Source organism: Paenibacillus sp. J31R98 (assembly GCF_056269245.1).
Genome location: NZ_JBWDNO010000013.1, coordinates 1 through 55,774 on the forward strand (window position 1 = coordinate 1; position 55,774 = coordinate 55,774).

The 55,774-nt window shown below is 48.7% G+C and carries 72 protein-coding genes, 1 rRNA gene and 1 other annotated feature (1 of these 74 cut by a window edge); of the genes, 3 read left to right on the top strand and 70 right to left on the bottom strand.

What is annotated here, in order from left to right; genetic code table 11:
- From AC0YNX_RS29535 to AC0YNX_RS29545, 3 genes are all read right to left on the bottom strand, one after another.
- Positions 1-93 (bottom strand): 16S ribosomal RNA (locus tag AC0YNX_RS29535); the annotation flags it as partial.
- 230 nt (positions 94-323) lie between these two features.
- Complete coding sequence (locus AC0YNX_RS29540) at positions 324-545, bottom strand: hypothetical protein (RefSeq protein WP_090583299.1); 222 nt, start codon at positions 543-545, stop codon at positions 324-326.
- A gap of 102 nt (positions 546-647) precedes the next feature.
- Positions 648-1,262 carry a stage II sporulation protein M gene (locus AC0YNX_RS29545; RefSeq protein WP_475819290.1) on the bottom strand — a complete coding sequence of 205 codons (615 nt, stop codon included), beginning with the start codon at positions 1,260-1,262 and terminating at the stop codon, positions 648-650.
- 107 nt (positions 1,263-1,369) lie between these two features.
- Between AC0YNX_RS29545 and pdaB the strand changes: the two genes are divergently transcribed.
- Positions 1,370-2,173, top strand: a complete 804-nt coding sequence (pdaB, locus tag AC0YNX_RS29550) for a polysaccharide deacetylase family sporulation protein PdaB (protein ID WP_475819291.1) — start codon at positions 1,370-1,372, stop codon at positions 2,171-2,173.
- 9 nt (positions 2,174-2,182) lie between these two features.
- Here the strand turns inward: pdaB and AC0YNX_RS29555 are convergent, their stop codons facing one another.
- Positions 2,183-2,818 carry a KinB-signaling pathway activation protein gene (locus AC0YNX_RS29555; protein WP_475819292.1) on the bottom strand — a complete coding sequence of 212 codons (636 nt, stop codon included), beginning with the start codon at positions 2,816-2,818 and terminating at the stop codon, positions 2,183-2,185.
- Between the two features lie 198 nt (positions 2,819-3,016).
- Between AC0YNX_RS29555 and gerD the strand changes: the two genes are divergently transcribed.
- Positions 3,017-3,724, top strand: a complete 708-nt coding sequence (gene gerD / locus AC0YNX_RS29560; RefSeq protein WP_475819293.1) for a spore germination lipoprotein GerD — start codon at positions 3,017-3,019, stop codon at positions 3,722-3,724.
- A gap of 184 nt (positions 3,725-3,908) precedes the next feature.
- Here the strand turns inward: gerD and AC0YNX_RS29565 are convergent, their stop codons facing one another.
- From AC0YNX_RS29565 to AC0YNX_RS29875, 63 genes are all read right to left on the bottom strand, one after another.
- Positions 3,909-5,006 (bottom strand): Mrp/NBP35 family ATP-binding protein, encoded by a 1,098-nt coding sequence (locus AC0YNX_RS29565; protein ID WP_475819294.1) that lies wholly within the window; start codon positions 5,004-5,006, stop codon positions 3,909-3,911.
- Positions 5,007-5,126: 120 nt separating this feature from the next.
- Positions 5,127-5,903: an N-acetylmuramoyl-L-alanine amidase CwlD gene (cwlD, locus tag AC0YNX_RS29570; protein ID WP_475819295.1), complete on the bottom strand. Its 777-nt coding sequence runs from the start codon at positions 5,901-5,903 to the stop codon at positions 5,127-5,129.
- A gap of 157 nt (positions 5,904-6,060) precedes the next feature.
- Positions 6,061-7,230 (bottom strand): sulfate adenylyltransferase, encoded by a 1,170-nt coding sequence (gene sat / locus AC0YNX_RS29575; protein ID WP_475819296.1) that lies wholly within the window; start codon positions 7,228-7,230, stop codon positions 6,061-6,063.
- 67 nt (positions 7,231-7,297) lie between these two features.
- Positions 7,298-7,990 carry a phosphoadenylyl-sulfate reductase gene (locus AC0YNX_RS29580; RefSeq protein ID WP_475819297.1) on the bottom strand — a complete coding sequence of 231 codons (693 nt, stop codon included), beginning with the start codon at positions 7,988-7,990 and terminating at the stop codon, positions 7,298-7,300.
- A gap of 146 nt (positions 7,991-8,136) precedes the next feature.
- On the bottom strand, positions 8,137-8,529 hold the full coding sequence (gene rpsI, locus AC0YNX_RS29585) for a 30S ribosomal protein S9 (protein WP_090986288.1): 393 nt from the start codon (positions 8,527-8,529) through the stop codon (positions 8,137-8,139).
- 19 nt (positions 8,530-8,548) lie between these two features.
- Complete coding sequence (gene rplM / locus AC0YNX_RS29590) at positions 8,549-8,986, bottom strand: 50S ribosomal protein L13 (RefSeq protein WP_475819298.1); 438 nt, start codon at positions 8,984-8,986, stop codon at positions 8,549-8,551.
- 268 nt (positions 8,987-9,254) lie between these two features.
- On the bottom strand, positions 9,255-9,995 hold the full coding sequence (truA, locus tag AC0YNX_RS29595) for a tRNA pseudouridine(38-40) synthase TruA (protein WP_475819299.1): 741 nt from the start codon (positions 9,993-9,995) through the stop codon (positions 9,255-9,257).
- An 83-nt stretch (positions 9,996-10,078) separates the two neighbouring features.
- Positions 10,079-10,447: a 50S ribosomal protein L17 gene (gene rplQ, locus AC0YNX_RS29600; RefSeq protein ID WP_116191445.1), complete on the bottom strand. Its 369-nt coding sequence runs from the start codon at positions 10,445-10,447 to the stop codon at positions 10,079-10,081.
- Positions 10,448-10,499: 52 nt separating this feature from the next.
- Positions 10,500-11,444 (bottom strand): DNA-directed RNA polymerase subunit alpha, encoded by a 945-nt coding sequence (locus AC0YNX_RS29605; protein WP_112885743.1) that lies wholly within the window; start codon positions 11,442-11,444, stop codon positions 10,500-10,502.
- Positions 11,445-11,572: 128 nt separating this feature from the next.
- Positions 11,573-11,968, bottom strand: a complete 396-nt coding sequence (gene rpsK, locus AC0YNX_RS29610) for a 30S ribosomal protein S11 (protein WP_116191447.1) — start codon at positions 11,966-11,968, stop codon at positions 11,573-11,575.
- 19 nt (positions 11,969-11,987) lie between these two features.
- Positions 11,988-12,356, bottom strand: coding sequence for a 30S ribosomal protein S13 (rpsM, locus tag AC0YNX_RS29615; RefSeq protein WP_090583270.1), 369 nt, complete (start codon positions 12,354-12,356; stop codon positions 11,988-11,990).
- 17 nt (positions 12,357-12,373) lie between these two features.
- On the bottom strand, positions 12,374-12,487 hold the full coding sequence (rpmJ, locus tag AC0YNX_RS29620) for a 50S ribosomal protein L36 (RefSeq protein ID WP_003333770.1): 114 nt from the start codon (positions 12,485-12,487) through the stop codon (positions 12,374-12,376).
- A gap of 45 nt (positions 12,488-12,532) precedes the next feature.
- Entirely contained in the window at positions 12,533-12,748 is a 216-nt protein-coding gene (gene infA, locus AC0YNX_RS29625; RefSeq protein WP_015847200.1) for a translation initiation factor IF-1, read from the bottom strand.
- A 2-nt stretch (positions 12,749-12,750) separates the two neighbouring features.
- Positions 12,751-13,023: a KOW motif-containing protein gene (locus tag AC0YNX_RS29630; RefSeq protein ID WP_475819337.1), complete on the bottom strand. Its 273-nt coding sequence runs from the start codon at positions 13,021-13,023 to the stop codon at positions 12,751-12,753.
- 14 nt (positions 13,024-13,037) lie between these two features.
- A complete protein-coding gene (gene map, locus AC0YNX_RS29635) occupies positions 13,038-13,799 on the bottom strand; it encodes a type I methionyl aminopeptidase (RefSeq protein WP_475819300.1) in 762 nt (253 codons plus the stop codon).
- Positions 13,796-14,449 carry an adenylate kinase gene (locus tag AC0YNX_RS29640; RefSeq protein WP_475819301.1) on the bottom strand — a complete coding sequence of 218 codons (654 nt, stop codon included), beginning with the start codon at positions 14,447-14,449 and terminating at the stop codon, positions 13,796-13,798. The genes map and AC0YNX_RS29640 overlap by 4 nt, the downstream gene beginning before the upstream one ends.
- Positions 14,450-14,535: 86 nt before the next feature.
- The gene (secY, locus tag AC0YNX_RS29645; protein WP_475819302.1) at positions 14,536-15,837 is read right to left on the bottom strand and encodes a preprotein translocase subunit SecY; all 1,302 of its coding nucleotides are present in this window, start codon (positions 15,835-15,837) and stop codon (positions 14,536-14,538) included.
- Entirely contained in the window at positions 15,838-16,278 is a 441-nt protein-coding gene (gene rplO / locus AC0YNX_RS29650) for a 50S ribosomal protein L15 (protein WP_090583260.1), read from the bottom strand.
- Between the two features lie 81 nt (positions 16,279-16,359).
- Entirely contained in the window at positions 16,360-16,545 is a 186-nt protein-coding gene (rpmD, locus tag AC0YNX_RS29655; protein ID WP_090986308.1) for a 50S ribosomal protein L30, read from the bottom strand.
- A 13-nt stretch (positions 16,546-16,558) separates the two neighbouring features.
- Positions 16,559-17,056, bottom strand: a complete 498-nt coding sequence (gene rpsE, locus AC0YNX_RS29660) for a 30S ribosomal protein S5 (protein WP_090583257.1) — start codon at positions 17,054-17,056, stop codon at positions 16,559-16,561.
- 31 nt (positions 17,057-17,087) lie between these two features.
- Positions 17,088-17,456, bottom strand: coding sequence for a 50S ribosomal protein L18 (gene rplR / locus AC0YNX_RS29665; RefSeq protein ID WP_475819303.1), 369 nt, complete (start codon positions 17,454-17,456; stop codon positions 17,088-17,090).
- 66 nt (positions 17,457-17,522) lie between these two features.
- Positions 17,523-18,065 carry a 50S ribosomal protein L6 gene (rplF, locus tag AC0YNX_RS29670; protein ID WP_475819304.1) on the bottom strand — a complete coding sequence of 181 codons (543 nt, stop codon included), beginning with the start codon at positions 18,063-18,065 and terminating at the stop codon, positions 17,523-17,525.
- A gap of 30 nt (positions 18,066-18,095) precedes the next feature.
- Positions 18,096-18,494 carry a 30S ribosomal protein S8 gene (rpsH, locus tag AC0YNX_RS29675; RefSeq protein WP_090583251.1) on the bottom strand — a complete coding sequence of 133 codons (399 nt, stop codon included), beginning with the start codon at positions 18,492-18,494 and terminating at the stop codon, positions 18,096-18,098.
- A 30-nt stretch (positions 18,495-18,524) separates the two neighbouring features.
- Entirely contained in the window at positions 18,525-18,710 is a 186-nt protein-coding gene (locus tag AC0YNX_RS29680) for a type Z 30S ribosomal protein S14 (RefSeq protein ID WP_090583249.1), read from the bottom strand.
- A gap of 22 nt (positions 18,711-18,732) precedes the next feature.
- Entirely contained in the window at positions 18,733-19,275 is a 543-nt protein-coding gene (gene rplE / locus AC0YNX_RS29685; protein ID WP_132491099.1) for a 50S ribosomal protein L5, read from the bottom strand.
- 31 nt (positions 19,276-19,306) lie between these two features.
- Positions 19,307-19,660: a 50S ribosomal protein L24 gene (gene rplX, locus AC0YNX_RS29690; RefSeq protein ID WP_112885755.1), complete on the bottom strand. Its 354-nt coding sequence runs from the start codon at positions 19,658-19,660 to the stop codon at positions 19,307-19,309.
- 46 nt (positions 19,661-19,706) lie between these two features.
- Positions 19,707-20,075, bottom strand: coding sequence for a 50S ribosomal protein L14 (gene rplN / locus AC0YNX_RS29695; protein WP_090583243.1), 369 nt, complete (start codon positions 20,073-20,075; stop codon positions 19,707-19,709).
- A 41-nt stretch (positions 20,076-20,116) separates the two neighbouring features.
- Positions 20,117-20,380 (bottom strand): 30S ribosomal protein S17, encoded by a 264-nt coding sequence (gene rpsQ / locus AC0YNX_RS29700; RefSeq protein ID WP_126011527.1) that lies wholly within the window; start codon positions 20,378-20,380, stop codon positions 20,117-20,119.
- Between the two features lie 49 nt (positions 20,381-20,429).
- Complete coding sequence (gene rpmC / locus AC0YNX_RS29705) at positions 20,430-20,630, bottom strand: 50S ribosomal protein L29 (RefSeq protein WP_090583239.1); 201 nt, start codon at positions 20,628-20,630, stop codon at positions 20,430-20,432.
- Complete coding sequence (gene rplP, locus AC0YNX_RS29710; RefSeq protein ID WP_090583237.1) at positions 20,620-21,054, bottom strand: 50S ribosomal protein L16; 435 nt, start codon at positions 21,052-21,054, stop codon at positions 20,620-20,622. Before rplP ends, rpmC begins: the two co-directional genes overlap by 11 nt.
- A 2-nt stretch (positions 21,055-21,056) precedes the next feature.
- Complete coding sequence (gene rpsC, locus AC0YNX_RS29715) at positions 21,057-21,719, bottom strand: 30S ribosomal protein S3 (RefSeq protein WP_126011529.1); 663 nt, start codon at positions 21,717-21,719, stop codon at positions 21,057-21,059.
- A gap of 13 nt (positions 21,720-21,732) precedes the next feature.
- Positions 21,733-22,068, bottom strand: a complete 336-nt coding sequence (rplV, locus tag AC0YNX_RS29720) for a 50S ribosomal protein L22 (protein WP_116191459.1) — start codon at positions 22,066-22,068, stop codon at positions 21,733-21,735.
- A gap of 45 nt (positions 22,069-22,113) precedes the next feature.
- On the bottom strand, positions 22,114-22,395 hold the full coding sequence (gene rpsS / locus AC0YNX_RS29725) for a 30S ribosomal protein S19 (RefSeq protein WP_116191460.1): 282 nt from the start codon (positions 22,393-22,395) through the stop codon (positions 22,114-22,116).
- A gap of 69 nt (positions 22,396-22,464) precedes the next feature.
- Positions 22,465-23,295 (bottom strand): 50S ribosomal protein L2, encoded by an 831-nt coding sequence (gene rplB / locus AC0YNX_RS29730; protein ID WP_475819305.1) that lies wholly within the window; start codon positions 23,293-23,295, stop codon positions 22,465-22,467.
- Positions 23,296-23,356: 61 nt separating this feature from the next.
- A complete protein-coding gene (gene rplW / locus AC0YNX_RS29735) occupies positions 23,357-23,647 on the bottom strand; it encodes a 50S ribosomal protein L23 (protein ID WP_475819306.1) in 291 nt (96 codons plus the stop codon).
- Entirely contained in the window at positions 23,647-24,270 is a 624-nt protein-coding gene (gene rplD / locus AC0YNX_RS29740; RefSeq protein ID WP_475819307.1) for a 50S ribosomal protein L4, read from the bottom strand. The genes rplW and rplD overlap by 1 nt, the downstream gene beginning before the upstream one ends.
- Before the next feature lie 25 nt (positions 24,271-24,295).
- Positions 24,296-24,913 carry a 50S ribosomal protein L3 gene (gene rplC / locus AC0YNX_RS29745; RefSeq protein ID WP_475819308.1) on the bottom strand — a complete coding sequence of 206 codons (618 nt, stop codon included), beginning with the start codon at positions 24,911-24,913 and terminating at the stop codon, positions 24,296-24,298.
- Between the two features lie 40 nt (positions 24,914-24,953).
- The gene (gene rpsJ / locus AC0YNX_RS29750) at positions 24,954-25,262 is read right to left on the bottom strand and encodes a 30S ribosomal protein S10 (RefSeq protein WP_005544556.1); all 309 of its coding nucleotides are present in this window, start codon (positions 25,260-25,262) and stop codon (positions 24,954-24,956) included.
- A gap of 492 nt (positions 25,263-25,754) precedes the next feature.
- Entirely contained in the window at positions 25,755-26,945 is a 1,191-nt protein-coding gene (tuf, locus tag AC0YNX_RS29755) for an elongation factor Tu (RefSeq protein WP_475819309.1), read from the bottom strand.
- A 115-nt stretch (positions 26,946-27,060) separates the two neighbouring features.
- Positions 27,061-29,139: an elongation factor G gene (gene fusA / locus AC0YNX_RS29760; RefSeq protein WP_475819310.1), complete on the bottom strand. Its 2,079-nt coding sequence runs from the start codon at positions 29,137-29,139 to the stop codon at positions 27,061-27,063.
- Positions 29,140-29,168: 29 nt separating this feature from the next.
- Entirely contained in the window at positions 29,169-29,639 is a 471-nt protein-coding gene (gene rpsG, locus AC0YNX_RS29765; protein ID WP_126011543.1) for a 30S ribosomal protein S7, read from the bottom strand.
- Between the two features lie 68 nt (positions 29,640-29,707).
- Positions 29,708-30,127: a 30S ribosomal protein S12 gene (rpsL, locus tag AC0YNX_RS29770; protein ID WP_090583216.1), complete on the bottom strand. Its 420-nt coding sequence runs from the start codon at positions 30,125-30,127 to the stop codon at positions 29,708-29,710.
- A 135-nt stretch (positions 30,128-30,262) separates the two neighbouring features.
- Positions 30,263-30,493, bottom strand: coding sequence for a ribosomal L7Ae/L30e/S12e/Gadd45 family protein (locus AC0YNX_RS29775; protein WP_475819311.1), 231 nt, complete (start codon positions 30,491-30,493; stop codon positions 30,263-30,265).
- Positions 30,494-30,749: 256 nt separating this feature from the next.
- Positions 30,750-34,376, bottom strand: a complete 3,627-nt coding sequence (gene rpoC / locus AC0YNX_RS29780) for a DNA-directed RNA polymerase subunit beta' (RefSeq protein WP_475819312.1) — start codon at positions 34,374-34,376, stop codon at positions 30,750-30,752.
- Between the two features lie 153 nt (positions 34,377-34,529).
- On the bottom strand, positions 34,530-38,093 hold the full coding sequence (gene rpoB, locus AC0YNX_RS29785; protein ID WP_475819313.1) for a DNA-directed RNA polymerase subunit beta: 3,564 nt from the start codon (positions 38,091-38,093) through the stop codon (positions 34,530-34,532).
- Between the two features lie 435 nt (positions 38,094-38,528).
- Positions 38,529-39,131, bottom strand: a complete 603-nt coding sequence (locus AC0YNX_RS29790) for a class I SAM-dependent methyltransferase (protein ID WP_475819314.1) — start codon at positions 39,129-39,131, stop codon at positions 38,529-38,531.
- A gap of 93 nt (positions 39,132-39,224) precedes the next feature.
- Entirely contained in the window at positions 39,225-39,584 is a 360-nt protein-coding gene (gene rplL, locus AC0YNX_RS29795) for a 50S ribosomal protein L7/L12 (protein ID WP_126011555.1), read from the bottom strand.
- A 63-nt stretch (positions 39,585-39,647) separates the two neighbouring features.
- Positions 39,648-40,145 carry a 50S ribosomal protein L10 gene (gene rplJ / locus AC0YNX_RS29800; RefSeq protein ID WP_475819315.1) on the bottom strand — a complete coding sequence of 166 codons (498 nt, stop codon included), beginning with the start codon at positions 40,143-40,145 and terminating at the stop codon, positions 39,648-39,650.
- Positions 40,146-40,206: 61 nt separating this feature from the next.
- Positions 40,207-40,368 (bottom strand) — a sequence feature (ribosomal protein L10 leader region).
- A gap of 16 nt (positions 40,369-40,384) precedes the next feature.
- On the bottom strand, positions 40,385-41,077 hold the full coding sequence (rplA, locus tag AC0YNX_RS29805; RefSeq protein WP_475819316.1) for a 50S ribosomal protein L1: 693 nt from the start codon (positions 41,075-41,077) through the stop codon (positions 40,385-40,387).
- A 135-nt stretch (positions 41,078-41,212) separates the two neighbouring features.
- Positions 41,213-41,638, bottom strand: a complete 426-nt coding sequence (gene rplK, locus AC0YNX_RS29810; RefSeq protein WP_090583195.1) for a 50S ribosomal protein L11 — start codon at positions 41,636-41,638, stop codon at positions 41,213-41,215.
- 87 nt (positions 41,639-41,725) lie between these two features.
- Positions 41,726-42,259: a transcription termination/antitermination protein NusG gene (gene nusG, locus AC0YNX_RS29815; protein WP_126020004.1), complete on the bottom strand. Its 534-nt coding sequence runs from the start codon at positions 42,257-42,259 to the stop codon at positions 41,726-41,728.
- Positions 42,260-42,291: 32 nt separating this feature from the next.
- Entirely contained in the window at positions 42,292-42,501 is a 210-nt protein-coding gene (gene secE, locus AC0YNX_RS29820; RefSeq protein ID WP_475819317.1) for a preprotein translocase subunit SecE, read from the bottom strand.
- Positions 42,502-42,521: 20 nt separating this feature from the next.
- Positions 42,522-42,671, bottom strand: coding sequence for a 50S ribosomal protein L33 (gene rpmG / locus AC0YNX_RS29825; RefSeq protein WP_090583192.1), 150 nt, complete (start codon positions 42,669-42,671; stop codon positions 42,522-42,524).
- A 327-nt stretch (positions 42,672-42,998) separates the two neighbouring features.
- The gene (gene sigH, locus AC0YNX_RS29830; RefSeq protein ID WP_090583188.1) at positions 42,999-43,649 is read right to left on the bottom strand and encodes an RNA polymerase sporulation sigma factor SigH; all 651 of its coding nucleotides are present in this window, start codon (positions 43,647-43,649) and stop codon (positions 42,999-43,001) included.
- A 293-nt stretch (positions 43,650-43,942) separates the two neighbouring features.
- On the bottom strand, positions 43,943-44,464 hold the full coding sequence (locus AC0YNX_RS29835) for an NYN domain-containing protein (RefSeq protein WP_475819318.1): 522 nt from the start codon (positions 44,462-44,464) through the stop codon (positions 43,943-43,945).
- A 4-nt stretch (positions 44,465-44,468) separates the two neighbouring features.
- The gene (rlmB, locus tag AC0YNX_RS29840; RefSeq protein ID WP_475819319.1) at positions 44,469-45,233 is read right to left on the bottom strand and encodes a 23S rRNA (guanosine(2251)-2'-O)-methyltransferase RlmB; all 765 of its coding nucleotides are present in this window, start codon (positions 45,231-45,233) and stop codon (positions 44,469-44,471) included.
- A gap of 34 nt (positions 45,234-45,267) precedes the next feature.
- Entirely contained in the window at positions 45,268-45,699 is a 432-nt protein-coding gene (locus AC0YNX_RS29845) for a Mini-ribonuclease 3 (RefSeq protein WP_475819320.1), read from the bottom strand.
- A complete protein-coding gene (gene cysS / locus AC0YNX_RS29850) occupies positions 45,696-47,096 on the bottom strand; it encodes a cysteine--tRNA ligase (protein WP_475819321.1) in 1,401 nt (466 codons plus the stop codon). Before cysS ends, AC0YNX_RS29845 begins: the two co-directional genes overlap by 4 nt.
- Positions 47,077-47,754, bottom strand: a complete 678-nt coding sequence (cysE, locus tag AC0YNX_RS29855) for a serine O-acetyltransferase (protein WP_475819322.1) — start codon at positions 47,752-47,754, stop codon at positions 47,077-47,079. Before cysE ends, cysS begins: the two co-directional genes overlap by 20 nt.
- A 458-nt stretch (positions 47,755-48,212) precedes the next feature.
- Positions 48,213-49,670 (bottom strand): glutamate--tRNA ligase, encoded by a 1,458-nt coding sequence (gltX, locus tag AC0YNX_RS29860; RefSeq protein ID WP_475819338.1) that lies wholly within the window; start codon positions 49,668-49,670, stop codon positions 48,213-48,215.
- 41 nt (positions 49,671-49,711) lie between these two features.
- Complete coding sequence (gene ispF, locus AC0YNX_RS29865) at positions 49,712-50,197, bottom strand: 2-C-methyl-D-erythritol 2,4-cyclodiphosphate synthase (RefSeq protein WP_475819323.1); 486 nt, start codon at positions 50,195-50,197, stop codon at positions 49,712-49,714.
- Between the two features lie 6 nt (positions 50,198-50,203).
- Positions 50,204-50,917, bottom strand: a complete 714-nt coding sequence (ispD, locus tag AC0YNX_RS29870) for a 2-C-methyl-D-erythritol 4-phosphate cytidylyltransferase (protein ID WP_475819339.1) — start codon at positions 50,915-50,917, stop codon at positions 50,204-50,206.
- An 82-nt stretch (positions 50,918-50,999) separates the two neighbouring features.
- Positions 51,000-52,094 (bottom strand): PIN/TRAM domain-containing protein, encoded by a 1,095-nt coding sequence (locus AC0YNX_RS29875; protein ID WP_475819324.1) that lies wholly within the window; start codon positions 52,092-52,094, stop codon positions 51,000-51,002.
- A gap of 190 nt (positions 52,095-52,284) precedes the next feature.
- Here AC0YNX_RS29875 and AC0YNX_RS29880 point away from each other — a divergent pair, with 190 nt between their 5' ends.
- Positions 52,285-52,680: a DUF1573 domain-containing protein gene (locus tag AC0YNX_RS29880; protein ID WP_126011582.1), complete on the top strand. Its 396-nt coding sequence runs from the start codon at positions 52,285-52,287 to the stop codon at positions 52,678-52,680.
- An 81-nt stretch (positions 52,681-52,761) separates the two neighbouring features.
- Here the strand turns inward: AC0YNX_RS29880 and pssA are convergent, their stop codons facing one another.
- The 3 genes from pssA to radA all read right to left on the bottom strand — a co-directional run.
- Positions 52,762-53,514, bottom strand: a complete 753-nt coding sequence (gene pssA / locus AC0YNX_RS29885; protein WP_475819325.1) for a CDP-diacylglycerol--serine O-phosphatidyltransferase — start codon at positions 53,512-53,514, stop codon at positions 52,762-52,764.
- Positions 53,515-53,676: 162 nt separating this feature from the next.
- On the bottom strand, positions 53,677-54,753 hold the full coding sequence (disA, locus tag AC0YNX_RS29890; RefSeq protein ID WP_475819326.1) for a DNA integrity scanning diadenylate cyclase DisA: 1,077 nt from the start codon (positions 54,751-54,753) through the stop codon (positions 53,677-53,679).
- 13 nt (positions 54,754-54,766) lie between these two features.
- Positions 54,767-55,774 carry the 3' portion of a DNA repair protein RadA gene (radA, locus tag AC0YNX_RS29895; protein ID WP_475819327.1) on the bottom strand. Its footprint extends 360 nt past the window's final position, so the window shows 1,008 of its 1,368 coding nt (coding positions 361-1,368); its start codon lies beyond the right edge, outside the window; it ends in the stop codon at positions 54,767-54,769.

Below are 55,774 nucleotides of genomic sequence, written 5' to 3' on the forward strand. Positions count from 1 at the left end.
TAACCTTGTCCCGAAGGACAAGATCCGCTCGACTTGCATGTATTAGGCACGCCGCCAGCGTTCGTCCTGAGCCAGGATCAAACTCTCCATAAAAGTGATCCGAAGATCATTTATGAATTCGCTTGTTAGCTCATTCAAAAACTAGCTTGTTTTAAGACCTTTTGACAGGTCGCTCATTGTTCAGTTTTCAAGGAACAAAATGTTTCGTTTTTCGCTTGTCTGCCGTGTGTCTCAGCGGCGACTTGATTAATATATCACACCGCCCACAAACAATGCAACACTTTTTTTGATATTTTTTATTCACATGTGAATGACGCTGAAAATCAGCGGTATGTACGCATATTTAGCGCATAACGGGATAGCTCTTTCGGAGAGGCCATGCGGGCATACATCCTAAAAATCACTTTATAACGTTTAGCAATCGCAGTCTTGATATCACCGTCTAGCCGGGAATCGTTCAAATCGAGCAGCATTTCGTCGAGTTCTTTGCGGAGTACATAGTCAAGTTCTTTACATTCTTTGTCGTTGAACAATATTCCGAGCATAACGTGTTGCGGCCTCCTTCATTAACTAGCCGATGCAAAACGGCGGTCTCGCATGTCACGAAACCGCCGCTTTATTGTTATGCACAAAAATTGGAAATTTTATTACCTGCCTAATAACCAGACCGTTACGGTACTCTCGATTATCGAAGCAAGAGCAAGCATCACTGTAAGTAAAACCATGACTGGCAGTGTACGCATCACGAACCGCTCGAGCTCCTGGGACCATCCTGACCGTCTCGTTAGAAGCGCACCGATGCCCTGAAGCATGATTTTGCCAAAACGGAGTCCGTATGCACATGCAATAACAATCGCGGCCAGCTCAATAATGCCATGAGGCAGAAGTCCCTTGAAGATAATCGTAAATACCTCATCCCCACCCTGCTCGGCTGTCTTGTGAATTAAGTAGCCGATGATCATCCCATTGATCGCCAGAAAGATAATGGGCACGATGCCGAAGATAGCGCCTATGTACATGACCAATATCGCTTTAATAACGTTATTGAAGAAAATAAACATCATTAAGTAGACGGTTGGATGGCCGCTGGAGTCGATATTTTGTGCAATATCCTTGAGCCCGTTCAGCTGACCCTGAACAAACTCATCAAGGTCCGGATTCGTCGCCCCTATAACCATGCCAGCAAGCAGAAAGATCGTGCTGAATGCAATATAATGCCGCATCGTCTTCAAATGGCGGAATATCTCTGTTGGGGTAAACATGACGCGTCACCTCTTTAAGCAGATTTTGGGCCGAGCTGTAATAAGTTTATGGTACGAGCATATCTTGTACTAGAACAAGCCTAATTAGAGGGGAGTGGAAGAAAATAATGAACATGTTTTATGTGATGAATGGACGAAAGTTAAAGCGTTATTTTCTATTAACGGTTGGGATTATCTTTGCTGCGGGCGTAATCTACGCTGAGAAGGACAATATTACGGTGTTTGCTCCTGATCAGCCGGCTGCCATCTACAGTGTTCCGACGGATAAGAAGGTTGTTGCGCTTACGTTTGATATTAGCTGGGGAGAAAAACGGACAGAGCCAATCCTTGAGGTGTTGAAGCAAAAAGGGGTTAAGAACGTTACATTCTTCCTCTCCTCCCCTTGGAGCCAAACACATCCGGACATTGTTAAGAAGATCGTCGATGCAGGGTATGAAATCGGAAGCCACGGCCATAAGCATGGCAATTACAGCACGTTCAGTGATGAGGAGATTCGAACTCAGATTGAGACGGCTCAAAATATTCTTACGCAGGTAACTGGTAAAACGCCGAGTCTCATTCGTATGCCTAACGGTGATTTTGACAAACGGGTGCTTCGTATTGCGGAACAAATGAATTATAAAGTGATTCAGTGGGATACGGATTCGCTCGATTGGATGAACATCGGTACGGATAAAATCGTTAACCGCGTCGTTAGCAAAGCTCATCCTGGCGACATTATACTGATGCATGCCAGTGACTCGGTAAAACAAACACATGAAGCGCTGCCGGCCATTATCGACCAGCTGCGAAGCAAAGGATATGAATTCGTAACTGTATCTGAGCTCATTGCTCAAACGGAGCTGCAAGGCAAAACGGTGCAGGATAAAACAACGATGTTCCAGCAGCTCGACGCTTCAGCAGAAAATTAATACGTTCAATTAAACGGCTGGTTTCGCATTTGATGCGGAATCAGCTGTTTGCTCTTTACGGACAAGACGGTGCAGCAGCAAAATTTGATAAGCGTTGCATGCAAACATTGGCACGACCATGAAGATCATTGCGTTCACGTTGGCTCCCTCGCCCTGAAGCGCCTTCCAGGACTCAATTACTGTAACTACAATCTGCAGGAACAATGTTGGAATGAAAGCATTGTTATTCGTCAGCTTGGATTTGTAATAAGCAACTCCATAAGCAGCAATCGCCAGGCCAAGCGGCAATACCCAGAAAATCCAGTCATTATTCAAGGCAGCACGATCTTGGTACAGCAAATATCCAACGCCACCTAATGCAAATAATGCAGTATATGCTTGCAGCGCATTCCATAGGTAACCTTTGCGCAGGACGCTCAGCGCTATGTAATTCAGCGTCAGGTACGAGAAGAAGCCCATTTGGCTGAAGGCACCGAATAGCAAGCCCACTAGCGCCATCATACCGGCATTAAAGCCTACCGCTTCCACGCCGATAAATCCGAATGAGCGGTCGGTCCACTGCATCAAGCTTCCAACAATGGTCGTTACTACAGCGCCTACTGCCATTGTGCTCCAGAATAAGAAAAACCATTTTCGTAAATTCACGTTAATTCAGCTCCTAGACAATTTGTGCGAAAGCGCATCCGAACCGTTCAAACGGCCCGATTTTCACGCAACTTTAATTAATCTTCATTGTACCATGCCACTTTTAAAAAGCTACGTTCCGTCCATGATAATCCGATGAACATTGTCACATACTACAGCTAGAAAAATGCGCATTTCCAGAAGGGAGACAGTGCCATTATGCTCAAACGTTTGTCATGGGTTGGTGTCATCGCCATCATAGCATCGTTGCTATCCGGTTGCGGATCCGAGCCATCAAGCTCGTCAAGCGAGCCAATCAGCTATAAAGACATGAAATCGATGGTAATCGACATACTTAAAACAGAGGATGCCCAAAAGGCGCTTCAGGAATCAGCTTCAGCGACTACAGGCAATACCGGCAGCAGCGCAAGAATTCTATCCGTACAGGATCAGGAGCAAATGCGGTTGGCTGTGAAGGAAACACTCGTATCACCAGATTACAACAAGACCATTGAGAAATTAATGACAGATCCACGATTCGCCGGCGAGTTTGCCAAGTCAGTCAATAAGCAGAATAAGCAAATTCACAAAGATTTGCTTAAGGATCCGACTTATCAGAAGGATCTTATTCAAGTCATGAAGAGCCCTGAGATGGATAAAATGATTCTGGAAGTGCTGCAAAGCACCCAATATCGCAAGCAAGTCATGTCGATTATGACGGAATCCATGCAAAGCCCGCTGTACCGTTTGGAAATTCTCGATCTGCTCAAAAAAGCAGTTCAAGAAGAACTGAAGCCGAAACCTGATGAGAAAGTAACCAAGCAAAAGGATAGCGGCGGCGAAGGCGGCGGTGATCAAGGCGGCGAGGGTGAAGGCGAAGGAGATGGCGGTGACGGTATGGGTGATTCCGGCGGTGGCGGTGGTTGATAACCTCGGGCACGCTTGTCGATCGATCGGAATAAGTGGATAAGTTCAGTGGATAAGTATTAAAAGAAGGTTCAAAAGCATCAAAAGAAGTGTCCAAAGATAAAAGAAGCCAACATCTTATGCACAGTTGTGCAGATGTTGGCTTCTTTGTGTTAAGTGGCGTGGCGCGAGGTCGCTACTTAGCTTACGCTTCGCACTTCGCGATAACTGCGTCTGCCACATCCAAATAGATACGGCCTGTGTCTGTATCGGCTTTATAGACCGATGGCGCAAAATCCTGCTCTGTCGCCAAGTTGTCCGGCGCACCGAGCGGAATTTGAGCGAGCAGATCGGCATTCAGCGATTCAGCCAGTCTGCCGCCACCGCCGCGGCCAAACACGTACTCGTGCTCCCCGCTCTTGCTGATGTAGTAAGACATATTCTCAACGATACCTATAATTTCGTGTTCGGTCTTGATGGCCATGGCGCCAGCACGGGCAGCAACGAAGGCCGCTGTCGCATGAGGCGTCGTGACGATGATTTCCTTGCTCTGCGGGATCATCTGATGGACATCAAGCGCGACGTCTCCAGTACCCGGAGGCAGATCCAGAAGCAGATAGTCCAGCTCGCCCCACTCAATCTCAGCAAAGAAATTGCGGAGCATCTTGCCGAGCATCGGTCCACGCCATACGATTGGTGCGTTATCCTCGACGAAGAAGCCCATCGACATCACTTTGACGCCGAATTTCTCGATCGGGATTACGCGCTCGTTCACGACCTCCGGGCGTTCTTCGATGCCCATCATATCGGGCACACTGAAGCCGTAGATGTCGGCGTCGATAATGCCGACACGTTTGCCCCTGCGGGCTAAGGCGACCGCGAGATTGACGGTCACCGTGGACTTGCCGACGCCGCCCTTGCCACTGGCGATGGCGATGAAGTGCGTCCCGCTGCTTCCGCTCAGCAGCGTGTTCGCCTCAAGCCCGGCCCCGTGACCACGTACGGGGCCAGCGCCCGCGCCTGCGGCAGCTGAAGCGCCGGCTGCGCTAGCGCTGCTCGCCGCCTGCGGCGCAGCTTCGCTGGCACGAAACCGGCAGTGCACGGTTTCGGCGCCAGCTGCGGCGAGCGCTTCGCGCAGGCTCGCCTCAAGCGCGCGCTCCGCGCTCGCGGCTGCACCGATGACCGTCATCGAGACGTGACGGTCCTTCACTACAACATCACGGAAGGCAATCTGCGTGCCTTCCCCTTTATAAGGAGCCGCCACAGACTCGGCGGCTTCAATTACATTCTCACGGGTCAACATGTATTCTCGTCTCCTCTTGTCCCTGTTTTCATTCCTGGTACAGCTAAAGGACATGTACTGGCTCTATTATAACAAGACAAAGCCCACCATCCAACCTTAACCGTGCATAAAGACAAGCGACTAGCTCGTCTGTCCCTTTGGCGCTGCTCCCCATTTCTCGCCCGCTGTGAAGCGCAGGACCCCTTGATAGATCGATGCGGCCACTTTCTTCTGATACCCCGCATCCGCCAGCCTGGAAGCCTCTCCTGGGTTCGATAAGAAGCCCACCTCGACAAGCGCACTCGGCACATCCTTCATCGCCTTAAGCAGGTAGATGCTATTCACCGTTGCCGCCATTCGGTCCGTGTTGGCAAGATTACGCCGAATCTCATCCTGAATAAGTGAGGCTAGAACCGCATTCTCCGGTAAACTCGGATAGAAGAACGTCTGTGCACCGGACCATTTTGGCGATGGGATGCTGTTCATGTGGATGCTAAGCAGTAAGCTTGCGTTCTTATCCTTCACAAACTGTGCTCGTTTCACCAAGTCCTCTGTTTTACGCCGGCTTATCTTAGAGGTTCCTTCATTCGCAAGGTCGTAGTCGCCTTCTCTGGTCATGACAACAATGGCGCCGGCTTCCTGCAGATAATCACGAAGCTGCAGAGCGATCGCAAGATTCAGGTCTTTCTCCACGAGTCCCTGCTTACTGACAGCTCCTCCATCTACACCACCATGACCCGCATCAATCGCAATCACCTTACCGGATAAGGGTAAAGTCCAATACGTCCAGGTACGCGTAGCCGGTACTTCCTGCGTCAGCAGAATGATTGTCAACATAACAGCCACGATGCCTAACGTGATTCGTACTGCACCGCGATAAGTGATCCAGACGACGAAGCGTTTCCGAACTCTGGTCATACAACAAGCCACCCCAATCTCCATCCGATGATCATGCACAGATTGTCCTGTGCTCTTTATCATCCTATGGGACGAGATGGCCTGTTATGCGCTCTCCTAAGCAAAAACGCCTTTGCCGTCTTATGACGACAAAAGCGTTTGGTGCGGCCGTTAACCTCTATTTATTCACAGGCTGCTCCGACATGCCTTCAATGAGAATCTTAGCAACCTCTGGACGGGAGAATTCCGGCGGCGGGCATACGCCATCACGCAGCAGCGCACGGACTTTCGTACCAGACAGTGTTAGATGATCTGCATTGTCGTGCGGGCACGTCTTGCTCGATGCCATGTTGCCGCACTTCGTGCAGAAGAAGCTGTGTTCAAAATAAAGTGGAGTAATGCCCAGTTCATCCGCTGTGAACGAACGTAGCAGCTCCTGCGCTTCATAGGTACCGTAGTAGTCACCTACACCAGCGTGGTCACGACCAACGATGAAGTGCGTGCAGCCATAGTTTTTGCGAACCATCGCATGGAAGATCGCTTCACGAGGGCCTGCATAACGCATAGCTGCCGGGAATACGCCCAGGAATGTACGGTCAGCTGGGTAATAGTTCTCGAGCAGTGCGATATAGCTCTTCATACGTACATTCGCTGGAACGTCATCGGACTTCGTTTCGCCAACGAGCGGGTTCAAGAAGAGTGCATCTACGATTTCCATCGCACACTTCTGAATATATTCATGAGCACGGTGAACCGGATTACGAGTCTGGAAGCCAACGACTGTGCGCCAGCCCTTCTCTGCAAAGATCTGTCTCGTCTGAGATGGATCAAAATAAAACTCGTTAAACTTCTCCGGCACTGGACGGTTCAACACTGTAATCGGACCACCTACATAGGTAGAAGGACGCTCGAGGAGCTTCGCTACGCCAGGGTGCTCGAGATCATCAGTCTTAAACACGTTCACAGCTTCATGCTTCTGATCAACGCTATAGATGCTCTCGATATCGATTACACCGTACAACGTGTTGTCTTCGCCAATAAGTGCTGCACGCTGCCCAACGGACAGCTCAGATGCCTTTACCTCTTCTACGGCAAGCGTAATTGGAATACTCCATACGGTACCGTCTGCAAGCCGCATACGCTCAACAACCGAGCGATAGTCTGCTTCATTTAAAAAACCTGTAAGCGGCGAGAACGCGCCTACGCCAATTAGATCCAAATCCGAAATTGCCCAATTACTCACGATAATTGCTGGTAACGATGCTGCTTCTGTTAAAAGTGCTTCGCGTTCGACGCCTGTCGCGATTCGGTTGACGAGTACGCCGCCATGCGGATTAATGCTGGTCATGTATGGCCTCCTGTAATAGGGAGTTTGACGCAAGTCAAACTCTCACTGCTAATGGTCATTCTGCTTTTTATTTGTGCAATCCGCATTCCGTTTTCTCTTGGCCCGACCAACGTCCTGCGCGAGGGTCTTCACCTGGCATTACTTGGCGTGTGCAGTATTCGCAGCCAATGCTTGGATAGTGGTTGTCGTGAAGCGGATTGTAGTACACGTTGTTCTCGCGGATGTAGTTCCAAACATCTTCAGAAGTCCAATTCGCAATCGGATTGAATTTAACCAAACCAAACTTCGTGTCGTACTCAATCTTCTTCGCATTCGCACGAGTCGGCGCTTGGTCACGACGGATACCTGTAATCCAAGCTTCATACTTGGAAAGGATCTGAGTGAGCGGATCAACTTTACGGATGTTGCAGCATTGCGTTGCGTTCGACTTCCAAAGCTCCTCACCGAATTGTGCTGCTTGCTCTTCAGGTGTAAGGACCGGCTTTACTTCTACAAACTTCAGGTTGTAGATCTCCTGCATCTTGTCGCGTGTCTCATATGTCTCTTTAAAATGGAAGTCCGTATCCAGATAGAAAATATCCGTATTCGGGCTGATCTTCTGCAGCATGTCAACCAGCACGACATCTTCCGCACCAAAGCTGCATGCAAATGTAATGTTCGGGAATGTTTCTACAGCAAATTTCAGGATCTCCTGTGGCGTAGCCGTTTCCAATAACTCTGCTTGCTCTTTAATAAGCGCTTCTTTTTCGAAAAGATTCATGGTGATGCCCTCCATCTCTAATTCCTAGTAAACTAATCTACATTAAATTATACGTCCAATATTCAAATTGTTCAATATTTATAAATACGCAAATAAATGAAAAATGCCTTCTCCGCATAAGCAGAGAAGGCATTGAGCAATAAATATTAACGTTTCGAGAATTGTGGAGCACGACGAGCTGCTTTAAGACCGTATTTCTTACGCTCTTTCATACGTGGGTCACGAGTCAAGAAGCCAGCACGTTTCAAAGCTGGACGGAATTCTGGATCAGCTTTAAGCAATGCACGGGAAATACCGTGACGGATTGCGCCAGCTTGACCGGAGATACCGCCGCCATGTGCGATAACCAAAATGTCGTACTTGCTTGCAGTCTCAGTAAGAGCAAGCGGTTGTTTAACGATCAGCTTCAATGTTTCCAAACCGAAGTAATCATTCAGGTCGCGTTTGTTGATAATGATTCGTCCTTCACCCGGCACGAGACGTACACGTGCTACAGAGTGTTTACGACGACCGGTTCCATAGTATTGAACTTGTGCCATGAAACTGTCCTCCCTCTAATTAACCGCGAAGTTCGTAAACTTCTGGATTTTGTGCTTGATGCGGGTGTACCGATCCTGCATATACTTTAAGCTTAAGCTTCATTTTGTCGCCAAGGCGATTCTTAGGAAGCATACCATGGATAGCTTGTTCCAGAACGTACTCTGGTTTGTTCTTGATCATATCTTGGGCTGGAGTAACTTTCAATCCGCCTTGATACATCGAGTGACGGTAGTACATTTTGTTTTGCAGCTTCTTACCTGTCAGGTGGATCTTCTCAGCGTTGATAACAACTACGAAGTCACCAGTGTCAACGTGAGGTGTAAATTGTGGTTTGTGTTTGCCGCGAATCAGGGCTGCAGCTTCGCTCGCAAGGCGGCCAAGCGTTTTGCCTTCTGCGTCAATGACGTACCATTTGCGTTCAACTTCATTTGGCTTAGCCATATAGGTAGTGCGCATGGATGTTCCTCCTTCTTCATTCAAACAATCGGTTCATGTATGATGTTACGTGACCTTTAGAGATGATGCTGAATCGACCATCGGTCTCCTCGAGCCAATCATCTGTAAACGGCTCGATTACTATTCTAAATACTAATTTTAGACGGCGATCTCAGTCGGGGCTGTGGGAGAGCCACTAAGAAAGCACAAGTTATATTCTACTACAACGAATAGGCAAGTGCAAGTGATTTCTTTGGACACGATCCATGTGAAGAGCTGGTAATGCTCGTCAATTCTCGTATTCCACTTCCCACAAAGTGAGACCGTGAGCCATAGCCGTAGGTCCTGCCTTAGTGCGGTCTTTCGCAGCCAGAATACGGACAACATCGTCCACAGTCCATTTGCCTTCTCCGACTCGTAGAAGAGTCCCTACAATGATTCGTACCATGTTGTACAGGAAGCCATCACCCGTAATAAAGAGATCTAGCTTCCCGTCGCTCTCGTCTAACCGCGCTTTGATTACCGTTCGCACATGCGTGCGTTTCGTCGATCGTTGCGATGCGAATGACGTAAAGTCATGCTGACCAACCAGCTTCGCAAGCGCAACTCTCATATCCAGAAGTCGAAGAGGCATGGGATAATGAAACCGGTAATGCCGTTCAAATACATCTGCAAACTTGTTCGTATCAATGGAGTATCGATACGTCTTCCGTTTAGCGCTATAACTGGCGTGAAAATCAAGGGGAACTTCATCCGCACTCAGCACAGAGATATCATCCGGCAATCTGGAATTGAGCGCGAGCGCCCACCGATGCACCGGAATTGGAGAAGAGGTCTGGAAGTTAATAACCTGCCCACGAGCGTGAACACCGGCATCTGTTCTTCCTGACGCTGTAATATCTACGTTTTCCCCTGTTAACACGACAATCGCCTGCTCCAGAATATCTTGAACTGTATTACCGATCGGCTGTGTCTGAAAGCCATGATAGGTCGTGCCTACATAGCTGATGACCATCCGAATGTTTCTCATCCCCAAATCTCCTCTTTACCCAAGATTTCAACCCAAACCATGGGCAACAAAAAAAGGTGGCCGCAAGGTCCACCCTTCGTTTGCTACGCGCGGTCTACCAGTTCCAAGTAAACCATAGGCGCCGCGTCACCGCGACGAGGTCCTAGTTTCAAGATACGCGTATAGCCGCCTGGACGCTCCGAGTAGCGAGTAGCCAGTTCGGAGAACAATTTTTGGATTGCATCTTGCTCACCTGCAGCAAGAGACTCACGGCGAACGAAAGCTGCTACTTGACGACGCGCGTGAAGGTCACCGCGTTTAGCAAGCGTGATCAGCTTCTCAGCGATTGGACGAAGCTCTTTCGCTTTCGCCTCAGTCGTTTGAATACGCTCATACAAGAACAAGTCAGTAACGAGATCGCGGAACAATGCTTTCCGGGAGCTAGCGTCACGGCTCAATTTTGAATATGCCATTCGAATTTCCCCTCCTTAAAACAGTCTATAGACCTCTAGTCTGCGCTGCTTTTTATTCTTCCATGCGGAGGCCAAGACCAAGTTCTTCAAGCTTCTCTTGAACTTCTTCCAAAGACTTGCGTCCGAGGTTACGGACTTTCATCATGTCTTCTTCCGTCTTCGTGATCAGCTCTTGAACGGTATTGATACCTGCACGTTTGAGACAGTTATAAGAACGCACGGACAGATCGAGTTCTTCGATCGTCATCTCGAGCACTTTCTCTTTCTTGTCTTCTTCTTTTTCAACCATGATCTCAGCATCTTTCGCTTCGTCAGTCAGACCAACGAACAGATCCAGATGCTCAGTCAAAATTTTGGCGCCGAGGCTGACTGCCTCTTCCGGACGAATGCTTCCGTCGGTCCAAACTTCAAGTGTGAGCTTATCGTAGTTAGTCACTTGACCAACACGAGTGTTCTCAACTGTGTAGTTCACACGAGTAATCGGCGTGTAGATCGAATCAACAGGGATGACGCCAATTGGCTGATCTTCCCGTTTGTTCCGATCTGCTTGCACATAACCGCGTCCACGATTAGCGAATACTCGCATGTGGAGACGTGCACCGGAGGCCAGCGTCGCGATATGAAGATCAGGGCTTAAAATCTCGACATCGCTGTCTGCGCGAATATCGCCAGCCGTAACGTTGCCTTCGCCTTCCGCATCAATTTCCAATACCTTCTCTTCGTCGGAATGGATTTTTAACGAGAGGCCTTTGAGATTCAGGATGATTTCGGTAACGTCCTCCATCACACCTGGAACCGTAGAGAACTCATGAAGAACACCGTCGATTTGAACAGATGTTACCGCTGCACCAGGCAGCGACGACAACAGGATTCTACGAAGGGAATTCCCAAGCGTTGCTCCATATCCGCGTTCAAGCGGTTCTACGACGAACCGTCCGTACGTGCCATCTTCATTCAGTTCTACGGTTTCGATTTTCGGCTTTTCGATCTCAATCACTAATAGAACCCTCCCTCAAAACGTCGCTCCGTTACCATTATCGCGAATGTAAGTCAAATCATGTAGTATGGCAAACCTTCACAACCATTATTCACAAGTTGGATTAATTTGATACCACAAAATTTGGACTATACGCGACGACGTTTTGGCGGGCGGCATCCGTTATGTGGAACCGGAGTTACGTCTTTAATAAGGTTAACTTCTAGACCAGTTGCTTGAAGCGAACGAATTGCTGCTTCACGACCAGCGCCTGGGCCTTTAACCATTACTTCGACTGTCTTCATACCGTGTTCCATTGCCGCTTTAGCTGCGGATTCTGCAGCCATTTGAGCTGCGTAAGGCGTGCTCTTACGGGAACCTTTAAAGCCGAGGTTACCCGAGCTTGCCCAAGAAATCGCGTTTCCGTGCGGATCTGTGATCGTTACGATCGTATTATTGAACGTCGAGCGAATGTGCGCTACGCCAGAGTCAATATTTTTACGGTCACGACGTTTCGTACGCACCACTTTTTTTGGTTTAGCCATTATCGGTTATCCCTCCTTCTTATTTCTTCTTGTTCGCTACAGTCCGGCGAGGACCTTTACGCGTACGAGCATTTGTTTTAGTCCGTTGACCACGAACCGGAAGACCACGACGGTGACGAACACCACGGTAGCAACCGATCTCGATCAGACGTTTGATGTTAAGCGAGATCTCACGACGAAGGTCGCCTTCCACTTTAACAGTCTTGTCGATTGTTTCACGAAGTTGGCTAACTTCATCTTCAGTCAGATCGCGTACACGAGTATTTTCGCTAATACCAGTCGCTTCCAAGATCTTGTTAGCAGTAGTTCTGCCAATACCGAAGATGTATGTCAGAGCGATGACAACGCGCTTATCACGCGGTAAGTCTACACCAGAAATACGTGCCATGTATCGTTATCCCTCCTTTATCCTTGTTTTTGTTTGTGTTTCGGATTTTCACAAATAACCATAACATTGCCTTTGCGGCGAATGACTTTACATTTCTCGCAAATCGGCTTGACCGAAGGTCTTACCTTCATTGTGATTACCTCCCGATATCTTTCGTGGGTAGACCGCTAAGCAGCCTACTTCCGATAGGTAATGCGTCCTCTAGACAAATCATAAGGCGACAACTGAATGACTACTTTATCTCCAGTCAGAATGCGGATGAAGTGCATTCTGAGCTTGCCCGATACATGAGCGAGAATCTGATGTCCGTTCTCCAGTTCAACCTTGAACATAGCGTTAGGTAGTGGTTCAATAACCGTACCTTCGACTTCAATGACGTCTTCTTTAGCCAAAGTCAGTCTCCTTTCCCTTGCAAAGCCTTCTGAATAGCATAACGCAATTTTGCGTTCGTTACACGGCCGGTTTCCCGCATGCTGTCAGCCACTTCTGAACTGACGACCGGTTGCATCAGAAGATGCAGTACGTTCTTCTTCTTCGATTGATCGAAGCGCCGCTTGTCACCGTCTGCTACAAGAACAAAACGTTCATCCAGAACCTGAATGATAACGGCATATGAGCCTGCGTCTTTACCCCGAAGCACCTTCACAAGGCGGCCGATCTCCGGCATATATTCCAATGCACTCAACCTGCCTGCTCCCTGGATAGGGTTAATATTTCGCAGCCATCTGCAGTTACAGCCACCGTATGCTCAAAGTGAGCACACCATGAACCGTCTTCTGTAACGACTGTCCAATTATCCCCCAGCGTACGCACATATCGCTCACCGATGTTGGCCATCGGCTCAATCGCCAGAACCATTCCTGGTTTAAGACGAGGTCCGCGATCGGGTAATCCGTAGTTCGGTATTTGCGGTTCTTCGTGCAATTCTGCACCAATGCCATGCCCCACAAATTCACGAACAACAGAGAAACCAGCAGCTTCGATCACTTGTTGAATCGCATGCGAGATGGTAAACAAACGAACATCCGGCTTCACGAGTGCGAGTCCAGCATACAGTGACTGCTCTGTAATGTCGAGCAGTCGCTTAGACTCTTCACTTATCTCGCCCACACCATAGGTCCAAGCGGAATCGCCATGATAACCCTTATACTGTGCGCCGATATCAATGCTGATGATGTCGCCATCGTTCAGCTTGCGTGGTCCAGGAATGCCGTGTACCAGCTCATTGTTTACAGAGGCGCAGATGCTGGCAGGAAATTCATTGTACCCTTTGAAAGAAGGTATGGCGTCCTGACTGCGAATGTACGATTCAGCAATTTCGTCCAAATCACTGGTTGTTACACCAGGACGAATCGCTTGTTTAAGCAGTTGATGCGTTTCCGCAACAATTTGACCAGCTCTTCTCATATATTGCAATTCCGACTCGGATTTGCATATGATCATTCCGCTGTTCCCCGTAGGCAGCTTACGATTTCAGCCGTAACTTCGTCGATTTCTTTCTCGCCGTCTACTTCACACAAAACGCCTTTGCTCGAGTAGTACTCAAGCAGCGGAGCTGTTTTGGAGATGTATTCGTCAAGACGCGTGCCTACTTTTGCTTCCGTATCGTCTGACCGCTGATACAGCTCACCGCCGCATTTATCACAAACGCCTTCTTGCTTCGGCGGGTTGAACATAACATGGTAAGTGGAGCCGCATGATTTACAAATGCGACGACCGGTCAGACGCGCAAGCAGTAGACCGCGGTCAACCTTGAGGTTAACGACGTGATCGATACTGCGTCCCATTTCAGCCAACATCCCGTCCAGTGCTTCAGCTTGTTGAAGCGTGCGTGGGAAACCGTCAAGCAGGAAGCCGCTGTTGCAATCCTCTTGTGCAAGGCGATCACGAACGATGCCGTTCGTAATTTCATCCGGAACCAGTAGACCTTGATCTACGAATTCTTTTGCCTTCACACCAAGCGGAGTGCCTTGCTTCATTGCTAAACGGAAAGCATCGCCAGTGGAGATATGAGGTACTTTGAAAGTATCAACAATGCGTTCCGCCTGTGTGCCTTTACCTGCTCCTGGAGGGCCCATGAATAAGATGTTCATTAGCGTGTTCCTCGCTTTAAACATAATAGGCTCGGCCGGGTCCCGCCACATGCTACATGCGCGGAAGCCCGCTTGCGAACCTACAGTTATTTATTGATAAACCCTTTGTAGTGGCGCTTGATCAATTGCGTCTCGATCTGCTTCATCGTATCCAGTGCAACACCGATTACGATTAGCAGCGAGGTGCCGCCCAGCTTCACGTCACGAGGCAGATCTGCGAGCGTACCGAACAGAACCGGTAAGATCGAGATAAGCGACAAGAAAATCGCACCGCTGAGAGTGATTCGCGACATGACGCGTGTAATGTAGGAGGATGTCGGTTTACCAGGACGAATGCCTGGGATGTAACCGCCATTCTTCTTCATTTGATCAGCCATCTGCACCGGATTGATTTGCACAAACGTGTAGAAGAACGTGAAAGCGACAATCAGAATTACATACAACACCATACCAAGTGGTTTGTCATACGGCATGTGTTCTTGAACCCATTTTGCCCATGAGTGAGTCGACCAGAAGTTCGCGATCGTAATCGGGAACATCAGAAGCGATACTGCAAAGATTACAGGAATAACACCTGCACCGTTTACTTTGAGCGGAATGTGAGTCGATTGACCACCGTACATTTTCCGACCAACAACGCGTTTAGCGTATTGAACCGGAATTTTACGAATCCCTTGTTGAACAAAAATAACTCCGACTACGATTGCAATGATTGCAACGATAATCGCAACTACCTTCATGATGTTGAGGAAAAGCGAACCTTGCACATCCACGAACTCTTGTTGATAAATCGAACGAGCATGTGAAGGAATTCTAGCTACGATACCGGCGAAGATCAGGACCGAAATCCCGTTACCGATGCCTCTCTCTGTGATTTGCTCTCCGAGCCACATGAGGAAGGCAGTTCCTGCCGTAAGGATTATCGCAATCATAATATAATCCGTAGATGTTGCATTCGGAATCATATCAAGCGAATATAGCCGATTAAAACCGATCGCTGTACCGAAACCTTGGACCAAACCAAGAATAACGGTACCGTACCGAGTAATTTGAGCAAGCTTACGTTTTCCGTTCTCGCCTTCCTTCGCCCATTCAGCGAATTTAGGGATAACGTCCATCGACAACAATTGTACGATGATCGATGAGGTGATGTAAGGCATGATCCCGATCGCGAAAATCGAGAACTGGAACAGTGCCCCACCGGAGAACGTATTAAGCAAACCAAACAACTCAGAACCAGCCTGATCTGTTTGCGTAAATACATCTTTGTTAACACCAGGAACCGGGATAAATGAACCGATCCGGTAAACCAACAAGATGAACAGCGTGAACAGGATCCGTCTGCGAAGGTCTTCCACTTTCCAAATGTTAGACACGGTCTTGAACAATTAGATCACCTCGGTTTTACCGCCGGCAGCCTGGATTTTCTCTACCGCAGATTGAGAGAACTTGCTTGCTTTTACCGTAAGCTGAACAGTGATTTCGCCATTACCCAAGATCTTGATTCCGCTCTGTGGGTTCTTAACGATACCTTGCTCAAGCAGTAGCTCAGGAGTTACTTCTGTGCCAGCTGCAAAGCTATTCAACTCATCGATGTTCACAATCGCATACTCTTTACGGAACGGGTTGTTAAAGCCGCGCTTAGGCAAACGACGGTACAATGGGTTTTGACCGCCCTCGAATCCTGGGCGAACACCGCCACCGGAACGAGCATTTTGACCTTTGTGACCGCGACCTGCAGTTTTACCGTTACCGCTACCGATACCACGGCCTTTACGGAATCCCTCTTTACGAGAGCCTTCAGCTGGTTTGAGATCATGCAGTTTCATCGTGCGTTGCACCTCCTTAATGTTTTGCGCTGTCTTGCGACATCACTTGTTACTACAATATTGCTGCGCCCTGTATGGCGATTAAGCTTGAACTTCTTCCACTTTAACCAAGTGGCTGACATGAGTAATCATGCCACGGATTGCCGGGCTGTCACTGTGGACAACCGATTGACGAATTTTGCGAAGACCAAGCGTAGCAACAGTCGCACGCTGCTTCTCGTTACGACCGATCAGGCTGCGAACGAGGGTGATTTGCAATTTTGCCATCGTATTCTCCTCCTTAGCCCAAAAGCTCTTTCACGGTTTTACCACGAAGTTTAGCAACGTCCTCGGCACGTTTCAGACGGGAAAGTCCTTCCAGTGTCGCGTTAACCATATTCATGGAGTTTGAAGAACCAAGCGATTTGGTCAGAATGTCACCTACACCTGCAAGCTCAAGAACGGCACGAACCGGTCCGCCTGCAATTACTCCAGTACCTTCAGATGCTGGTTTAAGCAATACGCGGCCAGCGCCGAAGTGTCCAAGTACTTGGTGTGGAATTGTTGTTTTCACGAGTGGTACATGAATCAGGTTCTTCTTAGCGTCTTCGATACCTTTACGAATTGCATCAGGTACTTCGCCCGCTTTACCGATTCCTGCGCCAACATATCCTTTACCGTCGCCTACAACTACCAGCGCGCTGAAGCTGAAACGGCGTCCGCCTTTTACTACTTTCGCTACACGGTTGATTTGAACTACTTTTTCAGTAAGTTCCAATGCATTTGGATCTATACGCAAGTCGAGTTACCTCCTTCATAAGTATTATCTTTTAAAATTCAAGACCTGCTTCACGAGCTGCATCAGCCAGTGCTTGAATTCTTCCGTGGTACAAGTATCCGCCGCGGTCAAATACGATTTTGTCAACGCCTTTCGCTTTAGCGCGAGCAGCAATCACTTCACCGATTTTGCGAGCAGCTTCAATGTTTCCACCGTTGCTGAATTGTTCTGCAATTTCTTTATCGAGCGTAGACGCAGAAGCGACCGTTACGCCTTGTACATCATCAATCAGTTGTGCATAGATGTGCTTGGAGGAACGGAATACAGAGAGACGTGGACGCTGCGTAGTTCCGCTGATTTTCTTACGCACACGCAGGTGACGTTTTAGACGTGCTTTGTTCTTATCGCCTTTTGTAATCATTCGTTGTACACTCCTTTCTCAGTCCTTATGAAGCTATCCGATCAAGCAGCGCGGTTAAGCAGCTGCTTATTTCTTCTTACCAGCTTTACCTTCTTTACGAAGGATACGCTCGCCTTCATACTTGATACCTTTACCTTTATACGGCTCAGGCTCACGTACGGAGCGGATCTTCGCAGCAGTTGCACCGACGAGTTCTTTGTCGATACCTTTTACGATGATCTTCGTGTTCGAAGGTACTTCGAACTCGATGCCGCCCTCAGGCGTAATTTCTACTGGATGCGAGTAACCAACGTTAAGTACGATTTTCTCGCCAGTTTTGTTTGCACGGTAACCAACGCCTACTAGCTCAAGGTTCTTAACGAAGCCTTCAGTTACACCACTAACCATGTTAGCGATGACGCTGCGAGTTGTACCGTGCAGGGAACGATGCAATTTATTGTCAGAAGGACGCTCAACAGTAACGACGCTGTCCGCAACTACCACTTTCATATCCTTGTGAAGTTCGCGGCTCAGTGTACCTTTAGGTCCTTTAACAGTGATTACGCTGTTGTCCAGGTCAATGTTTACACCACCTGGAACTTGAATTGGTTTACGGCCAATACGAGACATTGTTACACCTCCAATCGTTGTGACAGTTAATTACCAAACGTAGCAGACAACTTCGCCGCCGGACTTAACTTGGCGAGCTTCTTTGTCAGTCATAATTCCTTTGGATGTGGAAATGATCGCCATTCCCAAGCCACCCAGTACGCGAGGCACTTCAGTGCTCTTCGTGTAAACGCGCAGACCCGGTTTGCTGATGCGTTTCAGCCCCGTAATTACACGCTCTTGGTTCGGGCCGTATTTCAAGAAAATACGGATAATCCCTTGTTTGCTATCTTCGATAAACTCGGCATCGCGGATAAAGCCCTCGCGTTTCAAAATTTCTGCGATTTGCTTCTTAACTTTAGAAGCAGGCATTTCTACGGTCTCATGACGCACAACGTTTGCGTTGCGAATGCGTGTAAGCATATCTGCGATCGGATCAGACATAACCATTGTGTAAACCTCCTTCCCGAACTAGGCTGATTACCAGCTTGCTTTTTTAACGCCAGGTATCTGGCCTTTGTATGCTAATTCACGGAAACAAATCCGGCAAATTTTAAACTTTTGCAAAACGGAATGCGGACGGCCGCAACGTTCGCAGCGTGTGTAAGCCTGCACTTTGAATTTAGGTGCACGTTGCTGCTTAACCTTCATCGAAGTTTTTGCCACTTGGTATTACACCTCCTGTGGATTACTTCGTAAACGGCATGCCCAATTGGGTCAGCAGTTCACGAGCTTCTTCGTCCGTTTTTGCCGTCGTGACGATGACGACGTCCATACCACGAACTTTATCAACTTTATCATACTCGATCTCCGGGAAGATCAGCTGCTCTTTCAAGCCAAGTGTGTAGTTACCACGGCCATCGAACGCTTTGTTCGAAACACCGCGGAAGTCACGCACGCGTGGAAGAGTAACGTTGAACAGTTTATCAAGGAAGTAGTACATACGCTCACCGCGCAGTGTTACTTTAACCCCGATTGGCATGTTTTCGCGAAGTTTGAAACCTGCGATCGACTTTTTCGAACGAGTTACGACAGGTTTTTGACCAGCGATCAAGCGCATATCTTCAACAGCAGCGTCCAGTACTTTGGAGTTCGAAACAGCTTCACCAACACCCATGTTGATAACCACTTTCTCGATCTTCGGCACTTGCATCACTGTTGTATAGTTGAACTTCTGCATCAGAGCAGGAGTGATTTCGTTAAGAAAACGATCTTTCATTCTTACTGCCATGTAACGTGAACCTCCTTTCCGTATCGGTCAATTAATCAATAACCTCGCCGGACTTTTTAGCGATCCGGACTTTATTGCCGTTATCAAGCACTTTGTAACCGATCCGAGTTACTTTACCGCTCTTAGGATCGATGTGCATAACGTTGGAAACATGAATCGCCGCTTCTTGCTCGATAATGCCGCCTTGCGGATTAGCTTGCGAAGGACGAGTATGTTTCTTCACCATATTGACGCCTTCGACGAGAACGCGGTTTTGACGTGGATACGCTGCAATAACGCGGCCTTTTTTGCCTTTGTCTTTACCCGTAATGACCATAACCGTGTCGTCTTTTTTAACGTGCAATTTATTGTTGTGAGATTCCAACACTTTTTTCAACCGTGGCATGAGTTACACCTCCTGCGTGCCCTGCGCTTTGAGCGCAAGATACTAATTAGATAACTTCCGGAGCAAGCGATACGATTTTCATGAAGTCGCGGTCGCGAAGTTCGCGAGCTACTGGTCCGAAAATACGTGTGCCGCGCGGGCTCTTGTCTTCTTTTACGATTACAGCTGCATTCTCATCAAACGCGATGTACGAACCGTCTTTACGGCGAACCGCACGTTTAGTACGAACGATAACCGCTTTTACTACGTCACCCTTTTTGACAACGCCACCGGGTGTTGCTTGTTTGACGGAGCAGACGATCAGATCGCCGATGTGGCCTACACGACGTCCAGTACCACCTAGTACACGAATGCACATCAGTTCTTTCGCGCCGGAGTTGTCAGCGACGGCCAAACGCGTAAATGGTTGAATCATTTCAACGTCCTCCTTTCGAGAAACTGCTTCTTAAAGCATTCTTAGAAAATAACAGCTGCTTCAACGATCTCGACTAAACGGAACCGTTTATCTTTCGAAAGCGGGCGAGTTTCCATGACTTTGACGACATCGCCGATCTTAGCCTGGTTATTCTCGTCATGTGCTTTGAATTTTTTCGTATATTTAATACGTTTGTGGTACAGGTCATGCTTCTTGTATGTTTCAATGGCAACTACAACTGTTTTGTCCATTTTGTCAGACACGACTTTACCGATTAGAACTTTGCGCGCATTACGTTCGCTCATGTTCATCCTCCTTCCATACATTCGTTATCGGTTCACGGCTATAAGCAGATTAGCTGCTAATTCCGAGTTCTCTTTCACGAAGAACGGTTTTGGCACGAGCTATGTCCTTACGAACATCGCGGATGCGAGTTGGGTTTTCCAATTGGCCGGTAGCCAATTGAAAACGAAGGTTGAATAGCTCTTCTTTGAATCCAGCGACTTTTTGTTCGAGTTCAACAGAGGTAAGGTTGCGGAAATCGTTAGCTTTCATTTGCTTCACCACCCACTTCTTCGCGTTTCACGAACTTCGTTTTTACTGGAAGCTTATGTGCTGCAAGACGCATTGCTTCACGAGCGATCTCTTCAGATACGCCAGCAAGCTCGAACATTATTTTGCCCGGTTTTACGACAGCAACCCATTTTTCTACGTTACCTTTACCGCTACCCATCCGAACTTCAAGAGGCTTCTGAGTGATCGGTTTATCTGGGAAGATCTTAATCCATACTTTACCGCCACGTTTGATGTAACGAGTCATCGCGATACGCGCTGCTTCGATTTGACGGTTAGTGATCCATGAAGGCTCAAGTGCTTGTAGACCGAATTCGCCGAATACTACTTCAGCGCCGCCTTTTGCACGACCTTTCATGTGACCGCGTTGTTGTTTACGATGTTTGACACGTTTAGGTACCAACATGATTAGTTGCCTCCTTCCTGTGGAGCTTTCTTCTTAGTTGGAAGGATTTCACCGCGGTAGATCCATACTTTAACGCCGATACGGCCGTAAGTTGTATGAGCTTCCGCTGTTCCGTAGTCAATATCCGCACGCAGCGTATGAAGAGGAACTGTACCTTCGCTATAGCTTTCTGAACGAGCGATCTCAGCGCCACCAAGACGGCCGCTAACAGCAGTTTTGATACCTTTCGCGCCGGAACGTAGTGTACGTTGGATCGATTGTTTCATTGCACGACGGAAGGAAATCCGACGCTCAAGTTGTTGTGCAATGCTTTCAGCTACGAGAACCGCATCCAGCTCAGGATGTTTAATCTCGGAGATGTTGATGTGCACTTTTTTGCCTTTAGCAATTTTCGAAAGCTCGGAACGAAGAGTTTCAACTTCGGAACCGCCTTTACCAATTACCATACCAGGCTTAGCAGTATGAATTGTAACGTTAACGCGGTTAGCTGCACGTTCGATTTCGAACTTGGAAACTGCCGCATCTTTAAGTTTGTTCTTCAGGTGCTCACGGATTTTTACGTCTTCCATTAGCAAGTCGCCGAAGTCTTTACCAGCGTACCATTTGGACTCCCAATCACGGATAACACCGATACGTAGTCCGACCGGGTTTACTTTTTGTCCCACACGTTTTCCCTCCTTATTTTTCGGATACCACCAAAGTAATGTGGCTGGTTCTCTTATTAATCCGGCTAGCACGACCCATTGCGCGCGGGCGGAAACGTTTCATTGTTGGTCCTTGGTTCACAAATACTTGTGAAATGACCAATTTGTTCACGTCCAATTGGTAGTTGTGCTCCGCGTTTGCGATAGCGGAATTCAGCAACTTCTCAACGATTGGAGATGCCGATTTAGGCGTGTGACGCAGGATTGCGATAGCCTCGCCAACTTGCTTGCCACGAATCAAATCAACAACCAATTGAGCTTTACGAGGTGCAATGCGGACGTGATTAGCGAACGCTTTAGCTTGTTGCATGGATGAACCTCCTCTCAAACTTTATGACCTTAACTATTTAACCGATTAACGACGGCCTGTCTTCTTGTCGTCGTTACCGTGACCTTTATACGAACGCGTTGGCGCGAACTCACCGAGTTTGTGGCCAACCATATCTTCTGTCACATAAACCGGTACGTGTTTTTTACCGTCATAAACAGCGAACGTGTGTCCGATGAATTGCGGGAAAATTGTAGAACGGCGCGACCAAGTTTTAACGACTGTCTTCTTCTCAGCTGCGTTCAATACTTCAACTTTCTTAAGCAGGTAACCGTCAATAAACGGACCTTTTTTCAAACTGCGACCCATGGATGATCCTCCCTTCACGCTATAGTTACGTGGGCGCCGTGCGTTAAGCAAATGACGCCGAGGCGCCTACTACTTCGTACGACGACGAATAATGTATTGGCTCGATGCTTTTTTCTTCTTACGCGTTTTAGCGCCGAGAGTTGGTTTACCCCATGGCGACATAGGCGATTTACGTCCGATTGGTGCACGGCCTTCACCACCACCGTGTGGGTGATCGTTAGGGTTCATTACAACACCACGAACTTCAGGACGCTTGCCCAACCAACGGGAACGGCCGGCTTTACCGATTTTCACGAGCTCGTGATCTTCGTTACCAACAGAACCGATTGTTGCACGGCATTTCTTCAGAATACGACGTACTTCACCAGACGTCAAGCGAATTGTAACGTAATGCTCTTCTTTACCAAGAAGTTGAGCATCAGTTCCTGCAGCACGAACCAATTGTCCGCCTTTACCAGGTTTCAATTCGATGTTGTGGATAACTGTACCTACTGGGATGTTCTCAAGTGGCAATGCGTTGCCGATCTTGATATCTGCACCAGCTCCGGAAACGATTTTATCCCCAACTTTCAAACCTTTAGGTGCGATGATGTAGGCTTTCTCGCCATCCACATAGTGGATAAGTGCGATGTTGGATGTACGGTTCGGATCGTATTCGATCGTCGCGACGTTACCTACGATACCGTCCTTGTTACGTTTGAAGTCGATGATACGGTATTTACGTTTATGGCCGCCACCGTGATGACGAACCGTAATTTTACCTTGGTTGTTACGACCAGCTTTTTTGAAAAGCGGCGCAAGAAGCGATTTCTCCGGTGTGCTTGTCGTGATCTCTTCGAAAGTCGAGACGGACATACCACGACGCGCTGGAGATGTCGGTTTATACTTCTTAACTGGCACTTCGATTCCCTCCTTAACCGATATCTTGATTAATCACGTTAGCCCTACGGCCCGAACGGGATTAAACTGTTTCGAAAAACTCAAGTTCGCTGCTATCAGCGCTCAGTTGCACGATCGCTTTTTTCCACTCGGATGTGTATCCGCTGTGTTTGCCATAGCGTTTAGGCTTAGCTGGCATGCGAAGCGTGTTCACGCTTGTTACTTTTACTTTGAAGATCGATTGGATCGCGAGTTTGATCTCAGTCTTGTTCGCACGAAGATCAACTTCGAAAACATAGCGTTTGTTAGCCATGTATTCGCTCGTTTGTTCCGTAATGATCGGGCGCTTGATAATATCGCGTGGATTTTTCATTACGCAAGCACCTCCTGTACTTTTTCAACTGCTTCTTTAGTGATGATAAGCTTGTCGTATTTCATAACGTCTAGAACATTGATGCCATCGGCTGCAACGAACTTCACGTTAGGAAGGTTACGAGCGGAAAGAGCTACGTTATCTTCGTAGTTAGCTGTAACAACAAGTGCTTTACGAGCCACTTTCAGGTTGTTCAGGATAGCTGCGAATTCTTTAGTCTTAGGAGCTGCGAATGTCAGTTGATCAAGAACGATAATTTCGTTATCAACAACTTTGCTCGACAATGCAGACTTAATAGCTAGGCGACGAACTTTTCTAGGAAGTTTGAAGCTGTAGCTGCGTGGAGTAGGTCCGAACACTGTACCACCGCCAACCCATTGTGGGGCGCGAATGCTACCTTGACGTGCGCGACCTGTACCTTTTTGTTTCCAAGGTTTACGACCGCCACCGCGTACTTCGGAGCGACCTTTCGTCTTGTGCGTGCCTCTGCGCTCAGAAGCTTGCTGCAACAATACTGCGCTGTGCAATACGTGAACGTTTGGTTCAACACCGAATACTGCTTCGGACAATTCAACCTCGCCAACTTGCGATCCATTCACGCTAAAAAGTGCTACTTTCGGCATTTCATGTTCCTCCTTTCTTTAACGATTATTTCTTCACCGTAGATTTAACTTTTACAAAGCTATTTTTAGGACCCGGAATGGAGCCTTTAACGAGCAATACGTTACGTTCAACGTCAACGCGTACGATTTCAAGGTTCTGGATCGTAACTGTTTCGTTACCCATGTGACCTGGAAGGTGTTTACCTTTAGGAACGCGGTTCGCTTGAATCGAACCCATCGAACCTGGTCCACGGTGATAACGGGAACCGTGTGCCATTGGACCGCGGCTTTGATTCCAACGTTTGATGTTACCTTGGAAACCTTTACCTTTGGAAGTAGCCGTTACGTCAACAAACTCGCCAGCTGCGAATACATCAGCCTTAATCTCTTGGCCAACTTCATATTCAGCGATGCCGCGGAATTCACGAACGTAGCGCTTAGGAGCCGTTTCGGCTTTTTTCGCGTGGCCGATTTCCGGCTTGTTTGCTCTGCTTGCTTTCTTGTCAGAGAAACCTACTTGAATGGATACATATCCATCATTCTCTTGGTCTTTCTTCTGCAAAACAACACAAGGACCTGCTTCGATTACTGTTACTGGAACTACGTTACCTTCAGCAGTGAACACTTGAGTCATTCCAAGTTTTTTACCTAAGATACCTTTCATGTTGACACCTCATTTCCTTTCGGTTTTCAAATGTGCTTTATTACAGTTTGATTTCGATATCTACACCGGATGGTAGATCCAAGCGCATCAACGCATCAACCGTTTGCGGTGTTGGGTTAACAATATCGATCAAACGCTTATGAGTGCGCATTTCGAATTGCTCCCTAGAATCCTTGTACTTGTGTACCGCACGCAGAATGGTGATGATTTGCTTCTCAGTCGGAAGCGGAATCGGCCCAGACACGCCTGCACCGGAACGTTTCGCAGTTTCAACAATCTTCTCTGCGGACTGATCCAGAATTCTATGATCGTATGCTTTCAAACGGATACGAATCTTTTGCTTTGCCATTTCAAAGTCCCTCCTTCTATCGCCCAATTTAGTATCGGACATACTCCGCAAGAAAACCCGACACGCTCCTCATGGCAAAGGAGCCACGTGTGTCGGCAACCTCTTACATCATCGCAACGTCACAGACCAACAGACAATATTATATCGAATTCTCTAGGCGAATGCAACTAAAATGTTGTCTTTGTTTGAAAAGAATGTTCTGGGAAACTCGGGCGCTTCGCTCCGTGTTGATGGCCTGTGCGCTTCGTGCTCCCTTTCTTTTCTAAACTTCGCTCAGGGATATAGCCATAATAAAAAGCGGCTTCGTTCATAAGCCACTTTCTCATCCGATCAATTGCAGTTGCTGCGATCGCTGATTGCTCTTATCAGCTCGTCTTTGTCTTCATCTATATTAATGAATACAGACCAAAACCGCAAACCTCAAAATATAGAAAAAACAAACCCTCACCGAGGTGAGGGTTTGTTGCGAGCTGCAGCTTTCGCCGCAGTTCATTATTTTTGGATGGATGCTACTGCACCTGCACCAACTGTACGGCCGCCTTCGCGGATTGCGAAGCGAGTACCATCTTCCAGAGCGATTGGAGCGATAAGCTCAACCGTTACTGTGATGTTGTCGCCAGGCATAACCATTTCAGTGCCTTCTGGCAAGGAGATGATACCTGTTACGTCAGTTGTACGGAAGTAGAATTGTGGACGGTAGCCTGTGAAGAAAGGCTTGTGACGGCCACCCTCTTCTTTAGTCAGAACGTAGATTTGAGCTGTAAAGTTCGTGTGTGGTTTAACGGAACCTGGCTTAGCAAGTACTTGACCACGCTCGATGTCTTTACGGTCTACACCACGAAGCAATGCGCCGATGTTGTCACCAGCTTGTGCGGAATCAAGCAATTTGCGGAACATCTCTACGCCTGTTACAACGCATTTGCGAGTTTCTTCAGCAATACCGATGATTTCAACTTCGTCAGATACTTTAACTACGCCACGCTCAACGCGTCCTGTAGCAACTGTACCACGACCTGTGATTGTGAACACGTCCTCAACTGGCATAAGGAACGGCTTGTCAGTATCACGTTGTGGAGTTGGGATATAAGTATCGACTTGTTCGAACAACTCGATGATTTTATCAGCCCAAGGACCATCTGGGTTTTGAAGTGCTTCACGAGCAGCACCGCGGATGATTGGAGTATCATCACCTGGGAACTCGTACTCAGCAAGAAGGTCGCGAACTTCCATCTCAACGAGTTCAAGCAACTCTTCGTCTTCAACCATGTCGCATTTGTTCAGGAATACGACGATGTAAGGTACGCCTACTTGGCGGGACAGAAGGATGTGCTCGCGAGTTTGCGGCATAGGGCCGTCAGCTGCGGATACAACCAGGATTGCGCCGTCCATTTGTGCAGCACCTGTGATCATGTTCTTAACGTAGTCGGCGTGACCTGGGCAGTCAACGTGAGCATAGTGACGGTTAGGCGTCTCATACTCAACGTGAGCTGTCGAGATCGTGATACCGCGCTCGCGCTCTTCTGGAGCTTTGTCGATTTGGTCGAATGCTACAGCAGCACCACCGTATCTTTTGGAAAGAACTGTTGTGATTGCAGCAGTCAACGTTGTTTTACCGTGGTCGACGTGACCGATTGTACCGATATTAACGTGCGGTTTATTACGTTCAAATTTAGCCTTAGCCATTGAACTAATTCCTCCTTAATTATAGAGAAGATTATGTGATCGGCCGGATGGGCCCGAGTAAGGTTCATCATCCGACCAAAGTACAACTTATATCATCCGGGCCCTTAGGCAGCTATTAAGCGGAACCTTTGGACTTGGACACGATTTCTTCCGAAATCGAACGTGGTACTTCTTCATAGTGCGAAAGCTCCATGGAGAATACACCGCGTCCTTGTGTACCGGAACGAAGAACTGTGGAATAACCAAACATCTCAGCGAGAGGCACCTTAGCACGAACGATCAACGCACCATGGCGAGTGTCCGAACCTTCGATACGACCACGACGGGAGCTCAGCATACCCATTACGTCGCCCATGTACTCTTCTGGTACAGTTACTTCTACTTTCATGATAGGCTCAAGCAGGATAGGATTACATTTCTCTTTCGCTGCTTTAAGCGCCATCGATCCAGCAATTTTGAACGCCATCTCCGAGGAGTCAACGTCATGGTAGGAACCGTCGACAACGACTGCTTTGATATCAACAACCGGGAAGCCGGCAATGACACCATTTTTCATCGATTCTTCGATACCTGCTTGAATTGGAGCAATGAACTCACGCGGAATCGAGCCACCAACAGTTTTGTTTTCGAAAATAAAACCTGTTCCTGGCTCAAGCGGTGAGAACTCAACCCAACAATGACCGAATTGACCGCGTCCGCCGGATTGACGAACGAATTTACCTTCGACCTTCGCAGCTGTTTTAAACGTTTCACGGTAAGCAACTTGTGGTTTACCAACGTTTGTTTCAACTTTGAATTCACGAAGCATACGGTCAACTAGAATCTCAAGGTGAAGCTCACCCATACCTGCGATGATCGTTTGGCCGGTCTCTTCGTCCGTGTGAGCACGGAACGTAGGATCTTCCTCGGAAAGCTTTTGAAGAGCAATACCCATTTTGTCTTGGTCAGCTTTAGTCTTAGGCTCAACCGCGAGCTGGATAACCGGCTCTGGGAAGTTCATGGACTCAAGGATAACCGGGTTTTTCTCATCACAAAGCGTATCGCCTGTAGTTGTATCTTTCAGACCTACTGCAGCTGCAATATCACCGGAGTAAACTTCGCTGATTTCTTGACGGCTGTTAGCATGCATCTGAAGGATACGGCCGATCCGTTCGCGTTTGCCTTTCGTTGCATTCACAACGTATGAACCGGAGCTAAGAACGCCGGAGTACACGCGGAAGAACGTCAGTTTACCTACGTACGGGTCAGTCATGATTTTGAACGCCAATGCTGCAAACGGCTGATCGTCAGCAGACTTGCGAATTGTCTCTGTACCATCTTCAAGGTGACCCTTGATATCAGGAACATCGACTGGAGACGGCAAGTAGTCAACAACAGCGTCAAGCATCAATTGAACGCCTTTGTTACGATACGAAGAACCAACGATTACTGGGAAAATCTTAACATCGCAAACACCTTTGCGAAGTGCAGCTTTGATCTCAGGAACAGTGATTTCTTCGCCTTCGAGATATTTCATTGTAAGCTCTTCATCAAGCTCAGCAATTTTCTCGATCATTTCCAAGCGGAGTTCTTCCACTTGATCTTTATATTCTGCAGGAATTTCAATTTTCTCCGGATCTTTACCAAGATCGTCTTTGTATTTGTAAGCAACTTGTTCAACCAAGTCGATTACGCCAACAAAGTCATTCTCTGCACCGATCGGCAATTGAATTGCAACTGCATTTGCGTTTAGACGCAGGCGCATATCTCTAACCACGTTAAGGAAGTCTGCGCCGATAATGTCCATTTTGTTAACGTATGCGATACGCGGTACTCCGTAACGGTCAGCTTGACGCCATACTGTTTCGGATTGCGGCTCTACGCCTTCTTTTGCACTGAATACACCTACGGCCCCGTCCAATACGCGTAGGGAACGTTCAACTTCAACTGTGAAGTCAACGTGACCTGGGGTGTCAATAATATTGATGCGGTGACCATTCCATTGAGCAGTTGTAGCAGCGGATGTAATTGTGATACCGCGCTCTTGTTCTTGCTCCATCCAGTCCATCGTAGCTGCACCTTCGTGCACCTCACCGATTTTGTGGGTACGGCCTGTGTAGAACAGGATCCGCTCTGTAGTAGTCGTTTTACCAGCATCGATATGTGCCATGATCCCGATATTACGCGTATTTTTCAAGGAGAACTCTCTTGCCATAATTCAGTCTCCTTTCGATTATGCGAATCCTACCAACGGTAGTGAGCGAATGCTTTGTTCGCTTCAGCCATTTTGTGTGTATCTTCGCGTTTTTTCACGGATGAACCAGTGTTATTGGAAGCATCAATGATTTCAGCTGCCAAACGCTCTTCCATCGTTTTCTCACCGCGGTTACGTGAATAGTTCACGAGCCAACGGAGACCAAGCGACGTACGGCGTTCAGGTTTAACTTCGATCGGTACTTGGTAGTTCGAACCGCCTACACGGCGAGCCTTTACTTCAAGTACTGGCATGATGTTCTTAATTGCTGCTTCAAAAACTTCCATAGGGTCTTTGCTCGTACGTTCGTTGATGAGTGTGAACGCATCATACAGAATTGTTTGAGCAACACCGCGTTTACCATCGATCATGATACGGTTGATCAGACGAGTTACAAGCTTGCTGCTGTAAACCGGATCTGGCAACACGTCACGTTTCGTTACTGGACCTTTGCGTGGCATGTGGAAGTCCCCCTTTCTTCTAGTTTTACAATTTAGGATGAGGTTAACCGCGAACGGCTATGCCTTCATTATTTTTTTACTTTAGGACGTTTTGTTCCGTATTTGGAACGAGCTTGTTTACGGTTGTTAACACCTGCAGTGTCAAGTGCGCCGCGAACGATGTGGTAACGAACACCCGGAAGATCTTTTACCCGGCCGCCGCGTACCAATACTACGCTGTGCTCTTGAAGGTTATGACCGATACCGCCGATGTAAGCAGTAACCTCTACACGGTTCGTCAAACGAACACGCGCATATTTCCGCAAAGCGGAGTTCGGTTTCTTAGGAGTCATAGTACCTACACGAGTACATACACCGCGCTTTTGTGGTGAGCTCAGGTTTGTTTCTTCACGTTTCAGTGCGTTGAAACCTCTTTGCAAAGCCGGCGATTTCGATTTAACGACTTTCGCTTCACGGCCTTTACGAACGAGTTGGTTAATTGTTGGCATGTTGCATCCCCCTTCCTCACTTAGTAAAGCATTTCAAGACATATTGGCTATTAAGCCCACAGATCCAGGCGGTTCATAAAGAGACAAACGAAAGTTTCTACCTTGTCTTCCAACTTGGTAAAAACGATATTTGCTTTATTCGATTTCCGGAACAACCGCTGCCATCGCTGCGCCAACTTCAATGCCGCAGGTTTCCCCAAGGCTTTTCATCGTGTCAGTCCAGGTGATTGTCACTCCTGCTTTTTCGCAAAGCTGAACAATATTGTTCTTTAGCCGCGGATCTGCATCTTGCGCAACATAGACTGTAGTGGCGAGACGTTTCTCGACCATCTTCGTCGTTTGTTTACTACCTATAACGAATCGCATCAAAACCATCCTTCCAGGTCAACCATTATGACAGGTGAAGAGGTTGTGCGATCAGGCACACTACGACATATTAGCACTTCGCCTAACAGAATGTCAAGCATTCCACCCATGAATTTCGTGTAAATAAATGGGATAGGGTTTCACAGCATGACGGATCAAAGAGCGGCTAAGCAGTTGTGTACGAACACTACATAACTGTCCAGCACGCTCTTTGCCCTCACACAATTAGATCATGCACCTACATAGAATGCGTCGATTAAGACTCTACAGGCACGCTCTCTGCTTCTGCTTGCTGTTCTTCAAGGCTAATCACATCATCCATACCGGCAACATGTACACTGCGGTAACGCTGCATACCTGTACCAGCTGGGATTAACTTACCGATAATAACGTTCTCTTTAAGACCAAGCAGCTGATCGACTTTTCCTTTGATTGCTGCATCAGTCAAGACACGTGTAGTCTCTTGGAAAGAAGCTGCAGACAAGAAGGAATCTGTCTCAAGCGATGCTTTGGTAATACCAAGCAATACCGGTTTCGCAACTGCTGGCTCTTTACCAGCTAAAATTGCTTCACGGTTATTCGCTTCGTACTCATGGATATCGACAAATGCGCCTGGCAACAGAGGTGTATCGCCTGCTTCTACGATACGAATCTTACGTAGCATCTGCTTAACCATAACTTCGATATGCTTGTCGTTGATTTCTACACCTTGGTTCCGGTATACGCGCTGAACTTCTTGCAGAATGTAGTTCTGAACGCCACGGATACCTTTGATACGGAGCATATCCTTCGGATCGATCGAGCCGTCTGTCAGTTCATCGCCGGCTTCAATATGTCTGCCTTTGACGGCACGGATACGCGAACCAAAAGTGACTGTGTAAATCTTAGTCTCGGCTTCGCCTTGAACTTCGATTTCACGGCGGTCTTTCGTCTCACGGATGTCTTTAATGACACCGTCGATTTCCGAAATGATCGCTTGACCTTTAGGATTACGAGCTTCGAAGAGCTCCTGGATACGCGGCAAACCTTGCGTGATATCATCGCCGGCAACACCGCCGGTGTGGAATGTACGCATTGTAAGCTGTGTTCCCGGTTCCCCGATCGATTGTGCAGCAATGATGCCGACTGCTTCACCGATTTCAACGAATTTACCTGTTGCCAGGTTACGTCCGTAACAGATTTTACATACGCCATGACGCGCACGGCAGCTCAGTACGGAACGAATTTGTAATGTTTCAACGCCTGCTTCAATAATTTGCTCCGCTTTATTCGAATCAATCAGCTGGTTACGTTGAAGAATAACTTCTCCGGTTTGCGGATTGCGAACTGTTTCGAAGGAGTAACGGCCTTCAATACGGTCGTATAGGTCTTCAATAACCTCTTTACCGTCTTGAATTTTGCTAACTCTGAAGCCTTTATCTGTTCCGCAGTCATCTTCGCGTACGATAACGTCTTGTGCAACGTCAACGAGACGACGAGTCAAGTAACCCGAGTCAGCTGTACGCAGCGCCGTATCGGCAAGACCTTTACGCGCACCATGCGTCGAGATGAAGTACTCGAGAACCGTCAGACCTTCACGGAAGTTCGATTTAATTGGCAACTCGATGATACGACCTGACGGATTGGCCATCAGACCACGCATACCGCCGAGCTGTGTTATTTGCGATTTGTTACCCCGTGCTTTGGAGTCCACCATGAGCATGATGGAGTTATAACGATCCATCGACTTCATGAGAACTTCCGTAATTTGGTCTTTCGTCTTGCTCCAAATTTCGATAACACGGTCATAACGTTCTTCGTTCGTGATCAAACCGCGACGGTATTGATTCGATACGATTTTAACTTTATCTTCGGATTCTCTCAGGATTTCCTGCTTCTCCGGCGGTACAATAACGTCTGATACCGCAACAGTAATACCCGCACGTGTCGAGTAAGTGAATCCGAGTTGTTTAATGTGGTCAAGCATGATAGATGTCCGCGTAGTGTGGTACTGACGGAAACACTCAGCAATGATAAGACCGAGGTATTCCTTACCCACACCGCCAACTGTAGCCAATTCGTCCATAAACTTCAGCAAATCAGCGCCTTTTTCATGGACAAAATATTTATCCGGAGTTCCGTTCAGCAAGTTCACCTTTGTAGGCTCGTTAATGTACGGGAAGTCCGCTGGATAAATTTCGTTGAAAATAACTTTACCGACAGTTGTGCAAATCAGCGCGTTCTGCTGTGCATCGGTAAAGGACGTTTTCTTAAGCACCTTAACTGGAATAAAGATACGTGCATGCAGCGATACGATACCGCGTTGGTAAGCGGAAATGGCTTCGTTAACATTAGCAAATACCGAGCCTGCACCTTTCGCTTCTTTGTTATCCATTGTCAGGTAGTAGCTGCCGAGAACCATATCCTGGGAAGGTGTTACGACCGGCTTGCCGTCTTTCGGGTTCAAAATGTTACCCGATGCGAGCATCAGCAAACGTGCTTCTGCTTGCGCTTCAGCGGAAAGCGGTACGTGAACGGCCATTTGGTCACCGTCGAAGTCAGCGTTATATGCTGTACAAACGAGCGGGTGAAGTTTAATTGCACGGCCTTCAACAAGAATCGGTTCAAACGCTTGAATACCCAAACGGTGAAGGGTTGGGGCACGGTTCAATAGAACTGGATGCTCCCGGATCACTTCTTCAAGTACATCCCATACTTCAGGGCTAACTCGTTCAACTTTACGTTTCGCACTCTTAATGTTGTGCGCGAGACCTTTGTTGACAAGCTCCTTCATAACGAATGGCTTGAAGAGCTCAAGCGCCATTTCTTTCGGCAAACCACATTGGTACATCTTCAGGCTAGGACCAACAACGATAACGGAACGACCAGAGTAGTCAACCCGTTTACCGAGCAAGTTCTGCCGGAAACGACCTTGTTTACCTTTGAGCATATGGCTGAGCGATTTAAGTGGACGGTTACCTGGACCCGTTACTGGGCGGCCACGGCGACCATTATCAATCAAAGCATCAACCGCTTCTTGAAGCATACGCTTCTCGTTCTGCACGATAATATCCGGCGCACCGAGATCGAGCAGACGCTTCAGACGGTTGTTACGGTTAATTACACGGCGATACAAGTCGTTCAGGTCAGACGTTGCGAAACGGCCGCCATCAAGCTGTACCATCGGACGAAGCTCTGGTGGGATTACAGGCAGCACATCAAGAATCATCCACTCTGGCATGTTGCCGGAGTTGCGGAAAGCTTCGATAACTTCAAGGCGTTTGATCGCACGGTTACGGCGTTGACCTTGAGCTGTACGAAGATCTTCTTTCAGTGTTTCAAGCTCACGCTCAACATCGATGTCTTGAAGCAATTTCTTCACTGCTTCAGCACCCATGCCAGCATGGAAGCCATACCCGTATTTCTCACGATAGCTGCGGTATTCTTTCTCGGAGAGCAGCTGTTTCTTCTCAAGCGGCGTATCTCCTGGATCAGTTACCACATAAGATGCAAAGTAGATAATCTCTTCAAGGGAACGAGGAGACATATCCAGCGCAAGCCCCATACGGCTCGGAATTCCTTTGAAGTACCAAATATGAGATACAGGAGCTGCAAGCTCAATGTGACCCATACGTTCACGGCGAACCTTCGCACGCGTTACTTCGACGCCACAGCGATCACAAACGACGCCTTTATAGCGTACACGTTTGTACTTGCCGCAATGACATTCCCAGTCTTTCGTCGGCCCGAAAATCTTTTCGCAGAAAAGACCTTCTTTCTCCGGTTTCAAAGTCCTATAGTTGATCGTTTCCGGTTTCTTAACTTCTCCGCGGGACCACGATCTGATTTTATCCGGAGATGCCAATCCAATCTTCATATACTCGAAGTTGTTCACGTCCAACAAGGAGCAACCCTCCTTCGTCCTGGTTCACTTAAGTTTGCTGTATATATGCCTTGGCAGCCAGCGGAGAATTCCGTTAGAAAGACTCGCGCCGGCTTGATCCGCCCGTGAAGAAGGATCGACATTGTTTATGACATTAAACAGTAGCGCGCCTAATTATTCGACGCCGACCTCTGCACCTTCTAGATTGAGGTTGAGCTTGTCATTTGCTCCGTCATCCTCATCGTCGATCTCTTTCATTTCGATCTCTTCTTCGTTCTCAGACAGGATCTTAACGTCCATACCTAAGCTTTGAAGCTCTTTGATCAAAACTTTGAACGATTCAGGCACGCCCGGTTCCGGTACGTTCTCGCCCTTCACGATCGACTCGTACGTTTTGACACGGCCGACAACGTCATCGGACTTCACTGTCAAAATCTCTTGAAGCGTATATGCGGCACCATAGGCTTCAAGCGCCCAAACTTCCATCTCCCCGAAACGCTGACCGCCGAACTGAGCTTTACCACCCAGAGGCTGCTGCGTAACGAGCGAGTAAGGACCTGTGGAACGAGCATGGATCTTATCATCAACCATGTGCGCCAGCTTGATCATATACATGACGCCTACGGTAACTTCACGCTCGAACGGTTCGCCGGAGCGTCCGTCGTACAGAACTGTTTTACCGTTGCGTTGCATGCCCGACTCTTCCATCGTGTCGAATACGTCATACTCACGAGCACCGTCGAATACCGGCGTTGCAGAGTGAATACCAAGACGCTTACAAGCCATGCCAAGGTGAACCTCGAGCACTTGACCGATGTTCATACGGGAAGGTACGCCGAGCGGGTTAAGAACAACCTCTACAGGCGTGCCGTCCGGCAGGAACGGCATATCTTCTTCCGGAAGGATACGAGCGATGACACCCTTGTTACCGTGACGTCCCGCCATTTTGTCCCCTTCGGAGATCTTACGTTTCTGAGCAATATAGGCACGTACGAGTTGGTTAACGCCTGGTGGCAATTCGTCACCGTTCTCGCGCGTAAATACTTTAACATCAACGACGATACCGTCAGTACCGTGAGGTACACGGAGGCTCGTATCACGAACTTCTCGCGCTTTCTCACCGAAGATCGCATGCAGCAAACGCTCTTCAGCCGTCAGCTCTGTTACGCCCTTAGGCGTTACTTTACCAACGAGAATGTCTCCTGCGCTAATCTCAGCACCAACACGGATGATGCCGCGCTCATCAAGATTGCGAAGCGCTTCTTCACCGACATTCGGAATGTCGCGTGTAATTTCTTCAGGTCCGAGCTTCGTGTCACGCGCTTCAGACTCATATTCCTCAATATGAATCGACGTGTACACGTCCTCTTTAACGAGCTTCTCGCTTAGTAGAATCGCATCCTCGTAGTTGTAGCCTTCCCACGTCATGAACGCAACGACAACGTTACGTCCGAGCGCCAATTCGCCCATTTCTGTGGAAGGACCATCAGCTAGGATATCGCCTTTCTTAACGATGTCGCCTTTATGGCAAAGCGGACGCTGGTTGATACAAGTACCTTGGTTAGAGCGCATGAACTTATGCAGCTTCATCTTCACAAGATCGCCTGTAACCGGCTTGCCGTCTACCATCTCAACGCGGCGGAGCCAAATTTCATTGGCAGACACGCGTTCGATTACGCCATCATACTTGGCAACGATACATACGCCGGAATCTTTCGCAGACTTATGCTCCATTCCTGTTCCGACAAGCGGCGCTTTCGGAATAAGAAGAGGTACAGCCTGACGTTGCATGTTGGAACCCATGAGCGCACGGTTGGAGTCATCGTTCTCAAGGAACGGGATGAGTGCCGTCGCGACGGATACAACTTGTTTCGGCGATACGTCCATGTAGTCAACACGTTCGGTTGGCATGGTCAGGATATTATCCGCCTGCTTGTTGTAACGAACGATAACTGCATCATCTATGAAGTTACCTTCTCCAGTAAGCTTCGCATTCGCTTGCGCGATAACATAGTTATCTTCTTCGTCCGCAGTCAGGTATGCAATTTGCTCGGTTACAATGCCGGACTTAGGATCAACCCAGCGGTAAGGAGCTTCGATAAAGCCATATTCATTAATGCGCGCAAATGTCGACAGGGAGTTGATCAGACCGATGTTCGGTCCCTCTGGCGTCTCAATCGGACACATACGGCCATAGTGAGAGTTATGAACGTCACGAACCTCGAAGCCCGCGCGCTCACGCGTCAAACCGCCCGGTCCGAGTGCGGACAGACGACGTTTGTGCGTAAGTTCAGCAAGTGGGTTCGTCTGATCCATAAATTGCGACAATTGAGAGGATCCGAAGAACTCTTTAATCGACGCAATAACAGGACGAATGTTAATGAGCGCCTGAGGCGTAATCGCATTCGCATCCTGAATGGACATCCGCTCACGAACAACACGCTCCATACGGGACAAGCCGATACGGAACTGGTTCTGGAGCAGCTCGCCAACGGAACGCAAACGACGGTTACCCAAGTGGTCGATGTCATCTGTGCTACCAACGCCATGAAGCAAGTCAATGAAGTAGTTGATAGATGAGATAATATCAGCAGGCGTAACATGTTTAACTGCTTTGTCAATAATGCCATTTGCAATAACTTTGATCACTTTACTCTCATCCAATGGTGAGTATACGCTGATCGTCTGCAATGGAATGCTGTCAGCATCAAGCACACCGTTCGCAACGTGATAGGTTTTGAAGCCTACGTTGTTCTCCAAGTGTGGAATGAGTTCATCCAGCAAACGACGGTCAATCATTTGACCAGCTTCAGCAAGGATCTCGCCTGTAGCTGGATCAACCAATGTTTCAGCCAGTCGTTGGTTGAACAAACGGTTCTTGATGTGTAGCTTCTTATTAATCTTGTAACGTCCAACGTTAGCCAAATCATAGCGCTTTGGATCAAAGAAACGAGCTACGAGCAAGCTCTTAGCGTTATCCAGAGTCGGCGGCTCGCCTGGACGAAGTCTTTCGTAAATCTCGATAAGCGCTTTTTCCGTGGAATCGGTGTTATCCTTATCCAGCGTGTTGCGGATATATTCGTCATGGCCCAGCAATTCCAAAATTTCAGCATCTGTTCCAAAACCAAGCGCGCGAAGAAGAACCGTCACTGGAATTTTACGAGTACGATCGATACGGACATAGATAATATCCTTCGCATCTGTCTCAAGCTCCAGCCAAGCACCACGGTTCGGAATCACAGTTGCTGTATAGTTTTTCTTGCCGTTTTTGTCCACTTTCGTACTAAAGTACACGCTAGGTGAACGAACCAATTGGCTGACGATAACACGTTCCGCACCATTGATAATGAATGTGCCCGTCTCGGTCATAAGCGGGAAATCGCCCATGAACACTTCTTGCTCTTTCACTTCGCCGGTTTCTTTGTTAATGAGCCGTACTTTTACACGCAGCGGAGCTGCATAAGTAACGTCGCGTTCCTTCGACTCATCGACAGAGTACTTAGGCTCACCAAGTGAATAGTCGATGAACTCAAGCATCAAATTACCTGTAAAATCCTGAATCGGCGAGATATCTTGGAAAAGCTCAAGCAAGTCCTTCTCCAAAAACTTCTCGTACGATTTTTGTTGGATTTCAATCAGGTTCGGAACTTCGAGCACCTCGCGGATGCGGGCATAGCTTCTACGTGTGCGACGCCCATACTGAACAAGTTGTCCTGCCAACTTAACCTCACCCCTCATGTCTGCTTCACAGAAAGTGAACAATGACCTTGTATAAACAAGCTTAAACAGTTCGCTGTTACTACCCGCCCATGAACTATGAACTAGATTCATCCACTCATAAGCAAGAAACCTCGAACGTTTATCACATTGTTAAAATCAGCTTTGCGCCTTTATGCAAAATACTGATTCAAATAAAGAAAAGCCCTTATCGAGAGTTCGAAAGAAGAGCATACCTCTGTCTGTCATACCTCTACAGCGCATAGGCCGCAAAAGTCTCATATCAAGTAATTTTGACCCAAAATGTAAACATTATACGTCATATGCGCGCATTCTATACGTTAAAATAGCGCTTGACATTTTAGTTCACTAAAGACATTGTGCCCATTTTAATACTGACATTTTATAATGATATCACATCAGAAAAGTCAAGTCAACAAAATGTTCATTTTTGTCCTAGTCTTCCATCACTGACTTAAATATACGATAACCCTTGTCTTTGGTAACCTCTTCAACATTGCCGAATATGGCTTCGAGCTTCGCTTCGGCAGATGGCGCACCTTGCTTCTTCTGAATAACAACCCACATCGCCCCGCCTGGAGCTAGCAGCTTCGCGCCTTCTTCAAAAATCCGGTGAACGACTTCTTTACCAGCACGAATCGGCGGATTCGTAATGATGGTATCGAAGATGCGGCCTTGCACGCTCTCATAGATATCGCTTTGCAGCGCAACAGCATTCGTTACGCCGTTCAGCTTCGCATTCTCATTCGCAAGCCCGATCGCGCGTTCGTTGATATCGATCATCGTCACTTTGCCGCTGCTTGCCAGCTTCGCCGCTGTAATGCCAATCGGCCCATAACCGCAGCCAACGTCCAGAACATTCGCCTGCTCTCCTAGCTCCAGTGCTTCAAGCAGCACTCTACTGCCATAATCAATGCCCGTCTTCGAGAACACGCCGGCGTCCGTCATGAATTTCAGCTTATAGCCGCGGATTTCCGTCTCTAGCTGATGGCGATCATGCTCCGTACCTGGTTTGCGCGTATAATAATGGTCCGCCACGAAAGCTGCCTCCTTCTACAAAACAGTCCTATAAATTAAGGAAACCCCTTGAAGCAAGAGCTCCAAGGGGTTCGCCCGCTATTAAGCGGATTATTACTTCACTTCTACGGAAGCGCCTGCTTCTTCAAGCTTAGCTTTAACAGCTTCAGCGTCTTCTTTGGAAACTCTTTCTTTTACTGCTTTAGGAGCGCCGTCAACAAGGTCTTTCGCTTCTTTCAGGCCAAGACCTGTGATTTCGCGAACTACTTTGATAACGTTGATTTTGGAAGCACCAGCGTTGTTCAAGATTACGTCGAACTCAGTTTGCTCTTCAACAGCAGCTACTGCGCCGCCTGCTGCTGCAACTGGAGCTGCAGCTGTTACGCCGAATTCTTCTTCGATTGCTTTAACCAGGTCGTTCAGTTCGAGTACGTTCATGCCTTTAATGGCTTCCAAGATTTGCTCTTTACTCATGAGATAAACCTCCAATAATTTGTTTTGTTTTTGTTGTTAAATTCCGGCTTACCGGAAAGGAAATTAAGCTTCTTGTTTCTCTGCAACAGCTTTAACCGCAAGGGCGAAGTTGCGCATTGGTGCTTGAAGCACGCTGAGGAGCATGGAGAGCAAACCTTCGCGGGAAGGCAGATCTGCCAATGCTTTAATTTCTTCTGCGTTGAATACTTGACCTGCAATAACGCCGCCTTTAAGTTTCAGTGCGTCGTTCTTCTTTGCGAAGTCAGCCAAGATTTTAGCAGGAGCAACAGCATCTTCTTTACTGAACGCGATTGCTGTAGGACCAGCAAGAGCGGCATCCAGCTCAGAAAGTTCTGCGTTAGCAGTTGCACGGCGAACCAAGGAGTTCTTCAATACTTGGAACTCAACGTTCGCTTCGCGCAATTGTTTACGAAGCTCAGTTACTTGAGCAACGTTAAGACCACGGTAGTCAGCAACAACTGTAGCGGAGCTCTCACGAAGTTTCGTTGTGATTTCTGCAACAGCAGCTTCTTTACCTTGAATGATTTTTGCGTTAGCCAAAATGTACACCTCCCGTTATGTTATCAACATCCCGATCGAACGAAAGCGGAGTCTTTCCCAGTCGGTGCATGAGAAAGGCCCCCGCAGACAGTGCGAAGGCCATGATGGTCCGTAAATCGCACCTGCCAAAGCAGGCAGCGAACAAACACGTTTATCATAACACCTCGGTAGGGAATTAAGCCGCGCAGGCACCTACTGTCTTCGGTATGCATATTCGAATTTCAAAGTTGCGTTTTCTCTTAGCGGAACGCAGCTGCGTTAACACGCGCGCCAGGACCCATTGTCGAGGAAACAGCAATGTTTTTCAGGTAAACCCCTTTAGCTGCAGCCGGCTTAGCACGGTTCAGCGCATCAATCAACGATTTCAAGTTTTCGTTCAGCTTCTCAGCATCGAACGATACTTTACCGATTGGCGCGTGGATTTGACCTGCACGGTCAAGACGGTATTCAATCTTACCAGCCTTGATCTCTTGAACGGCTTTCGTAACGTCAAACGTTACTGTACCCGCTTTAGGGTTAGGCATAAGGCCTTTACCACCGAGGATACGACCGAGTTTACCAACTTCAGCCATCATGTCCGGAGTTGCAACGCAAACGTCGAACTCGAACCAGCCTTGTTGGATTTTAGCGATTACGTCAGCGTCGCCAACATAATCTGCGCCTGCTGCTTCTGCTTCTTTAGCTTTGTCGCCTTTAGCAAAAACGAGTACGCGTTTTGTTTTACCAGTGCCGTGAGGAAGTACAACTACGCCACGAACAGCTTGGTCTTGTTTCTTAGGGTCTACACCCAGACGAACTGCTACTTCAACAGTTTCGTCAAATTTTGCAGTCGAAGCTTTCTTAACAAGCTCAATCGCTTCAAAAGCTTCGTAAGTTGCTTCGGAATCAATCAGCTTTGCAGCTTCAACATACTTTTTACCGTGTTTAGCCATTAAAATTCTCCTCCTTGTGTGGTAGTAGCGGAAATTACTCCATGCGAAATGGAGATCCTCCCACCTAAGCGGAAACTTAATTCCGCCCAGTCAGACAACGCCATCTGGCGTGTCCTGCTTGTTGCTTTTTGCGAATTAGTCTTCGATTACAACGCCCATGCTGCGCGCTGTACCTTCAACCATGCGCATTGCCGCTTCTACAGAAGCTGCGTTGAGGTCAGGCATTTTTTGCTCAGCGATCTCACGAACGACTGAACGTTTAACTGTAGCCACTTTTTTCTTGTTAGGCTCGCCGGAACCTTTAGCAATCTTAGCAGCAACGCGAAGAAGTACTGCAGCCGGTGGAGTCTTCGTTTCGAAAGTGAAAGAACGATCCTCGAATACTGTGATTACAACCGGGATAATAAGACCCGCTTGATCAGCTGTACGAGCATTGAACTCTTTACAGAACGCCATGATGTTAACGCCTGCTTGACCTAGTGCTGGACCGATCGGCGGAGCCGGGTTCGCTTTACCAGCTGGAACTTGCAGTTTAACCAACTTGATGACCTTTTTTGCCATGATGAACACCTCCTTGCCGTAATAATCACATGCTCGTACAAACAACTTATCGCCAAGTCGGCGATAGAGTCATTCGCAGCAGATTCATTAAACCTTCTCAACTTGACCGTAGTCAAGCTCAACCGGTGTTTCTCTACCGAACATGTTGACATGCACCTTCAGCTTGCTCTTGTCGAGTAGAATTTCTTCCACCGTTCCGACAAAATTAGCGAACGGCCCGACTTTAACACGTACCGTTTCCTTCAGATCGAATTCGATCTTCGGTTTAGGTTCTTCCATACCCATATGTTTCAAAATCTGCTCCACTTCATCAGGCAAAAGTGGGGTAGGTTTCGAACCTGAGCCAGTCGAACCGACAAATCCGGTTACGCCGGGAGTGTTGCGAACGACATACCAGGAATCATCCGTCTGAACCATTTCGACGAGGACATAACCAGGGTAAACTTTACGCATGACGGTCTTCTTCTTACCGTCCTTGTTTACTACCTCTTCCTCCATCGGTACAAGCACGCGGAAGATCTTGTCTTCCATGCCCATGGATTCAACACGTTTCTCCAAATTCGCTTTTACTTTGTTCTCATACCCTGAATAGGTGTGAACAACATACCATCTTTTCTCCATCGTTTCCATCACAAGCCACCCTTGGACCCTTCTTAAACAATCAGTTCAACCAATGCGGAAATCCCGATGTCAAGAACCCAGAAGTAAATTGTCACTGCTAAGATCGTAAAGAAAACTACGAGCGTATAGCTTGTCAATTCCTTGCGGCTTGGCCAGCGGACCTTCTTCAGTTCCGCGAAGCTGTCGGTTAAGAAGGAAAAAGTCGACCCGAAGCTCTGCTTCAGTTTAGCTAAAAATGCCACGTCCACACCTCCAAATTGACCTATCGAGTTTCGCGATGAGGAGTATGCTCGTTACAATACTTGCAAAACTTCTTCATCTCAATACGGTCAGGGTGATTCCGTTTGTTCTTGCTCGAAGCATAGTTTCTTTGTTTGCAGTTTGTGCAAGCCAACGTAATAATTACCCGCATTGCTGACACCTCCCGAACTTACCATAAATAAATAAAGTTTGATGCATTTATGTGAATCTAGCCTGATTCAGAACCCATAATAAAAAAAGACCTATTTAGGGCTACCAAAACACTTTATCACAAGCAATTTTCAGTGTCAACGGAAAACTGTTCCTTCACACTTCATATCACTTGCTTGCCGTTCACATAAGAGACGTAGACGACAGACCAAATAAGACGAACATTTCCATTTCCGCAATTGACAGTATTGTCAATGGAGCGGCACTTCAAACCACGAAATACCCTCCCATTAAAAAAAGAGCCTCGGCGGCTCCCTATTTAAATCGGTTAGCTTCCAATATCTCGCAGTTCGAGGTAACGCTCCAGCTTCCGCTTTACACGTTGCAGCGCGTTGTCAATGGACTTTACATGCCGGTCGAGATCGACGGCAATCTCTTGATAGGATCTCCCGTCAAGGTAAAGCATGAGGACTTTGCGCTCAAGATCGCTCAGAATCTCCGACATCTTATCTTCGAGACCGATAAATTCCTCTTGGTTAATAATCAATTCTTCCGGATCCGACACTCTAGTCCCGCAGATAACATCAAGCAACGTACGGTCAGAGTCCTCGTCATAGATTGGCTTATCGAGCGAAACATACGAATTAAGCGGGATGTGCTTCTGGCGCGTAGCGGTCTTAATCGCCGTAATAATCTGCCTTGTGATACACAACTCAGCAAACGCCTTAAAAGAAGCAAGCTTGTCCCCCTTGAAATCGCGAATCGCTTTATAAAGCCCAATCATACCTTCTTGGACAATATCCTCGCGGTCGGCCCCAATTAAGAAATAGGATCGCGCTTTAGCCCGGACAAAATTCTTATATTTGTTAATTAAATATTCAAGCGCTTCGCTGTCACCCTCGCGAACCGTTTCTACAATGTCTTCGTCCGTTCTGCAGTCATAGTCCAGCGTTTTCCATTCTCTGAGGTCGATGCTCACGAACAATCCCTCCGGCTCGAAAGGCGTACAATGCCCTTAACTATCAGTAGCATAATCTATATACCGGCGCGCATTTGTTAATCATATTAAGAGCATGCAGCAAACCTGGAAAAATCAATCTAGCACTAGTATCCACGATCAGAAACATAGACTCAGTATACATTATGTAACCTAATACAGTCAATGATAACGGCGCCTCGCGGCTGTTTATTATCTAGCAAATCTGGAATATCAAACCGAAATATTAAGGTTTCGTTAACTGGAATTTACTCCTTGGTTAAGCCAGCTTTACACTATAATTCGCCTCTGCGCATCTTTTCCAGCTTCATCCGGACATCCATCTTCAAGTTGCCGTCGAGTTCATTCCGCACGTTCGTCTTCTCTTCAACCTTATGTTGAATCGCTTTGCGGCTTTGCTTGATCTCAGTCAGCAGCTCCCTGGCGGATTTACGAAGAGCGCCTTTGCCGAATATGACATGCTGCTCAATCATATCTGATGTAGCAACATGAATATGACGGCTTCGCAGCGCCATATCCGATGCAAGCCGCTCAATGCAAGCATCGGCTGTTTCCTTCTCCTTGGTAAAAACGACTGTCAGCCTGCGCTGCTTGAAGGTTTTGCCGATGCCTGGAACTTGATGCGCGTCAAACACGACGATGACCGTCATGCCGGTAAACCCTTGATAATCAGCGAGCATTTCCAGCAGCCGGTCTCGCGCATCCTCGAAGTCCTTGTCCCGCAGCGCGGCAAGCTCCGGCCAGGCGCCGATCATATTGTACCCGTCGACAAGCAGCACATCGTCCCGCCGCTTCACCCTGCTACCTTGCTAGGCGCTGACGCAACACTTCGTACATAAGCACTCCCGCAGCGACGGAAGCATTGAGCGAATTGAGCTGTCCATTCATCGGCAGCTTGATGAGGAAATCACACTTATCGCGAATCAAGCGACCGATGCCTTTCGCCTCGTTGCCGATGACGATGGCAAGGGGCATATCGAACTTCGTCGAAGATGCGTACACATCTTGCTTCGCGCCGACATCCGCTCCTGCCACCCAGATACCCGCTTCCTTCAACTTATCAATTGTTTGCGCCATATTCGTAATGCGCGCAACGGGAATGTATTCAACTGCACCGGCCGATGTCTTGGACACCGTTGCTGTCAATGACGCCGAGCGTCGTTTCGGAATAATAACGCCGTGAACCCCCGTACATTCCGCCGTCCGCAGAATAGAACCAAGGTTGTGCGGATCTTCGATCTCATCCAGCAGCAGGAAGAACGGCAGCTCGCCACTTTCTTTCGCCTTTGCAAGCAACTCATCTACCTCGTAATAGCGGTGTGCCGCCGCTTGTGCGACAACGCCTTGATGCGGAACGCCTTCGACCATCTGGTCCAGTTTGCGTTTATCGACCACCTGAACGATGATCCCAGCCTTCTTCGCTTCCATCATGATCGGCTGCGCGTTCTTCTGCGCTTGCTCCGCAATCCAGATCTTATTGATTTCGCGACCGGAGCGCAGCGCCTCCATAACCGGATGTTTCCCTGCAATCCACTCTTGTGATTCTTCTTGTGTGCTTGTGTCCATGCTGAACCTCCTCTTCTGATGCATGTAGTGATGTTTACTCGAACGCGATCGCCATTAATTCGCGGATACGCGCAATTTGTTTCCCGTAATAAAGATAGCCAATCAAGCACTCCAGCGCTGTCGCCTGCTGATAATGCGCCGGGTCGGCGTTCTTCGGCGCCGTACCCGACTTGGCATTGCGTCCCCGGCGCACGATATCCGCCTCGGCTTCCGTCAAGTGCGGCTGCCACTTCTCCAGCAGCATGCACTGGGCCTTCGCCGAGACAAACTGCGTTGCCTGCCGATGGAGATGGTTCGGCTTATGATTCGGCAAAGAAATCAAATATTGCCGGACGAGCACTTCAAACACAGCGTCTCCGATATAAGCAAGAACAATCGGATTTAGCAGGTTGATCGGCTTCGTTGGCATATGAAACAACAGACTTTCTGCTGCGATATCATCAATATTCGTCCGTTCGTTCATCATTTGCGCCGCCAACGGATGCCTTGCGCCGTATCTTCCAGAACGATGCCAAGCGAGGACAATTGGTCACGGATCTCGTCGGCCCGCTTCCAATCCTTATTCGTCCGAGCTTCGGTCCGCTGTACGATAAGCGCATCGATATCCGCATCCAGCAGTTCATCTTCCGTATCGAGCAGACCGAGGACGCGGTTGAACGCCTCAAATGCTTCAAGCAGCAAGTGAATTGCGGCTTCAGACACGACCGGACGCTGCAGATACAGGTTCGACTCGCTGACCAAATCGAACAATGCCGTAATCCCATCAGGCGTGTTGAAGTCGTCGTCCATCTTCGCATTAAACTGCGCTTTGATCTCGCCAATGCGCGCTTCCAATGCTGGAACCGATTCATCCGCTTCGCTGACTGCGACAGACAAGCGATGCTTCAGGTTCGTAACGGAGTTCACGATCCGCTCTACACTATTCTCCGCTTGCGCAATCGTCTCATCGCTGAAATTCAGCGGACTTCTATAGTGCGCGGAGAGCATGAAGTAACGAATAACCGCCGGCTTGATTCGCGTCAAAATCTCTTGCACCGTAATGCCGTTGCTGAGCGACTTGGACATTTTCTCATTGTTGATGTTGATGAAGCCGTTGTGCATCCAGTAATTCGCCAGCGGCTTGCCGGTCAGTGCCTCGGACTGCGCAATCTCGCACTCGTGATGCGGGAACTGCAAGTCATGGCCACCGCCGTGAATGTCGAGCGTATCGCCGAGATATTTCCGTGCCATTGCCGAGCACTCAATATGCCAGCCCGGACGGCCTGCGCCCCACGGACTATCCCATTTGATCTCGCCTGGCTTCGCAGCCTTCCACAATACAAAGTCTTGACCGCTTTCTTTGCGTTCATCCACGCCGATGCGGATACCGAGCTGCAGCTCTTCCAAGTTCTGATGCGACAGCTTGCCGTAATCAGCAAATGTGCTCGTGCGGTAGTAAACATCTCCACCGCTCTCATATGCGTGGCCGCGATCAACAAGCTCAGCAATGAACGTGATAATCTCTTCAATGTGCTCCGTAACGCGCGGATTCAGCGAAGCCTTATTGATACGAAGGCCTTCAATGTTCTTCTTGAATGCCTCAATGAACCGTTCCGCTACCTCCGGCACCGTCGTACCGAGCTGTTCTGCCTTACGAATAAGCTTATCGTCGACATCTGTAAAGTTCACGACATACGTAACCTCGTAGCCAATCGACTCCAAGTAGCGACGCACCACATCGAAGAAGATCGCGGGACGCGCGTTGCCGATATGGATATAATCGTACACGGTCGGTCCGCATACATACATCTTCACTTTGCCCGGCTCAAGGGGGGTGAAGACCTCTTTTTCCCGTGACAGGGTATTATAAATTCGCAGGCTCATTTTCTCGTTTCTCCTCACGCGCTTTACGTTTCTCTTGCTCAAGCTCAAACCGCAGCTCCGACACTTCCTTCTGCATCGCCCGAAGCATCTCAATAACAGGATCCGGCAGCTGCGTATGATCTAACCGATCGCTGACACGCGCGCCATTGCGCTTCACAATTCGTCCCGGAATGCCGACTACTGTGCTGTTCGGCGGCACTTCTCGCAGAACGACAGAATTGGCGCCTATATTCACATTGTCTCCAACCTTGAAGGAGCCTAGAACTTTCGCCCCCGAAGCAATAACGACATTGTTGCCGATTGTTGGATGCCGCTTGCCCTTCTCCTTGCCCGTACCACCAAGCGTTACGCCTTGATAGATAACGACGTTGTCGCCGATCTCGCACGTCTCTCCGATGACGATACCCATCCCATGGTCAATAAAGAGTCTCGATCCAATGGTCGCGCCTGGATGAATCTCAATGCCTGTGAAGAACCGGCTCGTCTGTGAAATAAGGCGGGCAATTGTGAACCAATTGCGCTTGTAGAATGCATGAGCTATACGGTGTGCCCAGATTGCATGAAGGCCAGAGTACGTAAAGATAACCTCCAGCTTATTCCGGGCGGCTGGATCATTCTCAAGAATCGTTTCTATGTCGGTTGTGAAATTTCGAAACATGGCCGGGTCCCCCTCCTCTCAGGCATGGAAAACAAAAAGCCTCCGCAGCCAATTGGCTGCAGAGGCGTGTAAACGCGGTTCCACTCTGCATCGAATACGAATGCTGGTACTCCATGTACACAGACACGTTCTTCGTCTCAATAGTCCGTAACGAGGACCAAACGTCACCACCTACCCTGCCGATAATGAATAACGACAGTTCAGAGGCGCGGCTCCCAGGCGCAATGTCTATTCCGAGGAATGAGCAACTCCCAGCCATCAAGCCGTATCCGAACCACATCTAACATGTTCCGGCTCCGTTTGAAGGTCGCCCTCTCTGACAATTCCTGATTGAAATAAACGATCCTGTTCCAAGCCTTATGCGTGTGTGTCAGACTGACAGAAATTAAAGTACCTCAAGTATAGCTTAGCGCCCGTAAACTGGCAAGTAGGGCAAACGCCCAGAACCCGCTTCCTGCCTAAGCTAAACGGCCTTGCAGACGCTGCTCAACCTTCGCCTTGCCAAGCAATACGATGGACTGATTCAAGTCCGGTCCGTGCGTCTGACCGGTCAGCGCGGCGCGGATTGGCATGAACAGCTGCTTGCCCTTGAAGCCGGTCGATTGTTGAACCGCCTTAATAGCTGCTTTGATGCTATCTACATCGAAAGCTTCGATTGCCTGTACCTGCTCCAGGAATGCCTGTAGCACAACCGGCACTTGCTCCTCGGCAAGAACGGTCACCGCTTCTTCCTCATCGGATGCTTCCTCGCTGAAGAACAGCTCGGTTAACGGTACGATATCCGCAGCGGAGCGCAGCTTATCTTGATAAAGCGCAACCAGATCGCTCACCCATGCGCGGTCTTCTGCATTCAGCTCAGAAGGCAGGCGGCCAGCTCCCTGCAGATGCGGCACGCACAGATCAACAATGCGAGGCAGCTCAGTCTTCTTGATGTATTCATTGTTCATCCAGGCTAGCTTGTTCGTGTCGAACACGGCTGGGCTCTTGCTGAGACGACTCGCGTTGAACACATGAACCAGTTCCTCACGCGTGAAGATCTCCTGCTCACCTTCCGGCGACCAACCAAGAAGCGTAATGAAGTTAAACATGGCTTCCGGCAGGTAGCCAAGCTTATCATATTGTTCAATGAACTGGATGATCGACTCATCGCGTTTGCTGAGCTTCTTACGGGACTCGTTCACAATCAGCGTCATGTGTCCGAATACCGGCGGCTCCCAGCTGAACGCTTCATAGATCATGAGCTGGCGCGGCGTATTGGAGATATGGTCTTCTCCGCGAAGCACATGGCTAATCGCCATAAGGTGATCATCAAGAGCAACTGCGAAGTTATAGGTCGGAATGCCATCCTTCTTCACGATAACGAAGTCGCCGATGCCATCCGATTCAAAGCTGATTTGACCTTTCACGAGGTCGTTGAACGTATACGTCTTGTCTTCCGGCACACGGAAACGAATGCTCGGAATACGGCCTTCCGCTTCGAACGCAGCACGCTGCTCATCCGTCAGGCTGCGGTGCTTGCCGGAATAACGCGGCATTTCACCGCGTGCCGTCTGCTCTTCGCGCTCCTGCTCCAGCTCTTCTTCCGTGCAGTAGCACTTGTAAGCAAGACCTTTATCGAGCAGCTCTTGCCAATATTCCTTATAAATATCAAGGCGCTCCGTCTGGCGGTACGGACCATAGCCCCCACCGATATCCACGCTCTCATCCCAGTCGATGCCGAGCCACTTGAGGTAAGTCAGCTGACTCTCTTCGCCGCCCGCCACGTTGCGTTTCACGTCTGTATCTTCAATTCGAATGATGAATTTGCCGCCTAAGTTGCGTGCAAACAAATAATTAAATAAGGCCGTTCTGGCATTGCCGATATGCAAATGTCCCGTCGGTGACGGCGCATACCGCACTCTGATTGGTTGTGACATCATGCCCAAGCTCCTTCCGTCAATCTAATCGTATTGCAGAATCATAGCACAACTTTTACAAGGCAGACAACAGACTGTGCGGCAATCCCTTCGCCGCGTCCCGTAAAGCCGAGCCACTCGGTTGTCGTTGCTTTGACATTCACTTGGGAGCTATCTTCCGCTTCCAGTACGCCTGCAATAATCTCGACCATTTGCGGAATATGCGGGGCCATCTTCGGCTTCTGCGCAATAATCGTTGCATCGACATTGCCGAGCTTGTAGCCCCGTTCCTTCACGAGCTTCCAGATATGCTGCAGCAGCTTCAAGCTGTCTGCGTCTTTAAACGCCGGATCTGTATCCGGAAAATGTTTGCCGATATCGCCGAGCCCGAGCGCGCCGAGCACCGCATCGCTAATCGCATGCAGCAGCACGTCCGCATCAGAATGGCCAAGAAGCCCCTTCTCATATGGAATCGTTACGCCGCCGATAATGCAAGGACGATCCTCCACCAGTTGATGCACATCAAAGCCTTGTCCTACTCGAATCATTTCTCTCTATCCCCTCTCCCGCTCCCGGCTAGCCAGCAGAAACTCTGCATACGGCAAATCCTCAGGCGTTGTAATCTTAATATTCGTATAATCCCCTTCAGCGACGGATACTTGAACGCCGAGACGCTCGACTGCCATCGCATCGTCCGTGCCTAGAAACTGATCGCGCTCCGCTTGCGCAAGCGCCTGCTGCAGCAAGGAACGACGAAAAGCTTGCGGCGTTTGGATCGCCCACAAGCTTCGCCGTTCCGGCGTCGCGGTAATGACGCCGGTCTCATTCACTTGCTTAATTGTATCTTTCACGGGCACAGCCAGCACGGCCGCTTCCGTCTCTTCCGCCTTTGCCATACATCTGCGCACGGCCTCTGCCGTCACGAGCGGACGAACTCCATCATGGACCATCACCCATTCGATATGGGCGCCGAGTGCCTGTATGCCAATCGCTACGGAATGCTGACGTTCGCTGCCGCCGGCAAGCACCGATTTTACTTTATGCAGCCCATATTCCAAGACGAACTGCTCGCAGAGCGCTATATCTTCCTTGCCCACAACGAGCGTGACTTCGGCAATATCATCCATCGCTTGGAATCGTTCAAGGGTATGTACAAGGATCGGCTTGTCCTGCAAGAGCAAATATTGTTTGCTCTGCGCCGTGCCCATTCTCGTACCGCGGCCTGCCGCCACAACGACGACTCCCCATTTTGCACCTGCTGCTTCCATGCCCTTCAACCGCCCTCGCGTATATAGGTTCGTTCGAGCTACAAGCGGATTGCCCAAGTAGCCTATCCCCTATCATACCGCTTTAGAGAGCTTTTTCCAACAGCTTCGGCTTCGCGAAAATCATCCGGCCCGCAGACGTTTGCAGCACGCTCGTCACGAGCACCTCCATCGTCGTTCCGATGTAATCCCGTCCGCCTTCGACGACAATCATCGTGCCGTCATCCAGATAGGCGACACCTTGTCCATGCTCTTTGCCGTCTTTGATCACCTGCACGACGATCTCTTCACCTGGAAGAACGACCGGCTTCACGGCATTCGCAAGATCATTAATATTGAGGACGGATACGCCTTGCAGCTCGCACACCTTATTCAAGTTGAAGTCGTTCGTCACCACTTTGCCGTGCAGCACCTTCGCCAGCTTCACCAGCTTGCTGTCGACCTCGCCCTCTTCCGCTTCACCTTCATAGATGAGGACCTTCACATCGAGCTCTTTCTGGATTTTGTTGAGGATATCCAGACCTCTGCGGCCCCGGTTACGCTTAAGCAAATCCGACGAATCCGCAATATGCTGCAGCTCTTCAAGCACGAACTCCGGAATAACCAGCGTGCCCTCAATGAATCCCGTCTTGCAGATATCAGCGATTCTGCCGTCGATAATGACGCTCGTATCGAGAATTTTATGCTCCTCGTAGCTGCTGTCTTCTTCTACCCGCATCTGCGCGCTCGGACGCTCGGACAGTGTTTTGAACATCGATGCCAATTCGCCTTGTTTGCTAAGTCCTACTCGCATACCGATATACCCAAGAAGAATTGTCAGTGCGATCGGAACAAAGATACCCGCACCGGTCAAGCCCGAAAGTGCCGGATAAATAAGGGCTGATAACGCCAGACCGCCAAGCAGACCGCCGCCGCCAGACAACAGCTCGCCTGTCGGCATCTCCGAAGCCCGCTCCGCCCCTTGCTGCATCCACCTCAAGATTGGACCTGCCAGAACCGTTGCTGCCGCAAAGCCGCAAATCGCGCCGATGCCCACGTTCATGTAGTAGCTGCCTGAATGCTGCATAATACCATTTGTTGATTCCATAAAGCTCATGCTCCCGTTCAAAGAGCTATACATTTGAGCGCCTAGAAATCCGCCGAACAATAAACCCATTAGCTGAATCATTCGCTTCATCATATAAATCCACCTCCATTAACAATTATGTGCCAATTATTGTCACGTTAATCGCCCGTCATCCCAATCCATTAGAATTTATTAACTTAGCCCATAAATCGGACAAAATCGCATAAATCAGTTTTGAAAAGAGAGCCGGGGAGGCTTATAATAAAAGTAAAGCAATCCCAATCCTGAAATGAGGTGGTACCCGATGAACGCACCAACATTGGAGCAGTTTCAGCAGCAAGTTTCGGAGCTGCTGCTGCGGCATCGCAGCTTGCTGGACGTCATGTCAAAGTACGGTCAATCCGGCACTTCCGTGAATCGCGCGGTAGCAAAGGCCGTTACAGAATGCGGATGTATTGAATTAAACGCGCGGAAGCAACAATTTGCAGACGACTTTAATCTCGAGCAGGCCAAGACCAAACTTCACCATCACATTTCAGGCGATCTGTGCGAGCATTGCAAGGAAGCCATTCAGAACGAGCTTGGACGCAATATGTTCTATATGTCCGCCATGTGCAATCTACTCGATATTCAGCTTGCCGACGTTATTGACCGGGAATCTGATAAATGCAGCACGCTTGGGTTATTTAACTTAACGTAACTTATCCCCATAACAAAAACCGCCTCGTCGATCCGGTTACGGATTGACAAGGCGGTCTTTTTTTGAGCAAAAGCACTTGAATTATGCGCTATGCTCGCTATGAACAGCTTCCTCTTGAAGCTGATTTTCCAACATTCTCTTCCGTTTCCGGCTGGGGAGACGGCGATCAACGTTTTTTTTTAAGCCGTAGAGTGCGTATAGCACCAACGGGATGAAAATGATCTTCGATAGATGGTGCGGGAACAGAATCCCAAGCACAACAGCAACTGCTACGACAATCGGCACAACCCAGATGGCATTCCTCGGAATACCTACCTTCTTGAAGTTCGGATAACGGACTGTGCTTACCATCAAGAACGAAAGGACAAGCGTTGTAATCATAAGTACGGGAACGGATATATCCTTGTGGAAAAGAGCAAGTGTCGCAAGCACTCCGCCTGCTGCCGGAATCGGCAAGCCGATGAAGTAACCCGGCATCCCTGAGATGACATTGAATCTTGCGAGCCGCAGTGCTCCGCAGATCGGGAACAGTGCTGTAATAATCCAAGCCGGAGCTGGATTAAGCTCTTGGAAAGCTACGCTGTACATGATGAAAGCTGGTGCAACCCCGAAGGAAATGACATCGGACAAGGAATCAAGTTCTTTGCCGAATTCACTTTGGGCGTTTAGCGCACGCGCGACCCGACCATCAACGCCATCCATCAGCATCGCGATAATGACCATCATCGCAGCTACTTCAGGCTTTGCGTTATCAGGAAATATAAGAATGATGGCGACAATGCCTAGAAATAAATTCGCCACGGTAAAAAGACTCGGTATTGACTTCGTGATCATTTGCTCCACCTCATCTTTACTATGCCCCAAAACCGCAATTTGCAGTATCGTCGGCAAACTGAGAAAAAAACTTCCTGCGAGGTTTTTGAAGGATGCATAAAACGGTTCAACTGTCAGTGATACCCAAGTCTGGTCCGTCTGCATTCCCTCATTGTATGAGATTTAGATTTGTCTGTCAATGAACATCTGCTCTTGGATCCGTTTGAGCCCTTCCTTAATCGCACGCGCCCTCACTTCGCCAATCCCATCCACAGAGTCGAGTTCCTCAATCGTCGCCATCAAAATATGCGGCAGGGAACCGAACCGCTCAACCAGATTGTTCATAATGACCGCTGGCAGCCGCGGAATCCGGCTCAGCAAACGATAACCGCGCGGCGCAACCATCTCTTCGGAGGCAGCGCTGAAGCCGCTATAGCCAAGCAGCTTAATGATCTGCGGCAGCTCGAGCAATTCTTCGGAGCTAAGCTTGCGAATGCTTGCGCGAATTTCGCGAATGCGATCTTCATGCGGATCTTTCACATAGTCTTTGAGCAGGAACCATGCTTCATCCTCCACGCCGCCGACAAGCTCTTCCATCTGCATCGCGATCAGACGGCCTTCGGTGCCAAGCTCATTCACATACCGCTTGATTTCCGTCTTTACGCGGATGACCATCTCGACCCGCTTAATGACATGCGCCACTTCCTGCAGTGTGACCATTTCTTCAAATTCCAGGGCAGACAAGTTCGTAAACGACTGATTGAGCACCACTTTGTATTTCTCAAGCGTCTGTATCGCCTGGTTCGCTTTCGTTAAGATAACGCCCATTTCCTTCAGCGAATATCTGAACTGGCCTTGATACAGCGTAATGACATTCCGCCGCTGGGAGATCGATACGACGAGCTTGCCGGTCTGCTTGGCGACCCGCTCCGCGGTCCGGTGACGAATCCCCGTCTCGCTGGACGAAATGGAACTGTCCGGAATGAGCTGTGTATTGGCATACAAGATACGCTTACGGTCCTCGCTAAGAATAATCGCGCCGTCCATTTTGGCGAGCTCGTATAAATAGTTTGGGGAAAAGTCGCAGTTAATGGAGAATCCGCCGTCAACGACCTCCATTACCTCCGGGCTGTAGCCGACTACGATCAACGCTCCGGTCTTCGCTCGCAGCACGTTATCGAGCCCTTCCCGGAATGCCATGCCGGGAGCGACCATCTGGAGCAGTTGATTTATGAAATCTGTTTGGTTCGTCTCTTTCATCCATTTCCCCCCTCTACCCGAATGCTGCGGACAGCGCCTGCGCGACCGTCTCTACACCGATGATTTCTATGCCTTTCGGCGGAGTCCAGCCTTTCAAGCTCTTGCTTGGCATAATGACTCGTTTGAAGCCTAGCTTCTGTGCTTCTTTCACACGCTGCTCCGCACGGGATACGCCCCGCACTTCACCCGTAAGCCCGATTTCACCAAAAAATACGTCATACGGTCTTGTCGGCGCGTCGCGGAAGCTTGATGCAATGCTGACCGCTGCAGCGAGATCGACCGCCGGTTCATCGAGCCTTATACCGCCGGCAACGTTTAAGTAAGCATCTTGCGTCTGCAGGAACATCCCCATCCGCTTCTCCAGCACCGCCACAATAAGCGTCATCCGATTATGGTCAATCCCGGTTGCCATTCGCCGAGGCGATGGGAAGTTCGTTGTAGCGACTAGCGCCTGAAGCTCTACGAGCACAGGCCTTGTACCCTCCATAGCTGCGACAACGGTAGATCCGGATACGCCAAGCGGACGTTCGGACAAGAATAGCTCGGACGGATTATTGACCTCCCGCAGCCCTTCTTCCCCCATTTCGAAGATTCCGATCTCGTTCGTGGAACCGAACCGATTCTTAACGGCCCTAAGCAACCGGTACGTGTGATGACGCTCTCCCTCGAAATAGAGCACGCAGTCCACCATATGCTCCAGCATACGAGGACCGGCGATTGCCCCTTCCTTCGTGACATGGCCGACAAGCACGGTTGCAATGCCTTTAATCTTCGCGACGCGCATGAAGTGAGCAGTACACTCCCTTACTTGCGAGACGCTGCCCGGCGCAGATTGCACATTCGGGTCGTACACCGTCTGAATCGAGTCGATGACCAGAAAATCCGGCTGGACGGATTCAATCGCATCGTTGATCTGCTCCATGTTCGTTTCGCACAGTACGTACAGCTTGTCGGTAAGCGCTCCGAGGCGATCTGCCCGCAGGCGAGTCTGCCGAACCGATTCCTCACCAGAGATATAAAG

Bases quoted from the DNA above. Each gene is read 5' to 3' on its own strand.
- rpmG (WP_090583192.1), bottom strand. From the start codon at position 42,671: ATGCGGGTAATTATTACGTTGGCTTGCACAAACTGCAAACAAAGAAAC.
- sat (WP_475819296.1), bottom strand. From the start codon at position 7,230: ATGACCAGCATTAATCCGCATGGCGGCGTACTCGTCAACCGAATCGCG.
- AC0YNX_RS29880 (WP_126011582.1), top strand. From the start codon at position 52,285: ATGAACGCACCAACATTGGAGCAGTTTCAGCAGCAAGTTTCGGAGCTG.
- ispF (WP_475819323.1), bottom strand. From the start codon at position 50,197: ATGATTCGAGTAGGACAAGGCTTTGATGTGCATCAACTGGTGGAGGAT.
- disA (WP_475819326.1), bottom strand. From the start codon at position 54,753: ATGAAAGAGACGAACCAAACAGATTTCATAAATCAACTGCTCCAGATG.
- rplX (WP_112885755.1), bottom strand. From the start codon at position 19,660: ATGCCACGGTTGAAAAAAGTGTTGGAATCTCACAACAATAAATTGCAC.
- rpsJ (WP_005544556.1), bottom strand. From the start codon at position 25,262: ATGGCAAAGCAAAAGATTCGTATCCGTTTGAAAGCATACGATCATAGA.
- rplW (WP_475819306.1), bottom strand. From the start codon at position 23,647: ATGAAAAATCCACGCGATATTATCAAGCGCCCGATCATTACGGAACAA.
- ispD (WP_475819339.1), bottom strand. From the start codon at position 50,917: ATGGAAGCAGCAGGTGCAAAATGGGGAGTCGTCGTTGTGGCGGCAGGC.
- gltX (WP_475819338.1), bottom strand. From the start codon at position 49,670: ATGTCACAACCAATCAGAGTGCGGTATGCGCCGTCACCGACGGGACAT.
- rlmB (WP_475819319.1), bottom strand. From the start codon at position 45,233: ATGGACACAAGCACACAAGAAGAATCACAAGAGTGGATTGCAGGGAAA.
- cysE (WP_475819322.1), bottom strand. From the start codon at position 47,754: ATGTTTCGAAATTTCACAACCGACATAGAAACGATTCTTGAGAATGAT.
- cysS (WP_475819321.1), bottom strand. From the start codon at position 47,096: ATGAGCCTGCGAATTTATAATACCCTGTCACGGGAAAAAGAGGTCTTC.
- rpmC (WP_090583239.1), bottom strand. From the start codon at position 20,630: ATGAAAGCTAACGATTTCCGCAACCTTACCTCTGTTGAACTCGAACAA.
- rplO (WP_090583260.1), bottom strand. From the start codon at position 16,278: ATGAAACTGCATGATCTCAAACCAGCTGAAGGCTCTCGTAAAGAGGGA.
- rpsG (WP_126011543.1), bottom strand. From the start codon at position 29,639: ATGCCACGCAAAGGTCCAGTAACGAAACGTGACGTGTTGCCAGATCCG.
- nusG (WP_126020004.1), bottom strand. From the start codon at position 42,259: ATGGAGAAAAGATGGTATGTTGTTCACACCTATTCAGGGTATGAGAAC.
- cwlD (WP_475819295.1), bottom strand. From the start codon at position 5,903: ATGACCAGAGTTCGGAAACGCTTCGTCGTCTGGATCACTTATCGCGGT.
- AC0YNX_RS29640 (WP_475819301.1), bottom strand. From the start codon at position 14,449: ATGAACATCTTATTCATGGGCCCTCCAGGAGCAGGTAAAGGCACACAG.
- rpmJ (WP_003333770.1), bottom strand. From the start codon at position 12,487: ATGAAGGTAAGACCTTCGGTCAAGCCGATTTGCGAGAAATGTAAAGTC.
- rplK (WP_090583195.1), bottom strand. From the start codon at position 41,638: ATGGCAAAAAAGGTCATCAAGTTGGTTAAACTGCAAGTTCCAGCTGGT.
- AC0YNX_RS29845 (WP_475819320.1), bottom strand. From the start codon at position 45,699: ATGATGAACGAACGGACGAATATTGATGATATCGCAGCAGAAAGTCTG.
- pdaB (WP_475819291.1), top strand. From the start codon at position 1,370: ATGAACATGTTTTATGTGATGAATGGACGAAAGTTAAAGCGTTATTTT.
- AC0YNX_RS29875 (WP_475819324.1), bottom strand. From the start codon at position 52,094: ATGATGAAGCGAATGATTCAGCTAATGGGTTTATTGTTCGGCGGATTT.
- AC0YNX_RS29545 (WP_475819290.1), bottom strand. From the start codon at position 1,262: ATGTTTACCCCAACAGAGATATTCCGCCATTTGAAGACGATGCGGCAT.
- rpsH (WP_090583251.1), bottom strand. From the start codon at position 18,494: ATGGTTATGTCTGATCCGATCGCAGATATGCTTACACGCATTCGCAAC.
- rpsI (WP_090986288.1), bottom strand. From the start codon at position 8,529: ATGGCACAAGTTCAATACTATGGAACCGGTCGTCGTAAACACTCTGTA.
- AC0YNX_RS29540 (WP_090583299.1), bottom strand. From the start codon at position 545: ATGCTCGGAATATTGTTCAACGACAAAGAATGTAAAGAACTTGACTAT.
- AC0YNX_RS29580 (WP_475819297.1), bottom strand. From the start codon at position 7,990: ATGAATCTTTTCGAAAAAGAAGCGCTTATTAAAGAGCAAGCAGAGTTA.
- rpsS (WP_116191460.1), bottom strand. From the start codon at position 22,395: ATGGGTCGCAGTTTGAAAAAAGGTCCGTTTATTGACGGTTACCTGCTT.
- map (WP_475819300.1), bottom strand. From the start codon at position 13,799: ATGATCATATGCAAATCCGAGTCGGAATTGCAATATATGAGAAGAGCT.
- rpsQ (WP_126011527.1), bottom strand. From the start codon at position 20,380: ATGAGCGAACGTAATGCGCGCAAAGTTCTAATCGGTAAAGTCGTGTCT.
- rplP (WP_090583237.1), bottom strand. From the start codon at position 21,054: ATGTTGGTACCTAAACGTGTCAAACATCGTAAACAACAACGCGGTCAC.
- rplR (WP_475819303.1), bottom strand. From the start codon at position 17,456: ATGATTACAAAAGGCGATAAGAACAAAGCACGTCTAAAACGTCACCTG.
- rplA (WP_475819316.1), bottom strand. From the start codon at position 41,077: ATGGCTAAACACGGTAAAAAGTATGTTGAAGCTGCAAAGCTGATTGAT.
- AC0YNX_RS29775 (WP_475819311.1), bottom strand. From the start codon at position 30,493: ATGCGATTCGTTATAGGTAGTAAACAAACGACGAAGATGGTCGAGAAA.
- rplC (WP_475819308.1), bottom strand. From the start codon at position 24,913: ATGAAAGGTATCTTAGGTAAAAAACTTGGAATGACTCAAGTGTTCACT.
- rplE (WP_132491099.1), bottom strand. From the start codon at position 19,275: ATGGCAGTAAGAATGAAAGATCGTTTTCTTAACGAAATCACTCCTGCT.
- rpsM (WP_090583270.1), bottom strand. From the start codon at position 12,356: ATGGCACGTATTTCTGGTGTAGACTTACCGCGTGATAAGCGCGTTGTC.
- rpsL (WP_090583216.1), bottom strand. From the start codon at position 30,127: ATGCCAACAATTAACCAACTCGTTCGTAAAGGCCGTGAAGCGAAAGTC.
- rplV (WP_116191459.1), bottom strand. From the start codon at position 22,068: ATGCAACAAGCTAAAGCGTTCGCTAATCACGTCCGCATTGCACCTCGT.
- AC0YNX_RS29630 (WP_475819337.1), bottom strand. From the start codon at position 13,023: ATGCCGGAGATCGGCCGCCTTGTGAAGGTGCTTCGGGGTAAAGACGCA.
- truA (WP_475819299.1), bottom strand. From the start codon at position 9,995: ATGAGAAACATTCGGATGGTCATCAGCTATGTAGGCACGACCTATCAT.
- rplL (WP_126011555.1), bottom strand. From the start codon at position 39,584: ATGAGTAAAGAGCAAATCTTGGAAGCCATTAAAGGCATGAACGTACTC.
- gerD (WP_475819293.1), top strand. From the start codon at position 3,017: ATGCTCAAACGTTTGTCATGGGTTGGTGTCATCGCCATCATAGCATCG.
- pssA (WP_475819325.1), bottom strand. From the start codon at position 53,514: ATGATCACGAAGTCAATACCGAGTCTTTTTACCGTGGCGAATTTATTT.
- rpoB (WP_475819313.1), bottom strand. From the start codon at position 38,093: ATGAGGGGTGAGGTTAAGTTGGCAGGACAACTTGTTCAGTATGGGCGT.
- rplM (WP_475819298.1), bottom strand. From the start codon at position 8,986: ATGCGCACTACCTATATGGCTAAGCCAAATGAAGTTGAACGCAAATGG.
- AC0YNX_RS29565 (WP_475819294.1), bottom strand. From the start codon at position 5,006: ATGTTGACCCGTGAGAATGTAATTGAAGCCGCCGAGTCTGTGGCGGCT.
- rplN (WP_090583243.1), bottom strand. From the start codon at position 20,075: ATGATTCAACCATTTACGCGTTTGGCCGTCGCTGACAACTCCGGCGCG.
- tuf (WP_475819309.1), bottom strand. From the start codon at position 26,945: ATGGCTAAGGCTAAATTTGAACGTAATAAACCGCACGTTAATATCGGT.
- rplF (WP_475819304.1), bottom strand. From the start codon at position 18,065: ATGTCTCGTATTGGCCGTAAACCAATTCAAGTTCCAGGTGGTGTAAAC.
- rplD (WP_475819307.1), bottom strand. From the start codon at position 24,270: ATGCCGAAAGTAGCACTTTTTAGCGTGAATGGATCGCAAGTTGGCGAG.
- rpsK (WP_116191447.1), bottom strand. From the start codon at position 11,968: ATGGCTAAACCAAAAAAAGTGGTGCGTACGAAACGTCGTGACCGTAAA.
- rplQ (WP_116191445.1), bottom strand. From the start codon at position 10,447: ATGGCATATTCAAAATTGAGCCGTGACGCTAGCTCCCGGAAAGCATTG.
- fusA (WP_475819310.1), bottom strand. From the start codon at position 29,139: ATGGCAAGAGAGTTCTCCTTGAAAAATACGCGTAATATCGGGATCATG.
- rpmD (WP_090986308.1), bottom strand. From the start codon at position 16,545: ATGGCAAAATTGCAAATCACCCTCGTTCGCAGCCTGATCGGTCGTAAC.